Genomic DNA, 57,671 nt, shown 5'->3' with positions numbered 1-57,671 from the left:
GAAGGCAAATTAAAACGATTGATGCACTTGGTGTATGATGTGCGCCGCGATGATGCGCCGCTGCGTAAAGTGGCTGGGCAACCGGGCGAGTTTGATCGCCTGCGCAAGCATTATCAGGAGCGCCGTGAATGGTCCTCATTGCGCGTCCAGTGCAATGACAGCGCCAGTGCGGAACTGCTGCACAAGCTGGGCTTCAGCGTGCTGTAAGGGGCCTGCATGCCGGTCCCTTGCCAAAAAGGCATCGGCCCAATACGTAAGGTTGCCTTAAGCAATCGCCGCTATAATAGGCGGCAAAGGATTATCGGGCGGTGGCAACACTGCCCGTCTGCTTTTTAAATGAATACTCTGGAGAAACCCAATGTCTGACGGCTGGAATATCGCTCTGCTTGGCGCCACTGGCGCGGTAGGTGAAGCGTTGCTGGAATTATTACAGGAACGCCAGTTCCCGGTGGGCGAACTCTATCCTTTGGCCAGTGAACGCGGCGCCGGGGCAACGGTACGCTTCAACGGCAAGTCGGTGCTGGTGCAAAAAGCGGAAGAATTTGACTGGTCGCAGGCGCAACTGGCGTTCTTTGTCGCCGGTACCGAGGCGGCGGCCCGCTATGCGGAAGAAGCCGGCAACATGGGTTGCCTGGTGATCGACACCAGCGGCCTGTTTGCGCTGGAGCCGGATGTACCGCTGGTGGTGCCTGGCGTTAACCCGCAGGTGCTGGCCGACTACCGCAACCGTAATATTGTCGCCGTGGCCGACAGCATGGTCAGCCAACTGCTGACGGCGATCAAACCCTTGACCGAACAGGCCGGGCTTTCCCGTCTGCACGTCACCACCCTGATGTCGGTATCGGCACGCGGCAAAGTGGCGGTGGACGATCTGGCCGGCCAGAGCGCGCGCTTGCTGAACGGCATTCCGGCTGAGCCGGGCGTTTTCGCCAAGCAACTGGCGTTCAACCTGTTACCTTTGCTGGCCGACGAGCAGGGCAGCGTGCGCGAAGAACGTTTGATTGTCGATCAGGTGCGTAAGGTTCTGCAGGACGAAGGGCTGCCGATTTCCGTGAGCTGCGTACAGTCGCCGGTGTTTTACGGCCACGCGCAAGTGGTTCACCTGGAAGCGCTGCGCCCGATGTCTGCCGAAGAAGCGCGCAGCGAGCTGGAGCAGGTGGATGATATCCAACTGAGCGAAGAAGACGACTACCCGACTCAGGTAACGGAAGCGTCCGGCAGCGATGCGTTGAGCGTCGGCTGCTTGCGCAATGACTACGGCATTCCTGAAATCCTGCAGTTCTGGTCGGTGGCGGATAACGTGCGCTTCGGCGGCGCGTTGATGGCTATCGAAACCGCAGAGCGTCTGGTGCAGGAGCAGATGTACTGATGTCTGACGTTGTCTCGCCCACCCAGCCGAGGTTAAAAATCGCGCTGGGGATTGAATATGACGGCAGCCGTTATTACGGCTGGCAGCGTCAGCAGGAAGTCGCCAGCGTGCAGGCCTGTCTGGAACTGGCGTTGAGCAAGGTGGCGAATGCGCCGATTGCCGTATTGTGCGCCGGTCGTACCGACGCCGGCGTGCACGCTACCGGCCAGGTGGTGCATTTTGAAACCACCGCGCAGCGCAAGGACGCCGCCTGGACGATGGGAGTCAATACTCACTTGCCGCCGGATATTGCGGTGCGTTGGGTGACCGGCGTGGCCGAGGATTTCCATGCGCGTTTCAGCGCCACCGCGCGTCGTTACCGCTACATTATTTATAACCACCGCTACCGCCCGGCGGTGTTGCAGCAGGGGATGACCCATTTTTATCACCCGCTGGATGCCGAACGGATGGAAAGGGCGGCGCAGGCGTTGCTGGGCGAGAACGATTTTACGTCGTTCCGCGCCGTGCAGTGTCAGTCGCGCACGCCATGGCGTAACGTAAAACACGTTAAGGTTACGCGCTACGGCGAGTATATCGTGGTAGATATTAAGGCGAATGCCTTTGTGCACCATATGGTGCGCAACATTGTCGGCAGCCTGATGGAAATCGGCTGCGGCAATCAGAATGAGAACTGGATGGCCGAACTGCTGGCGCTGAAGGATCGGAATCTGGCTGCGGCGACGGCGCGTGCCGAAGGGTTGTATTTGGTTTCCGTCGATTATCCTGAGCATTTTGGTTTGCCCCGGCCACCAATGGGGCCGCTGTTTTTACCCGACGATTAAACAATCGTACCCTATGAATTTCGAGTTGCAGCTAGGCGCCCAGCTCACTCATCCAGGCGCTTACTAAAGTCAAGCAACTGAGATGAGTTAGTGCAGGTAACAACGCTGCAGCTTGAAAGGCGACGGGTATAGACGCCGGCGCGCCCGACGCGTTGCTCCCTTGTACATCTGCCGGGTGGGTGAGACACCCGGTAAAAAGAGAGAATCTATGGACATCATCAAGTTTGTGATTGATTTTATTTTGCATATTGACGTGCATTTGGCCGAACTGGTCGCGCAATACGGCATGTGGGTCTATGCCATTTTGTTCCTGATCCTGTTTTGCGAAACCGGGCTGGTGGTTACGCCTTTCCTGCCGGGGGATTCTCTGCTGTTTGTCGCCGGTGCGCTGGCGGCGCTGCCGACTAACGATCTGAATGTGCATACCATGGTTGCGCTGATGATCGGGGCTGCGATCCTCGGTGACGCGGTGAACTATACTATTGGTCGGCTGTTCGGCGATAAGCTGTTCAGTAACCCGAATTCGAAAATTTTCCGCCGCAGCTATCTGGATAAAACCCATCAGTTTTATGAAAAACACGGTGGGAAAACGATTATTCTGGCGCGATTTGTGCCGATCGTGCGTACATTTGCGCCGTTCGTCGCCGGTATGGGGAAGATGTCCTACCGTCATTTTGCTGCCTACAACGTGATTGGCGCGCTGGTTTGGGTGCTGCTCTTCACTTATGCTGGCTACCTTTTCGGTGATTTGCCGATCGTGCAGGAAAACCTGAAACTGTTGATCGTAGCGATCATCCTGGTTTCAATTTTGCCGGGCATCATTGAAATCTGGCGCCATAAGCGCGCGGCTGCCCGCCAGCAAAAACAGTAAAAACATCGCTTAACCTGTCGGTTCGACCAGTTTTTTATCCACAGTGTCGGGCCGATATGGTTTAATGAGCGACATTTATGGTCTGTTCCTGCGAACAAACCCTGAATCCAGTGCCTCGGTCACGTGTTTGTCGCGTTTCACTCGGGCACTTTTTCATTGGGTCTGTCTGCGGGGGGATTGTTAAAGCATGAACAGCGGACTGGCATGTGCCAGGTTCAAACAGAAAGGTCATCGATGAGCTGGATTGAACGAATTCTTAACAAGAGCAATATTACACAAACCCGTAAGGCGAGCATTCCTGAAGGGGTCTGGACTAAATGTGACAGCTGCGGTCAGGTTCTCTATCGCGCCGAGCTGGAACGTAATCTGGAAGTGTGTCCTAAGTGCGACCACCACATGCGCATGACTGCGCGCATGCGCCTGCATACCCTGCTTGACGAGGGCAGTGAGGTAGAACTGGGCAGCGAACTGGAGCCGAAAGATGTTCTGAAGTTCAAGGATTCCAAAAAGTATAAAGATCGCCTGGTTGCCGCACAGAAAGCGACCGGCGAGAAAGATGCGTTGGTCGTGATGAAAGGCACGCTGTACGGCATGCCGATTGTCGCCGCTTCTTTCGAATTTGCTTTTATCGGCGGTTCCATGTCTTCCGTGGTCGGTGCACGTTTCGTGCGCGCGGTTGAACAGGCGCTGGAAGACAACTGCCCACTGGTGTGTTTCTCAGCCAGTGGCGGTGCGCGTATGCAGGAAGCGTTGATGTCGCTGATGCAAATGGCGAAGACCAGCGCAGCGCTGGCGAAACTGCAGGAACGTGGTCTGCCGTACATTTCGGTACTGACCGACCCGACCATGGGCGGCGTTTCCGCCAGTCTGGCGATGCTGGGCGATATCAACATCGCCGAGCCGAAAGCGTTGATCGGCTTTGCCGGCCCGCGCGTTATCGAGCAGACCGTGCGTGAAAAACTGCCGCCGGGCTTCCAGCGCAGTGAGTTCCTGATTGAAAAAGGCGCCATCGACATGATCGTGCGCCGTCCGGAAATGCGCCGCACTCTGGCGAGTATCCTTTCCAAGCTGACCAACCAGCCGCAGCCGCATTTCGATGAGGCAGAGCCGGTAGTCGCACAGGAAAATCAGGCCGACGCCTGAGGCCAATAAATCACCCGCGCAGGTGCAAGCCCGCGCGGGGTTCAGCCGTCATTTTGTGGCTAAATGCCGGCTGATATGCCCTATGAATTTCACGTTGCGGTCAATTCGCTGCAACTTGAAAGGTGACGGGTGTTACGGAGAGCATCGCCTTTACCGCGGTGAGGGTGGTGCCCTGATGGATCAATGAACCCAATCAGTGATGGGACTCATGCAAAACCACCAAATTCCCCAAGCCACGTCGCCATTGAGCTCGTGGCTTTATTATCTTGAACGTCTGCACAGCCAGGCGATCGAACTTGGCCTGGAACGCGTACAGCGCGTTGCGGCGCATCTTGATTTACTCACTCCCGCACCGACGGTGTTCACCGTTGCCGGTACCAACGGCAAAGGCACGACTTGCCGGACTCTGGAAGCCATTTTGATGGCGGCCGGTCTGCGCGTTGGCGTTTACAGCTCGCCGCATCTGGTGCGCTATACCGAACGGGTGCGCATTCAGGGCGACGAACTGAGCGAAACGGAGCACTGTCGTTCGTTCGCCGCCATTGAGGCGGGCCGGGGTGAAACCTCACTGACCTATTTCGAATTTGGCACCCTGTCGGCGCTGCAACTGTTCAAACAGGCTAAGCTTGACGTGGTGATCCTGGAAGTTGGCCTTGGCGGCCGGCTGGATGCGACCAACATCGTCGATCCGAGCGTGGCGGTGGTCACCAGTATCGCGCTGGATCATACCGACTGGTTGGGCAACGATCGCGAAAGCATCGGCCGTGAGAAGGCCGGGATTTTCCGCGGCGGCAAGCCGGCGGTGGTAGGCGAGCCGGATATGCCTGACACCATTCGCGAGGTGGCGGAAAAGCTGGGCGCGACGCTGTATCGCCGTGGCGAAGCCTGGACTTTCAGCGAACAGGGCGAACGCTGGCAGTGGGAAGGCGGCGGCACGCTGCTGACCGACCTGCCGATGCCCAACGTCCCGCTAGCCAATGCCGCGACCGCGCTGGCGGCGTTGCACTATTCCGCGTTGGAAATCGATGAGCGGGCGATCTTCACCGGCCTGCAGCAGGCGACGCTGCCTGGGCGCTTCCAGATTGTGCGACAGGATCCGATGCTGATCCTGGACGTGGCGCATAATCCGCACGCCGCAGGCTATCTGGCCGGGCGTTTGGCGAAATTGCCGCGCAAGGGCGGCAAGGTGCGCGCCGTGGTGGGCATGCTGTCGGATAAAGACATCGCCGGCACGCTGGCTTGCCTGAGCGAGCAAGTGGATGAATGGTATTGCGCGCCGCTGGAAGGGCCGCGTGGAGCCAGCGTTGAATCGCTGGCGCAACATTTGACGGAACCGCGGCAGTTTGCCGATGTCGAAACTGCCTGGCGTCAGGCTATGCAGGACGCTGATATTCAGGATATTGTGATCGTCTGTGGATCGTTCCACACCGTTGCGCACGTGATGGCGGCGTTAGACGAGATGCGGGGAGTGTGAGTGGCAAGCAAATTTCAAAACCGATTGGTAGGAACCGTTATTCTGGTCGCGCTGGGGGTCATCATCCTGCCAGGGCTGCTGGATGGAAAAAAGAAACATTACGAGGATGAGTTCGCGGCCATTCCCTTGGTGCCGAAACCGGGTGACGTGGAAGAAAACGACGTGGTGCCGCCGGTAACCCAGTCTTTGCCGGCGCAGCCGCCGGAAGGGGCGGGCGCACTGGTCGAGCAGCAGGCGGCGAACGAAGCGGCCTCGCAGCAGGCCGTACGCCAGACGGCGCAACAGCCGGTTCAGGTCGCGCCGCCGGTCGAAACTCGCCCGGTGCAACAGCCGAAACCGAAGCCGGTCGAAACCAAACCGGTGGAAGTGAAGCCAAAACCGGTTGAAACCAAGCCGGTGGAAGTGAAGCCAAAGCCGGTGCAGCAGCCGAAACCGGTTGTTCAGCCGAAGCCTGAGGTTGTTCCGGAGGTTAAAGCTGAGCCCAAAGTTGAGCCGAAGCCAGAACCTAAACCGGAACCTAAACCAGAACCTAAGCCAGAACCGAAACCGGCCGCAGAAGAGAAAGCGCCGGCAGGGCAGGCTTATGTGGTGCAACTGGGTGCACTGAAAAACGCCGCCAAGGTGAATGAGGTCGTGGCGTCGCTCAGGCTGTCCGGCTATCGCGCCTTCACCGTGCCGTCAACGCCGGTACAGGGGCAGATCACCCGGATCTACGTTGGCCCGGACGCCTCGAAACAGAAGCTGCAGTCCTCGCTGTCTACGCTGAACTCCATCAGCGGTTTGAGCGGCCAGGTGAAGCCCTACGGCACACGTTGACAGAATTGGGGCACAGCATGCTGTGCCCCTGAATCGATGAGTGCTGGTGTAATCACTATTAAAAATGTGCCTTTCACAGGCAAAACGGCCTATGTAGGTGCGGCGATTGGGAATTTTTTTATCGCCGTTTTTTATTTGTAACGTGCTAGGAAATCCCCTACGCAAACGTTTTCTTTTTCTGTTAGAATTCGCCGCGAATTGGATGCAGGGGCGATTCATCATTGGAATAGTTCATGGTCTGGATTGATTACGTCATTATAGCGGTGATTGGATTTTCGGCTCTGGTGAGCCTGATCCGAGGGTTTGTTCGCGAAGCATTGTCACTTGTGACATGGGGATGTGCGTTTTTTGTTGCCAGCCATTTCTACTCTTACCTTGCGGTCTACTTCACTCGTTTTGAAGATGAACTGGTGCGAAACGGCATCGCGATTGCCATCTTGTTTATCGCGACCCTGATCGTAGGAGCCATTGTCAACTATGTGATTAGCTCACTGGTAGAGAAAACCGGGTTATCAGGCACCGACCGGGTGCTGGGCGTCTGTTTCGGCGCACTGCGCGGCGTGTTGATCGTTTCGGCGATGCTGTTTTTCCTGGATACCTTTACCGGCTTCTCGCAAAGTGACGACTGGAAACAGTCACAGCTCATTCCCCAGTTCAGTTATATCATCAGGTGGTTCTTTGACTACCTGCAGAGCACGTCGAGTTTCTTACCGACCCATTTACCGGGGCGGTAGCGCTGATGAGGAAAAGACAACATGTGCGGTATTGTCGGTATCGCCGGTTTTATGCCGGTAAACCAGTCGATTTATGATGCGTTGATGGTGCTTCAGCACCGTGGCCAGGATGCCGCAGGCATCGTCACCATAGATGCCCACAACGGGTTCCGTCTGCGTAAAGCAAATGGTCTGGTGAAGGATGTGTTTGAGGCACGCCATATGCAGCGCTTGCAGGGCAACATGGGTATTGGCCATGTGCGCTACCCGACGGCTGGCAGCTCCAGTGCCTCAGAGGCTCAACCATTCTATGTAAACTCGCCGTTCGGCCTCACGCTGGCCCATAACGGCAACCTGACCAACGCCCATGAGCTGCGCCAATCGCTGTTTGAAAGCGGTCGTCGCCATATCAACACCACCTCCGATTCCGAGATCCTGCTGAACGTACTGGCCAGTGAGCTGGACCGCTTCCAGGATTATCCGCTGGAGTCAGACAACATTTTCACCGCCGTTGCCGGCATGCATCAGCAATTGCGTGGCGCTTACGCCTGCGTGGCGATGATCATCGGCCACGGTCTGCTGGCATTCCGCGACCCGAACGGCATCCGCCCGTTGGTGATCGGCAAACGCACGCTGGAAGATGGCCGTAACGAGTATATGGTGGCTTCCGAGAGCGTAGCGCTGGATACGTTGGGCTTCGAGTTCCTGCGCGATGTGGCGCCGGGCGAAGCGGTGTACATCACTGAGAAAGGCCAACTGTTCACCCGCCAGTGCGCAGAGAACCCGAAAACCAACCCGTGCCTGTTCGAATACGTCTACTTCGCACGCCCAGATTCCTTTATGGACAAGATTTCGGTCTACAGCGCCCGTGTGCGCATGGGGCAGAAGCTGGGTGAGAAGATTGCCCGTGAATGGGAAGATTTGGACATCGACGTGGTGATCCCGATCCCGGAAACGTCCTGCGATATCGCGTTGGAAATCGCGCGTATCCTGGGTAAGCCGTATCGCCAGGGCTTTGTGAAGAACCGCTATGTCGGCCGTACCTTCATCATGCCGGGCCAGCAGGCGCGTCGTAAGTCGGTACGCCGCAAGCTGAACGCCAACCGCGCCGAGTTCCGCGACAAGAACGTGCTGCTGGTGGATGACTCTATCGTCCGTGGTACCACGTCCGAGCAGATCGTTGAAATGGCGCGTGACGCCGGGGCGAAACGCGTTTATCTGGCTTCGGCTGCGCCGGAAATTCGTTTCCCGAACGTGTACGGCATTGACATGCCGAGTGCCAACGAGCTGATTGCCCACGGCCGTGAAGTGGATGAAATCCGCCAAATCATCGGTGCCGACGGCCTGATCTTCCAGGATCTGGACGATCTGATCGAAGCGGTGCGCGAAGAGAACCCGGATATCAGCCAGTTCGAATGCTCGGTGTTTAACGGCATCTATGTCACCAAGGACGTAGACCAGAACTATCTCGAGTATCTGGAATCGTTGCGTAACGACGACGCCCAGGCGATGCGTGGCCAGACCGAAGCAGAAAATCTGGAAATGCATAACGAAGGTTAAGCCGAAGCGCTAGCCAAAAAGGTGCACCGCGGCGTTTGTCGCGGTGCATTATCCTCCCCCCGACTTGCTTATGTACCGCCATTCCGGCAAAGTCTGCCTGATCCTACTTTCTCTTCGGCAGAGGCCAGCTTTATGAAACGACTCATCATCGGTATTTCCGGCGCCAGCGGCGCAATCTACGGCGTGCGCCTGTTGCAGGCATTGCGCGACGTCGCAGAGGTGGAAACCCATTTGGTGATGAGCAACGCGGCGCGGCAAACGCTTTCGCTGGAAACCGAGCTTGGCCTGCGTGAAGTGCAGGCGTTGGCTGACGTGGTGCATGACGCACGCGACATCGGTGCCAGCATTTCTTCCGGTTCGTTCAAAACCCTGGGTATGGTGATTTTACCTTGCTCAATCAAGACGTTATCCGGTATCGCCAACAGCTATAGCGACGGCCTGCTGACGCGCGCCGCCGATGTAGTCCTGAAGGAGCGCCGCCGGCTGGTGCTGTGCGTGCGTGAAACCCCGTTGCATATAGGCCATTTACGCCTGATGACGCAGGCTGCGGAAATGGGCGCGGTGATCATGCCACCGGTACCGGCTTTTTATCACCAACCGAAAAGCGTCGATGACATCATCGATCAAACCGTGAATCGGGTGGTGGATCAGTTCGACATTGAATTACCGAAAGATTTGTTCACCCGCTGGCAAGGCTCCAATTAACAAATTTATCCCCAATTTGGCACATTTGTGCAACACCGCACTGAATTAGGGCGGCACATGCACCATAATGATCCCACTCCATCACGTTCACTGTTTCAAGGCTCTGGCATTTTGTCATTGCCCGTGACGCGGCCCTGACTGGCCGATTTATTTTTGCGGTTATCGTCCCAGGAAACAGTTTTGTGAAGGCCGGAGCCGTTCCCTCCGCCTACAGCAACAAATGTGGCACGATTACTGCAAATTGATTTGGTGGGAAAGTAATGCCCGCAGTGGCATCAAAAAAATCAATTTGAGGGTAATTTATGAAAAAGCTGGTTAAGGTTCTTCCTTTAGTCTTGGCTTTGAGCGCAGTAAGCAGCGCATTTGCCGCGCTACCATCGACGCTGAAGATAGGTACCGATCCGACCTATGCACCATTTGAATCCAAAAATGCCAAAGGTGAGTTGGTCGGCTTTGATATCGATCTGGCCAAAGAGCTGTGCAAACGCATAAATACCCAATGTACCTTTGTGGAAAGCGATTTTGACGCGCTGATCCCCTCTCTGAAGGCGAAGAAAATTGACGCCATCATCTCTTCTTTGTCGATCACCGAAAAACGCCAGCAGGAAATTGCCTTTACCGACAAGCTGTACGCCGCTAACGCCCGCCTGATCGCGCCGAAAGGCTCGAAGCTGCTGCCAACGGTGGATGCGCTGAAAGGCAAGAGCGTGGGCGTGCTGCAGGGCACTACCCAGGAAGCCTACGCGAACGCCATGTGGCAGCCTAAGGGCATCACCGTGGTGCCTTACCAGAACCAGGACCTGGTGTACGCCGACCTGGCATCCGGCCGCATTGATGCCGCTTTCCAGGATGAAGTGGCGGGCAGCGACGGCTTCCTGAAGCAGCCTCCGGGCAAGGATTACGCTTTCGCCGGCGAATCGGTGAAGGATGACAAGTTCTTTGGCGTGGGCACAGGTATGGGGCTGCGCAAGACCGATACCGAACTGAAGGCGGCGCTGGATAAAGCCTTTGCCGACATGCGCAAAGACGGCACTTACGACAAGTTTGCGAAAAAATACTTCGATTTTGACGTCTACGGCGGTTAATCCCACGTACCGTTCCATGGTGTGACTACGGGGTCAGCTTGCTGGCCCCGATGGTTCGGGCTCCAATGACGACAGGGTGAAGTAGATGCTGCAAGGCTATTCCCAATTGATATTTGAGGGCGCTCTGGTGACGCTGGAACTGGCCCTCAGTTCCGTACTGCTGGCGCTGGTGATTGGTTTGATCGGTGCCGGCGGCAAGCTTTCCCATAACCGCCTGCTTTCTACGCTGTTTGGTGCCTATACCACGCTGATCCGCGGCGTGCCTGATTTGGTGCTGATGCTGCTGATTTTCTACGGCCTGCAGATTGCGCTGAACAACCTCACAGAACTGCTCGGCTTTTCGCAAATTGATATCGATCCGCTCAGCGCGGGGATTATCACCCTCGGTTTTATCTATGGTGCCTATTTCACGGAAACCTTTCGCGGCGCTTATATGGCGGTGCCGAAGGGGCAGATCGAGGCGGCTACTGCCTACGGTTTTTCAGGCTCACAGATTTTCCGCCGCATTTTGTTCCCTGCAATGATGCGTTTTGCCCTGCCGGGCATCGGCAACAACTGGCAGGTGATCCTCAAGGCGACGGCGCTGGTGTCGATTCTGGGTCTTAACGACGTGGTGAAGGCCACTCAATTGGCCGGCAAAGGCACCTATCAGCCATTCTTCTTTGCGATAGTGGCCGGCGTGGTTTACCTGATTTTTACCACCGTTTCCAATGGCGTGTTGTTGTGGCTTGAACGGCGTTATTCATTGGGCGTCAAGAGGGCCGAATTATGATCGAGATTTTGCAACAGTATTGGCAATCGTTGCTGTGGAGCGACGGCTACCGTTTCACCGGTGTGGCGGTCACGCTGTGGCTGCTGATCTCATCGGTGGTGATGGGCGGCTTGCTGGCGATACCTATGGCGGTGGCGCGCGTTTCCTCAATCTCCTGGGTGCGTTTTCCTGTGTGGCTCTACACCTACATATTCCGCGGTACGCCGCTGTATGTGCAGCTGTTGGTGTTTTATTCGGGGATGTATAGCCTGGAGATCGTGCGGGGCACGGATTTCCTCAACGCGTTCTTCCGCAGCGGGCTTAACTGCACCATTCTGGCACTGACGCTGAATACCTGCGCCTATACCACCGAGATCTTCGCCGGGGCGATCCGCGCGGTGCCGCACGGTGAAATTGAGGCGGGCAGCGCCTATGGGTTCTCTCGCTTCAAAATGTACCGCTGCATCATTTTGCCTTCGGCGCTGCGCACCGCGCTGCCGGCGTACAGCAACGAAGTGATCCTGATGCTGCACTCCACGGCTCTGGCGTTTACCGCCACCGTGCCGGATCTGTTGAAGATAGCGCGAGATATCAACGCGGCGACCTATCAGCCGTTCTACGCTTTCGGCATCGCGGCGGTGCTGTATCTGGCGATCTCCTACGTGTTGATCAGCCTGTTCCGCAAGGCCGAAAAACGCTGGATGGCGCACGTTAATCACTGATAATGACGGGGAAAAACCATGTCTGAAAATAAATTAGCCGTCACTGAACTGCATAAGCGTTATGGGGAACACGAGGTGCTGAAAGGCGTGTCACTGGCGGCGAATGCAGGGGATGTGATTAGCATTATTGGCTCTTCGGGGTCCGGTAAAAGCACCTTTTTACGCTGCATTAACTTCCTGGAGAAACCCAGCGAAGGCTCCATCAGCCTGAATAATGAAGATATTCGCATGGTGCGCGACAAGGACGGCCAACTGAAGGTGTTTGACAAGAAACAGCTGCAATTGCTGCGTACTCGTCTGACCATGGTGTTCCAGCACTTTAACCTGTGGAGCCACATGACGGTGCTGGAGAACGTGATGGAAGCGCCGGTGCAGGTGCTGGGGTTGAGCAAGGCCGAAGCGCGCGAGCGCGCGGTGCGCTATCTGGATAAGGTGGGTATCGACGAACGCGCGCGCGGCAAATACCCGGTGCATCTGTCGGGTGGCCAGCAGCAGCGCGTGTCCATCGCCCGTGCGTTGGCGATGGAACCGGAGGTGCTGTTGTTTGATGAACCGACGTCGGCACTGGATCCGGAGCTGGTGGGGGAAGTACTGCGCATTATGCAGAAGCTGGCTGAAGAGGGGAAAACCATGGTGGTGGTGACGCACGAGATGGAATTTGCGCGCCACGTTTCAAGCCACGTGATTTTCCTGCATAAGGGACTTATTGAAGAGCAGGGGCCGCCGGCTGAGCTGTTTGGCAATCCAAAAAGCCCGCGCCTGCAGCAGTTTCTTTCCGGCGCTTTAAAATAATCGGTTGCCGGGACCCTGCTCCGTCGGGCCCCGGCATTCCCCTCAGCGGGCGTCGTTCCGTTGATTGATAACGTCATCCAGCGCCTGTTCCAGCTCCAGAAAACGGAAACTGAACCCCGCCTCCTCCAGCCGTCTTGGCACCGCCCGTTGACCGCCGAGGACCAGCACCGCCGCTTCCCCCATCAGTAAACGCATGGCAAATGCCGGCACGCGCAAAAACGCCGGGCGATCGAGCACGTTGGCGAGTTGGGCTGCGAATTGCTCGTTATGTACCGGGTAGGGGGCGACCATATTGAAGGGGCCCTGCAGGGTGGCGTGTTCCAGCAAATAAAGTATGCCGTTGACCATGTCGTCCAGATGTATCCAGGGCAGATATTGGCGACCATTGCCTATCGGCCCGCCCAGCCCCAGACGGAACGGCGGCACCATTTTCGCCAGTGCTCCGCCTTTGCTTGCCAGCACCACGCCGGTGCGCAGCAGACAGACTCGGGTCGCGTCGCTTTGCGCTTGCAGCGCCAGGGATTCCCACCGTTGGCAGAGCTGATGGGTGAATTCGTCATGCGGAGCTTCATCTTCGGTGACCACTGCCTGGCCTTGATCGCCATAGTAGCCTGCGGCGGAACCGGAAATCAGCACGCCGGGCGGCGAGCTGCCGGCGTTAATCAGCGCCGCTAACCGTTCGGTCAGATCCCAACGGCTGTGGCACAGGCGCTCTTTCTGCGCCTTGCTCCAGCGTTTATCGGCGATAGGCTCACCGGCCAGGTTGATCACGGCGTCAAAGCCATCCAGCGACGTTTGGTCTTGCAACGTTGACCAGTAGCTGACTTGTTCGCCAAACCGTTCATGCGCACGTTGTACGTCACGGGTCAGTACCGTAATTGAGTGAGACAGACCCAGCAGCCGCTGCGTCAGGCTGCTCCCTATCAATCCTGTGGCGCCGGTGATCAGGATCCGCATGGTCAACCTCCCTGATACGCTATTGTTTCAGCCCCGGCGATAACTCATGGTCATGGAAACCGAGTCGGCATAACGCAGGGCCAGTAGTTTATCGATCTCTACTTCAGCATAGGTTACCCAGGCATGTTCTTTCACGATATCGAGCACATCCTGAGTTAATTTTTCCAGCAGAGCGAAGCGGTTATCTTCAACATGGCGGATGATCGCTTTGGTAATGGTGCGGTAGTTGAGCGCGTCGTCGATGTTTTCGCTATTGCGCGCCTTATCCGCCGGGTAGTGGATGGCTACGTTAATCAGGACGTCCTGGCGGTTGTTGATTTCTTCTTCCTTGATACCGATGAAAGTACGCAACCGCAGATTTTTGATACGAATAATGGCGTCGGGTTGACTAAATGACATCAGAGAATCTCCACAGGTCTGATTATTGGCGCTCAGAATACACGGAAAGTAGGGAAAAGATAACGAGCTGGAGGAAACTCCCCGGAAGCCGGGGAGTCGGACGGTTAACCCTGTTCGGCCAGCTTGTAGGCGCGCCCGGTCGCCGGGCGGTTGCTGATGCGTTCGAACCAGTTGCGCACTGCCGGATAATCCGCCAGATCAATGCGCTGGCGCGGATGCGAAACCACCCAGGGATAGGTGGCGATATCGGCAATGCTGTAATTGTCGCCGCCCAGGTACGGATGCTTTTGCAATTCGGCTTCCAGCACGCCATACAGGCGCTTGGTTTCCAGATGGTAACGTTCGATGGCGTAAGGCACCGGCTGCGGCGCGTAATGGTTGAAATGATGGTTCTGCCCGAGCATGGGCCCAAAGCCCGCCACCTGCCAGAACAACCATTGCAGCGTGGCGGCGCGCTCACGCAGCCCTTTGCTCAGCAACTTGCCGGTTTTCTCCGCCAGATACAGCAGGATTTCGCCGGATTCGAACAGGCTGATAGGCGCACCGCCGTCAACCGGTTGCTGATCGACAATCGCCGGGATTTTGTTGTTGGGTGAAATGCTCAGAAAGTCCGGCTTGAACTGGTCGCCAGCGCTGATATTTACGCGATGGATACGGTAAGGTAAGCCAACCTCCTCCAGAAACAGGGTAATTTTGTGACCGTTGGGAGTAGGCGCGTAATACAGGTCAATCATGGTGCCTCCTGCGGTAAAGTGATCTGTAAGTCATTACACGTTGCAGCGGTCTTCGCCGCATACAAAGGTATATCAGAGATTCAGCTATACCCTATGAATTTCAAGTTGTAGCCAACATGTAGCTTGAAAGACAACGGGCATATAGTGTTACCCACAATAGCAGCTAAGAATAGCAGGCTATGTGAGATTCGTCTGATGCTATATCCGCAAGAGACATCACAATTTCAGGCCAATGAGGTTTAACCTTTCGTCAGCCTTGCCGTCCTTGGCCACTGCGATAAAATAGCGCATATATCCATGCTAAAGGAATGGTTATGAAGCTGATATTCGCCTCTGATATACACGGTTCACTCCCCGCCACTGAAAGTGTCCTGGATCGCTTTGAACAAAGCGGCGCCGACTGGCTGATTCTTCTGGGCGATTTGCTGAATCATGGGCCGCGAAATGCGCTGCCGGCGGGTTATCAGCCCGCTCAGGTTGCCGAACAATTGAATCGCTATAGCGACAAGATCATCGCCGTTCGCGGCAATTGTGACAGTGAAGTTGATCAAATGTTGCTGACGTTTCCCATCACCGCATCCTGGCAGCAGGTGTTGCTGCAAAAAAGACGATTGTTTTTAACCCACGGTCACCTTTATCATCCCTCGGCACTGCCGCCGTTATCTTCCGGCGATGTCCTGGTCTATGGCCACAGTCATGTACCGCAGGCGGAACGGCAGGGAGAGATTTACTGCTTTAATCCAGGGTCGGTCAGCATTCCGAAGGGGGGCTTTCCCGCCAGTTATGGCATACTGGAGGAGGGCATTTTAAGTGTGGTTACCCTGCAGGGCGGCAAGGCTGTTGCAGAGGTGGCATTAACGCACTAATTTATACACACACAATAAAAATCTTTGAAAAACACTCATTGATTAACCAGCGCGCGGGATGCAACGCGCCAAAATAGAAGGTTTTAGAGGATGGCGGAACAGGGTCAGGCTGCAGATACCGAGTGGGTTGATATCGTCAACGAGCAAAACGAAGTGATTGCTCAATCAAGTCGCCAACAAATGCGTGCTCAACGGCTGCGTCATCGTGCTACCTATATTGTGGTGCATGATGGAATGGGTAAAATTCTGGTGCAGCGTCGCACCGACATTAAAGACTTCTATCCGGGCTGGCTGGATGCCACCGCGGGCGGAGTAGTACAAAGCGGCGAAAACGTGCTGGATTCCGCACGCCGCGAGGCGGAAGAGGAACTGGGTATTGCCGGCGTGCCTTTCGCCGAACATGGCTTGTTCTATTTTGAAGAAGAACAGTGCCGGGTATGGGGCGCACTGTTTAGCTGCGTTTCCCACGGACCTTTCGCCCTGCAGGAAGAAGAAGTGGTTGAGGTGAGCTGGCTGACGCCGGAAGAGATCACCGCCCGTTGCGACGAATTCACACCGGATTCGCTGAAGGCGCTGTCGCTGTGGCTGACGCGCAACAACGAGCAGGCTTACGGTAAACCGCTACGCGACACCGACGAAAACGCCTGATAGTCGCCAGGTCGTCAACATGAAAAAGCCGGTCATATGACCGGCTTTTTTTATCCGATAACGCTGGGGTTATCAGGCTTTGGCGGCTGCATCAGCCTGTGCAGACTGAATGGCGGTCAATGCCACGGTGTAAACGATATCGTCGACCAGTGCACCGCGTGACAGGTCATTCACCGGCTTGCGCATGCCTTGCAGCATTGGCCCGATGGATACCAGGTCAGCAGAACGCTGTACTGCTTTATAAGTGGTGTTACCGGTGTTCAGATCCGGGAAGATGAACACGGTAGCCTGGCCGGCAACCGGCGAGTTCGGCGCTTTGGATTTCGCGACGTCGGCCATGATAGCGGCGTCGTACTGCAGCGGGCCATCAATGATCAGATCAGGACGTTTTTCCTGTGCCAGGCGGGTTGCCTCGCGCACTTTCTCGACGTCGCTACCCGCACCGGAGTTGCCGGTAGAGTAGGAGATCATCGCCACGCGCGGCTCGATACCGAAGGCGGCAGCAGAGTCTGCAGACTGAATCGCGATTTCAGACAATTGCTCGGCGGTCGGATCCGGGTTGATCGCGCAGTCGCCGTAGACCAGAACCTGGTCAGGCAGCAGCATGAAGAACACGGAGGACACCAGCGAGCTGCCCGGAGCGGTTTTGATCAGCTGCAGCGGTGGGCGGATGGTGTTGGCGGTGGTGTGGACCGCGCCGGAAACCAGACCGTCGACTTCGCCTTTCTCCAGCATCAGAGTACCGAGAACCACATTATCTTCCAACTGCTCACGGGCAACCACTTCAGTCATGCCCTTGCTTTTGCGCAGTTCAACCAGACGCGGCACGTACTGCTCGCGCACGGCGACCGGATCAACGATTTCGATGCCTTTGCCCAGCTCAACGCCCTGAGCCGCAGCTACGCGCTGGATCTCTTCCGGGTTGCCCAGCAGGACGCATTCCGCGATACCGCGTTCAGCACAGATGGCCGCCGCTTTCACGGTGCGTGGCTCGTCGCCTTCCGGCAGTACGATACGTTTGCCGGCTTTGCGTGCCAGCTCGGTCAGCTCGTAACGGAACGCCGGTGGAGACAGACGACGTGAACGCTCGGAGGTGGCGGTCAGCGACTCGATCCACTCTGCGTTAATGTGGCTGGCCACGTAGTTCTGCACTTTCTCGATACGCTGATGGTCGTCCGCCGGCACTTCGAGGTTGAAGCTTTGCAGGCTGAGCGAAGTCTGCCAGGTGTTGGTGTCGACCATAAATACCGGCAGGCCGGTCTGGAAGGCGCGTTCACACAGCTTTTTGATCGGCGCATCGATGGCATAGCCGCCGGTCAACAGAATGGCGCCGATTTCCACGCCGTTCATCGCCGCCAGGCAGGCGGAAACCAGCACGTCAGGACGGTCTGCCGAGGTGACCAGCAGGGAGCCCGGACGGAAGTGTTCCAGCATGTGCGGAATGCTGCGCGCACAGAAGGTCACGGACTTCACGCGGCGAGTCATGATATCGCCTTCGTTGATCACGGTAGCCTTCAGGTGACGGGCCATGTCGATGGCGCGAGTGGCGATCAGATCAAAGCTCCACGGCACGCAGCCCAGCACCGGCAGCGGGCTGTTGGCAAACAGCTGAGCAGGATCAACGTTAGTCACGCTGGCTTTGGTGGAGTCGTCGAAGATCTCGGACAGGTCAGGACGGGTGCGGCCCTGCTCGTCAACCGGAGCATTCAATTTGTTGATGATGACGCCGGTGATGTTTTTGTTTTTGCTGCCGCCGAAGCTGCTGCGAGCCAGCTCAATGCGTTCTTTCAGCTGTGCCGGGGAATCGTTGCCCAGCGCCAGGACGAAGACGATTTCCGCATTCAGGGTTTTGGCGATTTCATAGTTCAGCGCATTGGCGAACTGGTGTTTACGGGTCGGCACCAGGCCTTCGATCAGTACCACTTCCGCGTCTTTGGTGTTCTCATGGTAGCGAGCCACGATCTCTTCCATCAGCACGTCTTGCTGGTTGGAGCCCAACAGGCCCTCAACGTAGCTCATGCGCAGCGGTTCGGCCGCCGGAATGGTGGAGTTGCTGCGGATGATGGTGGTGGTCTGGTCGAGAGAGTCGCCGCCGGTGCGTGGCTGGGCGATAGGTTTGAACACGCTCAGACGAACGCCTTTCTGCTCCATGGAGCGGATGACACCCAGGCTGACGCTGGTCAGACCGACGCTGGTGCCAGTGGGGATCAACATAATTGTACGTGACACAGAATAGTCCTCTTCACGATTAACATGAGGCTAAAACAGCACCGCCAGCCTGGGCTGACGGTGTCGGAGAGCGTTACGCGGTCAGACGGGATGCGTCTTGCGCGATGACCAACTCTTCGTTGGTCGGGATAACCAGTGCCAGGCGGCTGCCGTCTTTGGTGATGGTGCCGGATTTACCGAAACGGGCGGCCATATTGCGCTCGTGGTCAATCTCGAAGCCCAGCAGGCCCAGTTTATCCAGGGTCAGCTCACGTACCATACCGGCGTTTTCGCCGATGCCGCCGGTGAAGATCACCGCGTCCAGACGGCCGTCCATCAGTGCGCTGTAAGCGCCGATGTATTTGGCCAGACGGTGGCAGAACACATCCATCGCACGCTTGGCGTCGGCTTTGCTTGTGTAGTTGTCTTCAACATAACGGCAGTCGCTGGTGACTTCGGTCAGGCCCAGCAGGCCGGATTCTTTGGTCAGCATTTTGTTGATTTGATCAACGCTCATGCCCAGGGAGTCGTGCAGGTGGAAGATGATCGCCGGATCGATGTCACCGCTGCGGGTACCCATCACCAGGCCTTCCAACGGAGTCAGACCCATGGAGGTGTCAACGCATTTCCCGTTGCGCACTGCGGTAACGGAACCGCCGTTACCCAAGTGGCAGGTGATCACGTTCACTTCTTCAACCGGCTTGTTCAGCATCTTCGCGGCTTCTTGGGTCACGTAGAAGTGGCTGGTGCCGTGCGCGCCATAGCGGCGAACGCCGTGATCGCGATACAGGCTGTACGGCAGGGCGTACAGGAAAGATTCTTCCGGCATGGTCTGGTGGAATGCGGTGTCGAACACGGCAACGTTTTTATCCGCCAGGTTAGGGAAGGATTTCAGTGCTTCAGCAATACCGATCAAATGCGCTGGGTTATGCAGTGGTGCAAATGGCACCGAATCTTTGATACCCTGCAAGACTTCATCATTGATCACGGCAGAAGCGGTAAACTTCTCGCCGCCGTGCACAATGCGGTGACCGATAGCGGTCAGTTGGGCAGAAAGCTCCGGTTTTTGTGCCAGAATAGTATTAACAATGTAGTTCAGTGCTTCGCTGTGCGCAGCGCCGGCACCCAGAGCCGCTTCGTGTTTGGCGCCGTCCATCTTCCACTTGAGGCGAGCCTCAGGCAGGTGGAAACATTCGGCCAGGCCGGAGAGGTGTTCTTCACCGTTGACAGCATCGATGATAGCGAATTTCAGGGAAGAACTGCCGCAGTTAAGAACCAGTACTAGCTTACTCGACATGGAAGTACCTACTTAAATAGTTCGTGTTGTTAAAGGAAAACCCAAACACGTGGTGAATTAATCGTCAATCAGACAACAAGCGTAGCGCATAATGCCGTTGACATTTATGATTAACATCATGTGAAGTGCACAAATCACATGATGATGAAAAAACCGATGATTTCTCTGCGGTTTAAGTAATCTTCATTTTTATAGGGCTAAAAGTTGACAGAATTATTGTCATCTTCTACCGGCCAAAAGGCCGGCCTAGGATACCGATAGCCTGCAGCAAACACAAAATAAATTTAAAGCTTCAAATTTTTTAGTATTGTGTTTGCAGTACCCCCATTTTTACTACGTGACGTTGAGGTACGCGATGACGAGCAAACCGTCCGGTTCCGTAAGCTGGTTTCAGGTCTTCCAGCGCGGGCAGCATTATATGAAAACCTGGCCGTCAGACAAACGTCTGGCTCCGGTCTTTCCGGAGAATCGCGTTGCGAGCGCCACCCGCTTTGCCGTCCGCTTTATGCCGCCGCTGGCGGTGTTTACCCTGACCTGGCAGATTGCGCTGGGCGGTCAGCTCGGCCCGGCGATCGCCACCGCGTTGTTCGCCTGCAGCATGCCGATGCAGGGGTTATGGTGGTTGGGGCGTCGTTCGGTCACGCCGTTGCCGCCAACGCTGCTGCAGTGGTTCCATGAAGTGCGCAACAGACTGGCGGAAGCCGGTCAGGCGGTCGCACCGGTGGAAGGCACTCCGACTTATCAAACGCTGGCGGATTTGCTGAAACGTGCCTTCAAGCAGTTGGATAAAACCTTCCTGGACGATCTTTAAGCCTTAAAGGGCCGCAGTGATAGCGGCCTTTTTCGTGATAACGCCAATAACCCCGGTTTAAATCAAAGAACGGTCGAGTTGTGATTTCCTGCGATATTGCGCTGTGCGATGCTTTCGTCATAAGCAATTTACCGAGGAAATTATGATGGAAATGACCCATGCCCAACGATTGATCCTGTCGAACCAGTACAAGATGATGACGCTGCTCGACCCGGACAACACTGAACGTTACCGCCGTTTGCAGACGATCATCGAGCGTGGTTTTGGCTTGCAGATGCGCGAGCTGGATCGCGATTTCGGCGAAATGAGCGAAGAGGTGTGCCGCACGATCATCAACGTAATGGAGATGCACCACGCCTTGCAGGTCTCCTGGGATAATCTGAAAGACAAACAGGGTATTGAGGCGCGTCGCCTGGCTTTTCTCGGCTTTGATGCCGCCACTGAAGCGCGCCATCTGAGCTATGTGCGTTTCCTGGTTACCACCGAGGGGCGCTATACTCATTTCGATTCCGGCAGCCACGGCTTTAACGCCCAAACCAAAATGTGGGAAAAATACCAGCGTATGCTGGCAATCTGGCTGTCATGCCCACGTCAGTATCACCTAAGCGCCGTTGAGATTGCGCAAATTATCAATGCCTGATTAAAAAGAGGTTTCCTGTGGAGTGTAAGGGTTTTCTGTTCGATCTTGATGGGACGTTGGTTGATTCTCTGCCGGCAGTGGAGCGTGCCTGGATTAATTGGGCCAAACGCCGTGGCATTAATCCGCAGGACGTACTGGATTTTATTCACGGTAAACAGGCCATTACCTCGTTGCGCCACTTTATGCCCGGTGAAAATGAGGCTGCCATTCAGCAGGAGTTTCTGCTGCTGGAACAGGTAGAAGCGCAAGATACCGACGGCGTCACCGCGCTGCCGGGGGCCGCTGCCTTGCTGGCTCGGTTGAACGCACTCGACATTCCGTGGGCGATCGTCACCTCCGGTTCTATTCCGGTCGCCACCGCCCGCCGTAACGCCGCTGGCTTGCCGCAACCGGAGGTGTTTATCACCGCCGAGCAGGTAAAACATGGCAAGCCTCAGCCGGACGCCTATCTGCTGGGTGCCGAGCGCCTGGGGTTGGCACCGCAGGATTGCGTGGTGGTTGAAGATGCGGCTGCCGGGATCCTTTCAGGGTTGGCGGCAGGCTGCCAGGTGATCGCGGTAAATGCACCGGCCGATGCTCCTAAGCTGGATCAGGTCGATCTGCTGCTGTCGTCCCTGGAGCAAATCGCGGTGAGGAAGACAGAGCAGGGCGCCGTAGTCGATCGGGTCGCCTGACGGGCCTTATCTTCACCCAAATTGATTAGACCCCGCATCGGCGGGGTTTTTTTATGCTAGTTTTTAAGACCTTGACTATGTCTGCCGGATGAGGCCGTTTTGAACAGCGAATTACTGTGGGTGCTGAGTTTACTGTTGATTGCCATCGTGCTGTTTACCACCAATAAGCTGCGGATGGACGTGGTGGCGCTGCTGGTGATCATCGCTTTTGTGTTGAGCGGTACGCTGACCCTGCAGGAAGCGACGGTGGGCTTCAGCGATCCTAACGTGATCCTGATTGCCGCGTTGTTTGTGATCGGCGAAGGGCTGGTGCGTACCGGCGTGGCCTATCAGGTGGGCGACTGGCTGGTGAAAGTCGCCGGCAGCAGTGAAACCAAAATGCTGATGTTGCTGATGGTCACCGTGGCGGGATTGGGGGCGTTTATGAGCTCGACCGGCGTAGTGGCGATCTTTATCCCGGTGGTGCTCAGCGTGGCGGCACGGATGAAAATTGCACCGGGCAGGCTGATGATGCCACTGAGTTTTGCCGGCCTGATCAGCGGTATGATGACGCTGGTGGCAACACCGCCGAACATGGTGGTGAACAGCGAGTTAGTGCGCGAGGGTATCGACGGCTTCGGTTTCTTTGGCGTGACGCCGGTTGGGCTGGTGGTGTTGGTGCTGGGCGTGGGATATATGCTGGTGGCGCGGCGCTGGCTGGGCAATAACGACGGGGATAAAAGCCGGGAAACCTGGCAACGCCGCACCTTCCGCGATCTGATCCGTGACTACAAACTGAACGGCAGGGCACGCCGGTTGGCGATCCGCAGCGGATCGCCGCTAGTGGGCCGCTCGCTGGATGAATTGCATCTGCGCGCCCGCTACGGGGCCAACGTGGTGGGGATCGAACGCTGGAAGCGCTTCAGGCGGGTGATGGTCAGCGCATCCGGCAGTACCGAACTGCGAGAAGGCGACGTGCTGTTGATCGACATGTCGGACAGCCAGATCGACTTGCGCGAGTTTTGCAGCGAGCAGCAACTGGAGCCGATGGTGCTGCGCGGCGACTATTTCTCCGAACAGGCGCGCAACGTCGGCATGGCGGAGGTGTCGTTGATTCCGGACTCGACGCTGCTGGGCAAAAGCCTGCGCGAATCGACGTTCCGCAGTCGCTATGATTTGAACGTGGTCGGCATTCGCCGCAATGGCGAAACCCTGTCGGGCAAACTGGTGGATGAATCGCTGATGTTGGGCGATATCCTGCTGGTGATCGGCGACTGGAAGGCGATCCGCCAACTGCAGGCGAAAACCCATGATTTTATTGTCCTCAATTTGCCGGCAGAGGTGGACGAGGTAGCTCCGGCCATCACCCAGGCACCGCACGCGCTGTTTTGCCTGGCGCTGATGGTGGCGATGATGCTGACCGATGAAATCCCCAATCCGATCGCCGCGCTGATTGCCTGCTTGCTAATGGGAAAATTCCGTTGCATCGATATGGAAAGTGCCTATAAGTCGATTCACTGGCCGAGCATCATTTTGATTGTCGGCATGATGCCGTTCGCCCAGGCGTTGCAGAAAACCGGTGGGGTGGACTTGATCGTGCGTGGATTGATGGACGTTGCCGGCGGTGCCGGGCCACGTGTGATGCTGGTGTGCCTGTTTGCGCTGTGCGCCACGATAGGTCTGTTTATCTCCAACACCGCCACCGCCGTGCTGATGGCACCGATCGCCATTGCCGCTGCGCGCGAGATGGGCGTTTCGCCATACCCATTCGCCATGATTATCGCTATTGCCGCCTCGGCCGCCTTTATGACGCCGGTTTCTTCGCCGGTGAACACGCTGGTACTGGGGCCGGGGAACTATAAGTTCGGTGATTTTGTGCGGATTGGCGTGCCGTTCACGCTGCTGGTTATGTTGGTCAGCGTGATTATTGTGCCGTGGCTGTATGCATTTTAACGGCGCAGCGGGCTGCGCCAGGGCTGTTACAGGGAAGAGTCCAGGCTGATTTCATCCAGAGACAGGCTGAAACTGGGGATAAACACGTTCATGAAATAGTCCATTTCCGGGCTGCTGCGCTGCTGCAGGGTCTTTTCAAGTCGGGCTTTCGCCAGCTTGAATTCGTTGTTGCCGGCAGACAACTCTTCCAGACATTTCAGGTAGGCACACAACGCATCGGCCTGTTTCACCACCAGCTTTTCGTCTTCGGTGTAGTAATGCTCATCGAGAATCGACCGGAAATCGTTACGTAATTCCGCCGGGATCATATCCAGCAGTTTCTGCTGGGCGATTTTTTCGATTTTCTTATATTCGTGGGCGATCTGCGGATTGTAGTACTTGATCGGCGTTGGCATATCGCCGGTAATCACTTCGCTGGCATCGTGGTACATCGCCAGCAGGGCGACGCGTTCGGGGCTCAGGTTGCCATTGAATTTTCGGTTTTTGATCACCGCCAACGCGTGGGCGACAAACGCCACTTGCAGGCTGTGTTCGGAAACGTTCTCGGTACGTACGTTGCGCATCAGCGGCCAGCGGTTGATCAGTTTCAAGCGGGACAGGTGGGCAAAGAAATGGCTCTGGCTCATGGTGCTCTCTTCTACAACGGCAAGTGAGGGTTCCATTGTGAGCAGTGACGACGGGTTATGCAACCGGGGCGTGCAGGGAAGGGGCGCAGCAACCGGCTGCGCCCGCTGAGATTACTGACGATAACTTTCCAGGAAGCGGCCCAGTTTGCCCACGGCCATTTCCAGTTCATCGACGCGCGGCAGAGTAACGATACGCACGTGGTCGGGATACGGCCAGTTGAATGCGCTGCCTTGCACCAGCAGCACTTTTTCCTGCAGCAGCAGATCCAGCACCATTTTCTGGTCATCATGAATGTTAAAGCGTTTGGCATCGATGCGCGGGAACATATACAGCGCGCCCTGAGGCTTCACGCAGGAAACGCCTGGAATGTCATTCAGCAGTTCCCAGGTACGGTTACGCTGTTCATACAGGCGGCCGCCGGGTTGAATAAACTCGCTGATGCTCTGGTAGCCACCCAGTGCAGTTTGGATCGCGTGCTGCATCGGCACGTTGGCGCACAGGCGCATGGACGCCAGCATCTCCAGCCCTTCGATATAGCCTTTGGCGTGTTTCTTCGGCCCGTTCAGGACCATCCAGCCCTGACGGAAACCTGCAACGCGGTAGGTCTTGGACAGCCCGTTGAAGGTGACGGTCAGCAGATCCGGCGCCAGCGCGGCGATAGAATGGTGTTCGGCTTCGTCATACAGGATCTTGTCGTAAATCTCATCCGAGAAGATGATCAGGTTGTGCTGGCGGGCGATCTCGACAACCTGCTCCAGCAGTTCTTTGCTGTATACCGCGCCGGTCGGATTGTTCGGGTTAATGATCACAATGCCGCGGGTGCGTGGAGTGATTTTGCTGATAATGTCGTCCAGATCCGGGAACCAGCCCGCCTCCTCATCGCACAGGTAATGCACGGCCTTGCCGCCGGACAGTGACACAGCGGCAGTCCACAGCGGGTAATCCGGTGCCGGCACCAGCATTTCGTCACCGCTGTTCAGCAGTGCCTGCATGGATTGCACGATCAGCTCAGAAACCCCATTGCCGATGTAGATATCCTCAACGGTCACGTCACGGATATTACGCGCCTGGTAGTGCTGCATGATCGCTTTACGTGCCGAGAAGAGCCCTTTGGAATCGGAGTAGCCTTGCGCCGTCGGCAGATTGCGGATCACATCGACCAGGATTTCATCAGGGGCGTCGAAACCAAACGGGGCAGGGTTGCCGATGTTCAGTTTGAGGACTTTATTGCCTTCTTCTTCAAGACGTTTAGCTTCTTTGAGCACCGGGCCGCGAATGTCATAACAGACGTTGTCCAGTTTGTGGGATTTCTCAATGGGGGACATAGAAAGTTGAGCCTTTTGCTGGAATGGGGGCATTCCTACCGTGGAACACCGCAACCCGCTCAATGTACTCCTGGCGCTGGCGCTTTTGAAGGGTTATGCACGCCTTTGGTGCAAACGAGTGGTCCAAAGGCCAATTTAAGCGATGATAAACAATGTTAAAGTATTTATTTGGTTTTTAATATTTCATAACAATGGATTAGTGGTTTTTTATCCCGTTTTCATGGCGTTGTGTTAACATTATTGACCCTGTTCAGAAAGCTGGGGACGACAGATTTTTGCGCACTGATAAGCCAGAGGGGAGGATTACCCGGATAAACTGTAAAGAAATGATAATACCGGAGTAGTCTGATAGCGGGTTGTCAATCGGCAACCCAAACTGAGTAATATGGCGATATTACATTAGTAATATTTCAGTCTCTTTCTTAAGTAAAATTTAACTAATTGTTCCCATATTATTCACGTGGGAAATGTTACTAATTGAATTTATTAAAATCATCAAGAGAGGGTCCTGCGCAACGCAGTAAATAACTTACTTCTTCTCGAAGGTAGGGGGGCTGAAGCCTGTCAGTTCGCGGAAGTCGCGCAGCACGATTGGTGTGGCAATCCAGTATTGTGAATGAGTAAAATCTTTGGTTCGGTAAAAATTAAACACTTTCACTAGTAATAAAGCACAGCGTTCTATAAGCATCCGCGATAGATCGCATTTTAAAAGGCGATAGAGGTAACGAAATATAAGTAATTTTTTTGCCCTCCACTAATGAGTGGGGTACTGTCATGTCAGGCATCGTCCCTTTAAAACGATGTCTTAGAAACACACCAGGGTAGTTTGTAAATTAGAATTCAAAAAGTGAAGAAAACACTATGACAACTGCAAATCGTCCGATACTTAATCTCGACCTCGATCTGCTAAGAACCTTTGTGGCTGTTGCTGATTTGAACACCTTTGCGGCGGCGGCAGTAGCCGTTTGTCGTACCCAATCAGCCGTCAGTCAACAAATGCAGCGGTTAGAGCAACTGGTTGACAAAGAGTTGTTTGCCCGTCACGGGCGCAACAAATTATTGACCGAACACGGTATTCAGCTTCTCGGTTACGCCAGGAAAATCCTGCGCTTCAACGACGAAGCCTGTACCTCTCTGATGTACAACAATATAAAAGGTGTTTTGACTATCGGCGCTTCTGATGATACCGCCGATACCATCCTGCCTTTCCTGCTTAACCGCGTCACGTCGGTTTATCCTAAGCTGGCGATTGATGTGCGGGTGAAACGCAGCCCGTTCATGCTCGATATGCTGGAAAACGGCGAAGTCGATCTGGCGATTACGACGGTGGAAACCGAGGGGCATCCGCACATTGTGCTGCGCACTTCGCCGACCCTGTGGTATTGCTCTGCAGATTACCGTTATCAGGCCGGTGAGCCGATCCCATTGGTGGTGATGGACGAACCCAGCCCGTTCCGCTCGATGGCGATCAAACACCTGGATGATGCCGGGATCCCATGGCGCATCGCTTATGTGGCCTCGACGCTTTCAGCCGTTCGCGCTGCCTGCAAGGCTGGCTTGGGGATCACGGTCCGGCCTATCGAGATGATGAGCCCTGATTTGCGGGTGCTGGGTGCGGTAGAAGGCTTACCGCCATTGCCAGACACCCAATATGCCCTGTGCAAGGACACGCAGTGTGGCAACGAACTGGCGATGGCGATTTTCAGCGCCGTACAAAACGGCAACGACAGTTACAGCTTCAATAGAGCGAGTTCATCCCAGCAGGATGATACTTGCCTGGCCGACGGCGAGGAATAACCTCCCGGCGCGTTAAGCTGCACGTTAAAACCTCTGCTTCGGTGGAGGTTTTTTTTTGCCGTAATTTCGGAAAAATTGACTTTATGAAGGTTAGAGTGGATTTGTTTATCGAAGTGGCTGTTTGTTTAACTACTTTCGGTAATGAGAACCGTTATCAGGTGAGGAATAAATGGTTTTGCTTGTTTTTTGAACTTAAAGGAATGCGCGTAAAGGCCTGGAATTAATATGGTTATTTTGGTAATTTATTGCGGATGTTTTTACGTCTGAATTTGACAAAATTTGTTAAAGGCCCACACTTTTTTTGAGGAATTATGCTGAAAACGTGTCCTGGATCAAAAAAATACCCCTAGGTAGTGAGTGGAAGAACAGGAGATTCCTGAGACAATGGTATAGTAAAACTGAAATAAGCATGTTGGTTTATATCTATCTGTTTCTACACGGCAATTGACTGACACGATTTAGCCTAAGCCAGTCGCATCAAATGTTAATTAAATGATGGGTATGTAAACTAGTGTGTAGATACTTTTGTCAAAGTTGACAAAAGGTTATAGAAAGGAGTAAAAAGCCCACAGTAAAACGCTGCCTAACTCTCTGTAAAAGCAGTTTGTTTGTGTGGTTAATTTATCCTTCCCTTAAATCGATGTGGTGCACTAACTGCCAGTTACAAGAGCAGTGCGATCGACGCCACTTTTGATGAGTAAGCATAGAGTATGTCAACTACCACTGAAGTTATCGCTCATCACTGGGCGTTCGCCGTATTTCTTGTCATGGCTATCGGGCTTTGCGGCCTCATGCTGCTGGGCGCGTTTTTCCTGGGCGGGAGAGCCCGCGCGCGCGCGAAACACACCCCGTTTGAATCCGGGATCGACTCGGTCGGTACGGCGCGTATGCGTCTGTCCGCCAAGTTCTACCTGGTCGCCATGTTCTTCGTCATTTTCGATGTTGAAGCCTTGTACCTGTATGCCTGGTCGGTCTCCGTTCGCGAGAGTGGTTGGGTGGGCTTTATCGAAGCCGCCATTTTCATTTTGGTGCTATTGGCAGGTTTGGTTTATCTGGTGCGTATCGGCGCATTGGATTGGACGCCGTCGCGTTCCAAACGTCTCAGTAAACCAGGCACAATCACTAACACCAACCGTCATCCGCAGTAGTCATTTGTGGTTAAAAACGAGGCATTAAGATGGACTATACGCTCACCCGCATAGACCCGAACGGTGAGAATGACCGTTACCCCCTGCAAAAACAGGAGATCGTCGCCGATCCCCTGGACCAACAGGTTCACCGCACGGTTTACATGGGTAAACTCGAGCATGCGCTGCATGACATGGTGAACTGGGGGCGTAAGAACTCTATTTGGCCATACAACTTCGGCCTTTCGTGCTGTTACGTAGAGATGGTGACGTCGTTTACCGCCGTTCACGACGTGGCGCGCTTCGGTGCCGAAGTATTGCGTGCATCGCCACGTCAGGCTGACCTGATGGTCGTGGCCGGTACTTGCTTCACCAAGATGGCCCCGGTTATTCAGCGCCTGTACGAACAGATGCTGGAACCAAAATGGGTTATTTCGATGGGCGCCTGCGCCAACTCCGGCGGCATGTACGATATCTATTCCGTCGTGCAGGGCGTGGACAAGTTCCTGCCTGTCGACGTGTACATTCCTGGCTGCCCACCGCGCCCGGAAGCTTACATGCAAGCACTGATGCTGTTGCAGGAATCCATCGGTAAGGAACGTCGTCCGTTGTCATGGGTTGTCGGCGATCAGGGCGTGTACCGCGCCAACATGCAGTCTGAAAGAGAGCGTAAACACGGCGAGCGTATCGCGGTGACCAACCTTCGGACGCCTGACGAGATTTAAGACGTTCATTTAACGTCCATCTTAGTGCGCTATTGGTTAACACAGCGAAAAGTGAACTTGCGGCGAAATAACCCTTTAGTGTGGTGAAAAAAAATTATGACAGATTCAACGACGCACGACGCCCTGCCATCATGGCAAACCAGGGATCACCAAGACGATCCGGTGATTGGCGAACTGCGCAACCGCTTTGGGCCGGAAGCCTTTACTGTTCAGCCCACCCGTACCGGAATGCCCGTGGTATGGGTTAAACCTGACCAGTTACTGGAAGTAATGACGTTCCTGAGAAAACAGCCGAAGCCTTATGTCATGCTGTTCGATCTGCATGGCGTAGACGAGCGTCTTCGCACCCACCGCGACGGTTTGCCTGCCGCGGATTTTTCTGTTTTCTACCATCTGATTTCCATCGAACGTAACCGCGACATCATGCTGAAAGTGGCGCTGTCTGAAAAAGACCTGCACGTGCCCACGGCGACCAAGGTATTCCCGAATGCCAACTGGTATGAGCGTGAAACCTGGGAAATGTTCGGTATTACCTTCGACGGTCACCCGCACCTGACGCGCATCATGATGCCGCAGACCTGGGAAGGCCACCCACTGCGTAAAGATTATCCGGCACGCGCCACCGAGTTCGATCCCTTTGTGTTGACCAAACAGAAAGAAGATCTGGAAATGGAGTCGCTGACTTTCAAACCGGAAGAGTGGGGCATGAAACGCGGCACCGAAAACGAGGACTTTATGTTCCTCAACCTCGGTCCGAACCACCCGTCTGCGCACGGTGCGTTCCGTATTATTCTGCAGCTGGACGGCGAAGAGATCGTCGACTGCGTGCCGGATATCGGTTATCACCACCGCGGCGCCGAGAAAATGGGCGAACGCCAGTCCTGGCACAGCTACATTCCGTACACCGACCGCATCGAATACCTCGGTGGCTGCGTAAACGAAATGCCTTACGTGCTGGCCGTTGAGAAACTGGCCGGGATCAAGGTGCCGGATCGCGTTGACACCATCCGCGTAATGCTGTCTGAACTGTTCCGCATCAACAGCCACCTGTTGTACATCAGTACCTTCATTCAGGACGTCGGCGCAATGACCCCGGTGTTCTTTGCCTTTACCGACCGTCAGAAAATCTACGATCTGGTTGAAGCGATCACCGGTTTCCGTATGCACCCGGCCTGGTTCCGCATCGGCGGCGTCGCGCATGATCTGCCGCGCGGCTGGGATCGCCTGCTGCGTGAGTTCCTCGAGTGGATGCCGAAACGTCTGGATTCTTACGTCAAGGCCGCGCTGAAGAACAGCATCCTGAAGGGCCGTTCTGTCGGCGTAGCATCTTACAATGCCAAAGAAGCGCTGGAATGGGGCGTGACCGGCGCCGGCCTGCGTGCCACCGGCATCGAGTTCGACGTGCGCAAATGGCGCCCGTATTCCGGCTATGAGAATTTCGACTTCGAAATCCCGGTCGGCGACGGCAACAGCGACTGCTACACCCGCGTAATGTTGAAGGTGGAAGAGCTGCGCCAGAGCCTGCGCATCCTCGAACAGTGCCTGAACAACATGCCGGAAGGCCCGTTCAAGGCCGATCACCCGCTGACCACGCCGCCGCCGAAAGAGCGCACGCTGCAGCATATTGAAACGCTGATCACCCACTTCCTGCAGGTTTCCTGGGGCCCGGTGATGCCAGCCAACGAATCATTCCAGATGATTGAAGCCACTAAAGGGATCAACAGCTACTACCTGACCAGCGACGGCAGCACCATGAGCTACCGCACCCGGGTACGTACGCCAAGTTTTGCTCACCTGCAGCAAATCCCTGCGGTAATCCGTGGCAGCCTGGTCTCCGACCTGATCGTCTATCTGGGTAGTATCGATTTTGTAATGTCAGATGTGGACCGCTAACTATGCATGATCAAAAAGACAATCACGCAGTCAACGATGCGCTTGAGCCAATCAATGCAGCCGCTCCCCAGAGCGGCGCTGATGCATTTGTACTGAGCGCGGAAGAACGTGATGCGATCGAGCACGAAAAGCACCATTACGAGGATCCACGCGCCGCCTCCATCGAAGCACTGAAAATTGTGCAGAAGCAGCGCGGTTGGGTTCCGGACGGTGCGATTTACGCCATCGCGGAAGTGCTGGGCATTCCTGCCAGCGACGTAGAAGGCGTGGCCACGTTCTACAGCCAGATTTTCCGTCAGCCAGTAGGGCGTCACGTGATCCGTTATTGTGACAGCGTTGTCTGCCACATCACCGGGTACCAGGGCATTCAGGCCGCCATCGAGAAAAAACTGAGCATCAAACCGGGTCAAACCACCTTTGATGGTCGCTTCACTCTGCTGCCGACCTGTTGCCTGGGCAACTGCGATAAAGGGCCAACCATGATGATTGATGAGGATACTCACAGTCAGCTGAAGCCTGAAGATATCGAGACGCTACTGGAGCAGTATCAATGATTAAAGACATTGTACGCACTCCCGAAATGCACCCGCTGACCTGGCGGCTGCGCGATGACAAACAGCCGGTCTGGCTGGATGAATACCGCAGCAAAAACGGTTATGCAGGCGCCGAGAAAGCCATCAAGGGCCTGGCCCCGGACGAGATCGTCAACCTGGTGAAAGACGCTGGGCTGAAAGGCCGTGGCGGCGCAGGTTTCTCCACCGGTTTGAAGTGGAGCCTGATGCCGAAAGACGAATCCATGAACATCCGTTACCTGCTGTGTAACGCCGATGAAATGGAGCCGGGCACCTATAAAGACCGCTTGCTGATGGAGCAACTGCCGCACCTGCTGGTGGAAGGCATGTTGATCTCCGCATTCGCGCTGAAAGCCTATCGCGGCTACATCTTCCTGCGTGGCGAATACATCGAGGCGGCGGTGCATCTGCGTCGCGCCATCGCTGAAGCGACCGAAGCGGGCCTGCTGGGCAAAAATATCATGGGCAGCGGCTTCGATTTCGAGCTGATCGTCCATACCGGCGCCGGCCGCTATATCTGCGGCGAAGAAACCGCTCTGATCAACTCGCTGGAAGGCCGTCGTGCCAACCCGCGTTCCAAACCGCCTTTCCCGGCTTCCTCCGGCGTCTGGGGCAAGCCAACCTGCGTAAACAACGTAGAAACCCTGTGCAACGTTCCGGCAATCCTGGCGAACGGCATTGAGTGGTACCAGGGGATCAACGGCGGCAAAAGCAAGGATGCCGGCACCAAACTGATGGGTTTCTCGGGCCGGGTGAAAAACCCAGGCGTTTGGGAACTGCCGTTTGGCATCACCGCGCGTGAAATTCTGGAAGACTACGCCGGCGGCATGCGTGACGGTCTGCGCTTTAAAGCCTGGCAGCCAGGCGGCGCGGGCACCGACTTTTTGACCGCCGATCACCTCGATCTGCCGATGGATTTCGAGAGCATCGGCAAAGCCGGCAGCCGTCTCGGCACCGCGCTGGCGATGGCGGTGGATCACGAAATCGGCATGGTTCCGCTGGTGCGTAACCTGGAAGAGTTCTTCTCACGCGAGTCTTGCGGTTGGTGTACGCCGTGCCGCGATGGCCTGCCGTGGAGCGTGAAGATCCTGCGCGCGCTGGAGAATGGCGAAGGGCAGCCGGGGGATATCGAAACCCTCGAGCAGCTGTGCCGTTCCCTTGGCCCAGGTAAAACCTTCTGCGCTCATGCGCCAGGTGCCGTAGAGCCACTGCAAAGCGCGATTAAATATTTCCGTGAAGAGTTTGAAGCAGGCATAGCCGTTAAGCACTTCAGCAACGCGCATGCGATTGGCGGCATCCAGCCGAACAATCTGCTGAAGCAACGCTGGTAAGCCGGCTCGTTCCGACAACACGGCCAGAATTTTTGATTAACGCCTGCCGTAAGGCAGGCCACTTGGAAGCATGCTGACTATGGCTACGATTCATGTAGACGGCAAAGAATACGACGTAGATGGCGCTGACAACCTGCTGCAGGCTTGTCTCTCCCTCGGGCTCGATATTCCTTACTTTTGCTGGCATCCGGCGCTGGGAAGCGTCGGCGCTTGCCGCCAATGTGCGGTAAAGCAATACCAAAACGCGGAAGATACGCGTGGCCGTTTGGTGATGTCTTGTATGACACCGGCATCGGATGGAACCTTTATTTCCATCGACGATTCCGAAGCCAAACAGTTCCGCGAAAGCGTGGTCGAGTGGTTGATGACCAATCACCCGCACGACTGTCCGGTATGTGAAGAAGGCGGTAACTGTCACCTGCAGGATATGACAGTAATGACCGGCCACAGCTTCCGTAAATACCGTTTCAGTAAGCGTACCCACAACAATCAGGAGCTGGGGCCGTTTATCTCGCATGAGATGAACCGCTGTATCGCCTGTTACCGTTGCGTGCGCTACTACAAAGATTACGCGGATGGCACCGATTTCGGCGTGTACGGCGCGCACGACAACGTCTACTTCGGGCGTACGGAAAGCGGCACGCTGGAAAGCGAGTTCTCCGGTAACCTGGTGGAAGTGTGTCCGACCGGCGTGTTCACCGACAAAACTCACTCCGAGCGGTATAACCGTAAGTGGGATATGCAGTTTGCGCCAAGCATCTGTCAGCAGTGCAGTATCGGCTGTAACACCAGCCCGGGCGAGCGCTATGGCGAACTGCGTCGTATCGAAAACCGCTACAACGGCAGCGTGAACCACTATTTCCTGTGTGACCGCGGCCGCTTTGGCTATGGCTACGTGAACCAGAAAGATCGTCCGCGTCAGCCGCAGCAGCTGCGCGGCAATGACTGGATCACCCTGAACGCCGAACAGGCGATGCAGGGCGCGGCGGACATTCTGCGTCAGGCAAAGAAAACCATCGGTATCGGCTCGCCGCGCGCCAGCCTGGAAAGCAACTTTGCGCTGCGTGAACTGGTTGGCGCCGAGAATTTCTACACCGGTATTGCCCAGTCTGAGCAGGCACGCCTGAACCTGATGCTGAACGTGCTGCAAAACAGCGGCGTTTACACCCCGGCACTGCGCGAAATCGAAGACTACGATGCCGTTCTGGTTCTGGGTGAAGATTTGACCCAGACCGGCGCACGCATCGCGCTGTCGGTTCGCCAGGCCGTGAAGGGCAAGGCACGTGCGATGGCTGCGGCACAGCGCGTTGCCGACTGGCAGATTGCGGCAATACAAAACATCGGCCAACGCGCCAAACACCCGCTGTTCGTCACCAACGTGGATAACACCCGTCTGGACGACATCGCGGCGTGGAACTACCGCGCGCCGGTGGACGATCAGGCTCGCTTTGGCTTTGCCATTGCCCATGCGCTGGACAACGCAGCGCCGGCGGTCAGCGATTTGGCTGCCGACCTGAACAAGAAAGTCGACATCATCGTGCAGGCACTGACCGACGCGCGCAAACCGCTGATCGTTACCGGCAGCAACGCCGGCAGCGAAGCCATCATCGAAGCGGCGGCCAACATCGCCAAGGCGCTGAAGGATCGCGGTTCTGACGTTGGCATTACCTTCGTCGCCAGCGCCGCCAACAGCGTCGGTCTGTCGATGATCGGCGGCGGTTCGCTCGATGAAGCGTTGGCGAAGCTGGAAAGCGGCGAAGCCGACACCGCCATCGTGATGGAAAACGATCTTTACCGTCACGCACCGGCGGCGAAAGTGGACGCTGCACTGGCGAAGGTCAGCAACCTGATCGTGGCCGATCACCAGCGCACCGCGATCATGGATAAGGCCAACCTTATCCTGTCAGCGGCCAGCTTCGCTGAAAGCGACGGTACGTTGGTCAACCAGGAAGGCCGCGCGCAGCGCTTCTTCCAGGTTTACGATCCGGCTTACTACGACGATGCGAAGAAAGACGTTTACACCGTGATGCTGGAAAGCTGGCGCTGGATGCATTCGCTGCACTCCACCTACACCAGCCGCCACGTGGATTGGACACAGCTCGACGACGTGATCGCAGCCTGCGTCACGGCGCTGCCGCAGTTGCAGGGCATTGTGGAGGCTGCGCCGGATGCGAGTTTCCGCATTCGCGGCCAGAAGCTGGCGCGTTCTCCAATTCGCTCCAGCGGCCGCACCGCCATGCGCGCCAACATCAGCGTGCACGAACCGCGTCAGCCGCAGGATAAAGACACCATGTTTGCCTTCTCGATGGAAGGGAACAACAGCCCGCTGGCCGATCGTCAGCAGATCCCGTTCGCCTGGGCGCCAGGCTGGAACTCACCGCAGGCATGGAACAAATTCCAGGCCGAAGTGGGCGGCAAGCTGCGTCATGGCGATCCGGGTATCCGCCTGATCGAAGCAGGGGAGGGTAACCTGGGTTACTTCACCAATGTGCCTGCCGCCTTTAATCATGCGGAAGGCTGGCGTGTCGCGCCGTATTACCACCTGTTCGGCAGTGATGAAATGTCACAGCGTTCCGGTGTGATCCAGCAGCGTATGCCAGAAGCTTATGTGATGGTGAACCCGACCGATGCCGCTGCGCTTGGCGTTAATGCCGGTGCGCTGGTGGAGTTCAGCTGTGCGGGCCAGCAGCTTCGTCTGCCGGTGCGTCTGAGTGAAACTCTGACCCAGGGCCAGGTTGGTTTGCCGCTTGGCTTGCCAGGGATCCCACCGGTGCTGGTGGGCGCAACGGTTGAAAATCTGCGGGAGGCAACACGATGAGCTGGTTTACCCCTGAGGTGATCGACATTCTGATCTCCATTCTTAAAGCGGTAGTGATCCTGCTGGTCGTAGTGAGCTGTGGGGCATTCATGAGCTTCGGTGAACGCCGTCTGCTCGGCCTGTTCCAGAACCGTTATGGACCGAACCGTGTCGGCTGGGGCGGCTCGTTGCAGCTGGTCGCCGACATGATCAAAATGTTCTTCAAGGAAGACTGGGTACCGAAATTCTCCGACCGGGTGATCTTCACCCTGGCGCCGATGATCGCCTTTACTTCCCTGTTGCTGGCATTTGCCATCGTCCCGGTCAGTCCGACCTGGGCGGTGTCCGACCTCAACATCGGTATTCTGTTCTTCCTGATGATGGCCGGCCTGGCGGTTTACGCCGTGCTGTTCGCCGGCTGGTCGAGCAACAACAAATACTCGCTGTTGGGGGCGATGCGTGCTTCTGCGCAAACCCTGAGCTATGAAGTGTTTCTCGGCCTGTCGCTGATGGGCGTTGTGATGCAGGCTGATTCGTTCAACATGCAGGCCATCGTTGAATCGCAGGCTCACGTCTGGAACGTCATTCCGCAATTCTTTGGTTTTATTACCTTTGCGATTGCCGGGGTTGCGGTGTGTCACCGCCATCCGTTTGACCAACCGGAAGCCGAGCAGGAACTGGCTGACGGCTACCACATTGAATATTCCGGCATGAAGTTCGGTCTGTTCTTCGTGGGCGAATATATCGGTATCGTCACCGTTTCCGCCCTGATTGTGACGTTGTTCTTCGGCGGCTGGCAGGGGCCGTTCCTGCCGCCATTCATCTGGTTCGCGCTGAAAACGGCTTTCTTCATGATGATGTTCATTCTGATTCGTGCTGCTCTGCCACGTCCGCGCTATGACCAAGTGATGTCTTTCGGCTGGAAAGTGTGCCTGCCGCTGACGCTGCTGAACCTGCTGGCGACCGCCGCAGTCATTTTGTACAACGCTCAATAAGGGGTGAATAAACCATGACATTGAAAGAGTTATTGGTTGGTTTCGGCACCCAGGTGCGCAGCATTTGGATGATAGGCCTGCACGCCTTCGCCAAGCGCGAAACCCAGATGTATCCGGAAGAACCGGTTTACCTGCCGCCGCGCTACCGTGGCCGCATCGTGCTGACGCGCGATCCGGACGGCGAAGAGCGTTGCGTGGCCTGTAACCTGTGTGCGGTTGCCTGCCCGGTTGGCTGTATCTCGCTGCAAAAAGCAGAACAGAAAGACGGCCGTTGGTATCCGGAGTTCTTCCGCATCAACTTCTCGCGCTGCATTTTCTGCGGCCTGTGCGAAGAAGCTTGCCCGACCACCGCAATCCAGCTGACGCCGGATTTCGAAATGGGTGAGTTCAAGCGCCAGGATCTGGTGTACGAAAAAGAAGATCTGTTGATCTCGGGGCCGGGTAAATATCCGGAATATAACTTCTACCGGATGGCCGGTATGGCGATTGACGGCAAAGCCAAGGGCGAAGCCGAAAACGAAGCCAAACCGATCGACGTCAAAGGTCTGTTGCCTTAAGGAGCCAGCAAGCATGGAAATTGCCTTTTATCTGGCAGGTTTGATTGCGATTGTCGCGACGATTCGCGTGATCTCGCATACCAATCCTGTGCATGCGTTGCTGTATCTGATCGTCTCGTTACTGGCGATCTCTGCAGTCTTTTTCTCACTCGGCGCGTACTTTGCCGCCGCGCTGGAAATCATCGTTTACGCCGGTGCCATCATGGTGCTGTTCGTGTTCGTGGTGATGATGCTGAACCTCGGCAACGCGGTGCAGCAGCAGGAGCGCGAGTGGCTGAAGCCGTCGGTGTGGATCGGGCCTGGTCTGATGTCGTTGGCGCTGCTGGTGGTACTGATTGTCGCTATCCGCAGCCTGTCCGATCAGGGTATCAGCGGTGAGATGGTTGACGCTAAAGCCGTGGGGATCAGCCTGTTCGGTCCTTACGTTCTGGCGGTTGAACTGGCTTCAATGCTGCTGTTGGCAGGTCTGGTTGTTGCCTTCCACATTGGCCGCGAGCACAAACCGGGCGAAGTGTTGAGCAACGCCCCGGCCAGTAGCGAAATGGCGAGAAGAAAATCGGAGGAGCAAGCATGATCCCTCTTCAACATGGTCTGATCCTGGCGGCGATCCTGTTCGTGCTCGGCCTGACCGGGCTGACGCTCCGTCGCAACCTGCTGTTTATGTTGATCAGCCTGGAAGTGATGATTAACGCCGCAGCCTTGGCGTTTATCGTGGCGGGCAGCTATTGGGGCCAACCGGACGGGCAGGTGATGTATATCCTGGCGATCAGCCTGGCGGCTGCCGAGGCCAGCATTGGTCTGGCGTTGCTGCTGCAGCTCTACCGTCGTCGTCATACCCTGAATATCGATACTGTCAGTGAGATGCGCGGATGAACCTATTATATTTAACTATTCTGCTACCGCTGATCGGGTTCCTGCTGTTGGCATTTTCCCGTGGCCGCTGGTCTGAAAACGTCTCGGCGACCGTCGGGGTAGGCTCTATCGGCTTGGCTGCTCTGGTTACGGTGCATGTGGCGATGGATTTCTTCGCCCAGAAAGCCACTGGCGTGCAGCTGTTTGAGCAAAGCCTGTGGAACTGGATGACCGTCGGCAATTTCAATATCGGCGTGACGCTGACGCTGGACGGCCTGTCGCTGACCATGCTGTCTGTGGTTACCGGCGTCGGTTTCTTCATCCACATGTTCGCTTCCTGGTACATGCGCGGTGAAGAGGGGTATTCGCGCTTCTTCGCTTACACCAACCTGTTTATCGCCAGCATGGTGATACTGGTACTGGCAGACAACCTGTTGCTGATGTACCTGGGTTGGGAAGGCGTGGGCCTGTGCAGCTACCTGTTGATCGGTTTCTACTACAAGGATCCGGCCAACGGTGCAGCGGCGATGAAAGCCTTCATCGTGACCCGCGTCGGCGACGTGTTCCTGGCGTTCGCGCTGTTCATTCTCTACAACGAGCTGGGCACGCTGAATATCCGTGAACTGATGATCCTGGCGCCGCAAAAGCTGGCCGTCGGCGATACCGCCATCACCTGGGCTACCCTGATGTTGCTGGGCGGCGCGGTCGGTAAATCGGCGCAGCTGCCGTTGCAGACCTGGTTGGCTGACGCAATGGCGGGTCCAACCCCGGTTTCAGCGCTGATCCACGCTGCGACCATGGTAACCGCCGGTGTTTACCTGATTGCTCGTACTCACGGCCTGTTCCTGATGGCGCCGGAAGTGCTGCATCTGGTGGGTATCGTCGGGGCTGTGACCCTGGTGCTGGCCGGCTTTGCCGCGCTGGTGCAGACCGACATCAAACGCGTGCTTGCTTACTCCACCATGAGCCAGATTGGCTACATGTTCCTGGCGTTGGGCGTGCAGGCGTGGGATGCGGCGATCTTCCACCTGATGACCCACGCGTTCTTCAAGGCGCTGCTGTTCCTCTCCTCCGGTTCGGTGATCCTGGCCTGCCACCACGAGCAGAACATCTTCAAGATGGGCGGCCTGCGCAAGAGCATTCCGCTGGTTTACGTCTGCTTCCTGGTGGGTGGCGCTGCGCTGTCGGCGTTGCCGCTGATCACTGCCGGCTTCTTCAGTAAGGATGAGATCCTGGCGGGCGCGATGGCGAACGGTCACCTCAACCTGATGATTGCCGGTCTGGTCGGGGCGTTCATGACCTCGCTCTACACCTTCCGTATGATTTTCATCGTGTTCCATGGCGAAGAGAAAATCAAAGCGCATGCCGGTAAAGGCATCACTCACCACCTGCCGCTGTTGGTTCTGCTGGTGCTGTCCACCTTCGTTGGCGCGATGATTGTTCCGCCATTGCAGGGCGTACTGCCGGACACCACCGAGCTGGCGCACGGTAGCGTGCTGCAACTGGAGATTACCTCCGGCGTGGTGGCTATCGCCGGTATCCTGCTGGCGGCAGCGCTGTGGTTGGGCAAACGCAGCCTGGTCACCAGCATCGCTAAAAGCGCGCCGGGGCGTTTCTTCTCGACCTGGTGGTTCCATGCCTGGGGCTTCGATTGGCTGTATGACAAAGTCTTCGTCAAGCCTTACCTGGGCATTGCGAAACTGCTGCAGCGCGATCCGCTGAACTCGATGATGAACTTGCCGGCCATTTTCTCCCGCTGGGGGAACCGTGGTCTGACGGTGAGCGAGAACGGTCAGGTGCGTTGGTATATAGCGTCTATGGGTGTGGGTGCAGTGGTCGTATTGGCGCTGTTGATAATAATTTAAAGCATTTATCGGGCATAGCTCTGTGCTATGTACAATGTTTTATACCGTATGGATTTCGCGTTGTAGCTAGGCGGCAAGTGCGAGCATCCCCTGGAGCTTACTTAGGTAAGTGACAGGGGTAAACGCCCGCAGCCAACAACGCTACAGCGTGAAAGACAACGGTAGAATAAGGGACACAAAACGCCATGCTATTACCTTGGCTAATTCTTATCCCCTTTATTGGCGGTCTGCTGTGCTGGCAGTTTGAGCGCTTCGGTACTAAGGTGCCGCGCTGGATTGCGTTGATCGCAATGGGGCTGACATTGGCGCTTTCTCTGTATCTGTGGATGCAGGGTGGCTACACATTGACTACGCCGAAAGGCATTCCGCAGTGGCAGTCTGAATTCCTGCTGCCGTGGATCCCACGCTTTGGCATTTCCATCCACCTGGCGCTGGACGGCCTTTCACTGCTGATGGTGGTGCTGACCGGCCTGCTGGGCGTGTTGGCCATCCTCTGTTCCTGGCGTGAAATCCAGAAATACCAGGGCTTCTTCCACCTGAACCTGCTATGGATCCTGGGTGGGGTAATCGGCGTGTTCCTCGCCATCGACATGTTCCTGTTCTTCTTCTTCTGGGAAATGATGTTGGTGCCGATGTACTTCCTGATTGCGCTGTGGGGTCACAAGGCGTCGGACGGTAAAACCCGCATCACTGCGGCTACCAAATTCTTCATCTATACCCAGGCCAGCGGTCTGGTGATGCTGATTGCGATTATGGGCCTGGTGTTCGTGCACTACAATGCGACCGGCGTGTGGACCTTCGATTACGAAGACCTGCTGCAAACGCCAATGTCGCACAACGTGCAATATCTGCTGATGCTGGGCTTCTTCATCGCCTTCGCGGTGAAAATGCCGGTGGTGCCGTTGCACGGCTGGCTGCCTGATGCGCATAGCCAGGCGCCAACCGCAGGTTCCGTTGACCTGGCGGGGATCTTGCTGAAGACGGCGGCCTACGGCATGCTGCGTTTCAGCCTGCCGCTGTTCCCGGAAGCCTCGCACGAGTTTGCGCCAATCGCCATGTGGTTGGGCGTGGTCGGTATCTTCTACGGTGCCTGGATGGCGTTCGCGCAGACCGACATTAAACGTCTGATCGCTTACACCTCGGTATCGCACATGGGCTTCGTGCTGATCGCCATCTACACCGGCAGCCAACTGGCTTACCAGGGCGCGGTGATTCAGATGATTGCGCACGGTCTGTCTGCGGCCGGCATGTTCATCATCTGCGGCCAGTTGTACGAACGTCTGCATACCCGTGACATGCGCGAGATGGGCGGCCTGTGGGGGCGTATCAAGTACATCCCTGCGCTGTCGCTGTTCTTCGCGGTAGCTACCTTGGGGATGCCGGGTACCGGTAACTTCGTCGGCGAATTCATGATCCTGTTCGGCAGCTTCCAGGTGGTGCCGGTGATCACCGTGATTTCTACCTTCGGTCTGGTGTTTGCTTCGGTTTACTCGTTGATCATGATGCAGCGCGCCTACTACGGCAAAGCTAAATCCGAGCAACCGTTGCCGGGCATGACCGCGCGCGAACTGTTCATCATTCTGCTGTTGGTGGTGTTGCTGGTTCTGCTGGGGGTTTACCCGCAGCCGATTCTGGACACGTCTAATGCGGCGATGAGCAATGTGCAACACTGGTTTGGTTCGTCAGTTTCAGCAATTTCAACAACAAGGCCGTAATTCGCCATGACAATAACTCCTCAACAACTGATCGCACTGCTACCGCTGTTGATCGTCGGATTGACGGTGGTGGTTGTGATGCTAGGCATTGCGTGGCGACGCGACCACTTTATCAACGCCACGCTGACCGTGATCGGTCTAAACCTGGCGCTGCTTTCGCTGTATTTTGTTGGCCAGGCAGGCCCAATGGACGTCACCCCGCTGCTGCGGGTTGACGGCTACTCGATGTTCTATACCGGGCTGGTGATACTGGCGAGTCTGGCGACCTGTACCTTCGCTTATCCATGGCTGGTGGGTTACCCGGACAACCGCGAAGAGTTCTACCTGCTGGTGCTGATTGCCACGCTGGGTGGCATTGTGCTGGCGAGCGCCAACCACCTGGCGTCGCTGTTCATCGGTATTGAACTGATCTCGCTGCCGCTGTTCGGCCTGGTGGGCTATGCCTACCGCCAGAAGCGTCCGTTGGAAGCCGCTATCAAGTACATGCTGCTGTCCGCTGCGGCTTCGTCATTCCTGCTGTTCGGTATGGCGCTGCTGTATGCCGAGTCCGGTGATCTGTCGCTGGCCGGTCTGGGCAAGAGCCTGCACGAAAACATGATGCACCAACCGCTGATCCTGGCCGGTATGGGCATGATGATTGTGGGTCTGGGCTTCAAGCTGTCTCTGGTGCCGTTCCAACTGTGGACGCCGGATGTGTATCAGGGGGCGCCTGCGCCGGTCTCTACCTTCCTGGCCACTGCCAGCAAGATTGCGATCTTCGCCGTAGTGATGCGTCTGTTCCTGTATGCCCCGGCCGCCGACAGCGAAGCGCTGCGTATGGTGTTGTCGATCATTGCCGTCTGTTCAATTCTGTTCGGCAACCTGATGGCTATCAGCCAGACCAACATCAAGCGTCTGCTGGGTTACTCGTCGATCGCCCACCTGGGTTATCTGCTGGTGGCGCTGATTGCGGTGCAAACCCATCAACTGTCGCTGGAAACCGCCGGTGTCTACCTGGCCGGTTACCTGTTCAGCAGCCTGGGCGCGTTCGGTGTGGTCAGCCTGATGTCCAGCCCGTACCGTGGCCCGGACGCCGATTCACTGTTCTCCTACCGTGGTCTGTTCTGGCATAAGCCGATTCTTTCCGCGGTCATGACGGTGATGATGCTGTCTCTGGCCGGTATCCCGATGACCCTGGGCTTTATCGGTAAGTTCTTCGTTATCGCGATGGGCGTCAGCGCTCACCTGTGGTGGCTGACCGGTGCTGTGGTACTGGGCAGTGCCATCGGTTTGTACTACTACCTGCGTGTGACCGTCAGCCTGTTCCTCAGCGCGCCGGAAGCTCTGCAACGCGATACGCCGAACAACTGGGCGTTGACTGCGGGCGGTGTGGTCGTGCTGATCTCCGCTGCGTTGGTGTTGCTGTTGGGTGTCTACCCACAGCCGCTGATTACGCTGGTGCAGATGGCGCAGCCGATGTTCTGATGGGCATCAAGGCAATAAAAAAGGTCGCTTCGGCGACCTTTTTTTATGGGGTGGGGGATCAGCCTGGGTTATTTTTAAACGACGCTTCCAGCGCCTGCACGACGGCACGCACCCGCGCAGCGCGCTGCAGGTCGGGGTGCAGCACCAGCCAGATATCCACCCAGTCCTTATTTTCCGGGAAGATGCGCACCAGGTCCGGATCCTTATCCGCCAGGAAGGAGGACAGCAGACCAATCCCCAAACCGCTTCGTGTCGCCGAGCGCAGCAGCAACTGTGAATTGCATTGCAAAACGACGTTGGGATCGATCAGCGCCTCGCCACAGAAATTATTCCAGTGGCGCGGCACCAGTTCGCGCGGAAACATCAGCAAATCGTGGCCGCGCAGGTGGTCGCCTTTGGTTGGCTGGCCGTGTTTATCGAGATAGTCTTGCGTCGCGTACAGCCCCATTTCGATGGTCGCCATGCGCTTGATAATCAGCTCATCAGAATCGGGCCGTGCGCCACGGATCGCCAGATCCGCGCCGCGATAAGAAATATCGGAGATATTAACCGCCGTCAGCAGTGTGACGGTGATTAATGGGTGCTGCTCACGCAGATCCTTCAACGCCGGAATGACAAAGGCCTCGGCCATGGTGTCGGTGGTGGCGATGCGCACGTTACCGCACAGGCTGTCGTCGCCGCTGGTGGCTTTGCGGCCAATTGCCTGCACCGAGTTTTCCATATTCATTACGTCAGCCAGCATTTCCTCGCCCAGCGGGCTGAGGGAAAATGATTTCGGCGTGCGGATAAACAGCTTCGATCCCAAGCTTTCTTCAAACGCGGTAATGCGTCGGCCGACAGTGGCCTGGTCGACGTGTAGTTCATTGGCGGCTTTTCGTAAAGTACCGCAGCGTGCTACTGCCAGGAAGAAGCGTGCGTCATCCCAATTCATCATGCCATTTCCTTTGTACAGGCTTATCGGTCTTATCAGTGTTCATTCTCGCGCAGCCGCTTTGGCTCTGGTTTTGGCTGCAAATGAAGCCCACGTATCATAATTATTTATTATGTTTCAGGATATGAATAAATGCATCAACGTGAAGCAGTTTTGCATCTTTATTTTTACTAAACAATCTTTATGCTTATCAACGTTTATGCTGTGATCTGGCGCACATTTTTGTATCAATGTTACCCTAACGCGTAAGCAGATGCGCATGAGAGCCTGTCTCTGTGGGCTAACCGCCTGGTGGGATTGACTCTGAATCAGGTTGGCCCACCACGACTGGACATGAAAAATGGAGTCTCACGCAGAGAAGTTATACACCCCCGTAGCCCTGGCAACTGCGGACGGTATCAGGGTTATTGCGACGCCTGGCGCGAAAGCGGTAGAGAGAAGTAACGCTGATGTGATTATCCAGGGTCTTGAAGCTCGCGGTATTCAATACATATTCCTGGTACCGGGCAAGCTCGTGTACCCACTAATTAAATCCATTGAACATTCCGGCATTACCGGCATCGTCGGCGCTCATGAAACTGCCTGCGGTTTTATGGCCGATGGCTACGCCCGTGCCAGCCGCAAGTTCGGCGTTTGCCTCGGCATCTCCGGCCCGGGCACCATGAATTTCCTGCCGGCGATGGCTGCAGCACAGGCCGATAAGATCCCGGTGCTGTACCTGGCCGGCGGCATCGCTACCTACCATGAAGCGCAGGGCGCTTTTCAGGACGGCAGCAATAGCGGCATCGATGAGCTGACTATCGTCAAACCTCTGCTTTCCGCCGCCATCGAAGTGAAAAATAATCTGACGTTGCAGCATGAACTGCGGCGCAGTTTGTCTTGCCTGAATACCCAGCGTAAAGGCCGCGCTTATTTAAGCGTACCGGTCGATATGCAAAAGAAAGCGGTGGCCGGCAATCATGCTGCAGATCCGCAGCGCACACCACAGTGCCGCGAAGCGGCGATTGACCAGCAAGGCCTGGATCAGGTGCTGGACGATTACCTGTTGCGCGGCTTGAAGGTTGCCTGCCTGGTGGGCAACCGCATGAATAACCCGCAGGATGCCGAACTGCTGCTGCGCCTGGCGGAGAAGTATCGTCTGCCGGTCGCCACCACGCTGTCCGGCAAGGGGGCGTTTCCTGAAGGGCACGAGCTGGCGCTTGGCCTGTATGGGTTCGCCGGCCATACTCGTGCGGTGGAAACCATCAATGGCGATGACGTGGACGTACTGCTGGTGCTGGGATGCGACCTTAGCCAGCGTGACAGCCTGAACTGGAACCCTCGGCTGCACGGCACCAAAACGTTGGTGGTGATTGACGAAGATTTTGACAAGGTCAGTTCGCACTATCAGCCGGACATGCAGATTTTCTCCAGCCTGACCGGTGGGGTGCAACACCTGCTGGATGCGGTCGGCGACGACGACGCGCACCTGGCCGCTATCAAGGCGCTGCGCGATGGCTGGCTTGACCAGGTGCGTCAATTGCCGCTTGAACAGCAACAGCCTGACTTGCAGGCGCGCCAGGCCGCAGGTGAAGCCAACATGTATCCCGGTGATGTCATCAAGCGCATCCGCAGCCGCATGGACGAGGACACCAACGTGGTGGTTGACTCCGGGGCGCACCGTATCTTTATGGCCCACCACTGGCTGGCCAGCGGGCGGGGCGATTACCACACCTCAAGCTCCCTGGCGCCGATGGGCTGGGCGATATGCGCCGGTATTGGCATCAAACTGGCGGCACCGCACCGCGATTGCGTGGTGGTGACCGGCGACGGCTGCATGCTGATGCATGGCATCGAGATCCAGACCGCCGCACGTTATCAGGTCAAAATGACCTTTGTCGTAATGAACAACAGCGCCCACGGTGCCATGCATATCGACACGCTTCAGAACCGAGGCGTATCGGCTGATTACACCGCTCTGCCGAGCCACGACTGGAAGTCATTCGCCAACAGCCTGGGCGTCGCCTCTGCGAAGGCGGCGACGCTGGAGGAGCTGGACGAGGCGCTGGCCGCCGCAGCCGAGTATGAGGGCCCGTTCCTGATCGAAGTGATAGTCGGAAATCATGTCGCACCCAATCGATACTATGCCGAGAGCATCGTAGAATACGAACAGCGTATCAAAGGGTTGTAAGGGCGCGTCCCTGAGGCCGTCGTTAATTATCCTTTGTATCACGCCATTTCTGTTCTTATTCACAGGGTCATGGAGCGATAACAATGTATAAATTGATACTTCTGGCATTAACGATGGCATTTCAGGGGAGCGCGCAGGCTGCTGAAGATCACGGCGAAGGGATCAGCAAAGAAACCTTGCTGAAAACCGAAACCTCGTGGGAGGGCACGCCGTACGGGCAGTATCCGGCCGGTGCCCCACAGATCACCCTGTTGAAAGTGACGGTGGAGCCGAATAAGGTGCTTGCCTGGCATATCCACCCGTGCATCAGTGCGGTGTATATGACCGGCGGCAGCGTTTCTCTCACGGTAAAAAAAACCGGCTTGAAGCACACCTTTAAGCAAGGGGATTCCTTTACCGACACGGTAGATATCGTTCATCAGGGCGTTTCTGGCGATAAAGGGGCGGAGATGCTGGTGTTCTTCGCTTGTGCCGACAACAAACCACTGACGGTGAAAACCGCCGAATAATAGTGTCTTTCAAGCTGCGGCGTTGTTGACTGCACTGCCCGTAGGGGGCGAATATGTTCGCCCCGTTTGATACGGGTGCAGCATACGGAGGCACTGGCCCACTCTGGGGCAGCCTGTCCGTACAGGGTATAGATCATTTTTGCCACCCGTTTGGGTCGTATTCCGAGGAAATCATGGTTGCTTTGTGGATGGTCGTCGCCAGCGGGTTTTTCGCGCTGATGGGGGCCAGTGTTAAACTGGCTTCGGCCAAAGTCGGCTTTTTCGATATTATTTTTTATCGTTCTTTTATTAACGTACTGATCGTCGCCGCGCTGATTAAGGTTAAAAATCTCGGTTTCCGCACGCAGCACCTCGGTTTGCATATGAAACGCGCCGCTATCGGCAATGCGGCGATGTATTGCGGCTTTTATTCGCTGATCCACCTGCCGATCGCCACCGCCACCACGCTGGGTTACACCAATCCGATCTTTCAGTCGGCGATCGCCTTCGTTACCTCCAAAGGCCAATTGACCGGCAAACTGCTGTTTTCCGTGCTGTTGGGGTTTATCGGCATACTGGTGTTGCTGCGCCCGGACACGCCGAATGGCGAGTATGTCGCTACTCTGATTGGCCTCTTGTCCGGCCTGCTGACTGCGCTGGCCTATTTCAATGTCGGTAAACTGGTACGCAGGGGTGAGCCGGAGCTGCGGGTGGTGTTCTATTTCTCGCTGGTGGGTACGGTGACTGGCTGTGTGATGACTGCGGTGATGGGCTTTACGGCCCTGGACAGCGCCATGATGCTGTGTGTAGGCGCTATCGGCGTATTCGGCAGTTTGGGGCAAATCACCATGACCCGCGCTTACGGTAGCGGCAATGCGGTGATTGTCAGCATCCTGTCCTACAGCACCATCATTTTTTCCACGCTGCTCGGTTATCTGCTGTTTGGCGAAAAGCTTTCTTACATTGCTGCAGCCGGCATGGCGTTGATTATTCTTTCCGGCGCATTGGCCATTTTGAAACGCAGCCCGGCGAAAGCCTCGAAGGCTGCGGCAGTTTAACTACAAAGGAGAGAGACCATTGGATGTAAGCCCAGCCAGGGAACTGGCACGTTATGGACTGTATGGCATTGTGGCGACCGTCGGCATGGACCTGGTCAATTTTATTGCCGCGTCCGCCGGGGTTATCAGTAAACTGAACCTGGTTTTTATCGGCAATTTAGTCAATCAATGGTGGCATGGGCAATTCCTGTTCCTGCGGCCAGGCGATATTCCCCCTGTGCCGCATGCATTATTATTGGGCTACGGTGCGCATTATTTTGCCGGTATCGTCCTGGCACTTCTTTTTTATTATTTTGTTTTTTCCGTTTATCATCCGCGCAGCGGTGCCCTGTGCCGGGCCGTTATTTATGGCCTGATTTGTTCGCTTATATCGTTATGTTTAATTTATCCCTCAGTTGGATTGGGTTTTTTCGGCAGCGCCACTAACGGCATAGGTCTACTGGTGGCCAGTCTGGTCAACCATGCCGTATATGGTTTGGCCTTGGGTATTTGCGGTATTTGGCCGCGCCGGCAGCCCGTTCGCGTGTTGCATTAAACGATCATATTTGCCCTGTTCATGCATTAATGAATCACTGTGATGCATTCTTGGCTATTTTTGCTCTTATACCCAAACGGTATGATGAACGCGTTTCCTGATTGAGTTTGGTTTTCAGGACAGAATGTTTATCCAGCTTGTTTCGGGAGAGAAAAATGTCTGAAGGTGTCGCTGTTAATCAAGCAGCTAAAACGAATTCGGGCACGTCGCATTTTGCCATTCTGCTTTTTTTAGCGTTGGCATTAATGTCTGCATTGCTTAATAGCAGTGCGCCGACGCCGCTTTATCCGCTTTATCAACATGAATTGGGTTTAAGCTCGGTCAGTCTGACAATTATTTATGGCGCTTATGCGGCAGGGGTGCTGATTTCACTGTTTGGCGTCGGTAATATGGCCGGCAAAGTGAAAGATCTGCGCAGCATGATTGTGCCGGCGCTGCTGGTGGTTTTAGCTGGCGCGCTGTTGTTTTCGATGGCCGATTCGTTTTTGATGATGTTTATGGCACGGTTGCTGGCCGGGATTGGGACCGGTGCGCTAACCGGGGCGGCCAATATTGCGCTGGTGCGATTTGGGCCGAAAGACGGCGGTAAGAATGCGGCGCTGATCGCTACGCTGTCGTTTACTCTCGGCTTGGCATTGGGGCCGATTTTCAGCGGTGTGGCGCTGCAAACCGGATTCCATACTACTTCATTGCCCTTCATTATCATCATGGCGGTGGCGGCAGTAGCCGCGCTGGGTGTGATGCTGAAATGGCCGGGTGAAGTGGTGGTTGTGCCGGTAAGCGGGGAGCCAGTGGCAAACGCCGTGCCGGAAAAGAGTTCGTTGGCGGACGGCCTGCGCACCACGGGCGGCAAGTTTTTCTTGTGCGCCGGTGCGTTGTTCATCTGTTGGGCGGTCGCTGCCAGTATCCTTGCGATTGGCCCGAGCGTATCGGAAAAGCTGTTGGGCATGCACAGCCGTGGCGTTTACGGTTATGTGATTGCCGTGTACCTGGTGATTGCCGGCATTAGCCAGATCCTCAGTCGCCGCATTAATGCGCGGCACTCGCTGATGTTTGGTTGCCTGGCGCAGGCGCTGTCGGTGGTGGTGTTCGCCGAGGCGATCCAGATCCACTCGCTGGGCCTGGCAGCCGCAGGGATGGTGATTGCCGGTTATGCTTACGGCGCCATTTTTGTCGGCAGCGCCACGTTGGTGAATTTGATTTCACCGAAGGCCAGCCATGCAAGACTGATTTCGCTGTTTTACGTTATTGCTTATATCGCCAACTGGGTACCCATCCTGTTGGGGGTAGTGATCGACCATGCCAGCCTGCACCTGGCGGTCAATCTGTTATTTGTGGTCAGCACCCTGGTGTGCTTGATTCTGAGTTTCATGGTGACCCGCGCGGGCTTCCCGCGCTGATACCCGCCGCTTGTGAAGCCGCCGTGTGGTTGGCTGCAACTTGATATTCATAGGGTATAAGAAAGAATACTTTAGCCACGCAATGTGGCGAACGATTTCCCTGGTGTTGTTGTGTGTCATTTCCAGCGTGCTTGCCACGCTGGTTTTTTTTGTGACAAATTCCGCAAGTCTGTAATTTACATTTCTCCTATTACATATTTTTTGTGACTCTTATCACATAAATTTGCCGGTTTTCGAGTACACTGCGCGCTTTCTTTTCTGCCGGGTCGATTTATGAACGTTATTTTCGCCATTGCTGTCACTACCGGAATTCTGTCCGGCGTCTGGGGATGGGTTGCCGTCAGTCTGGGACTGATCGGCTGGGCCGGCTTTCTCGGTTGCACCGCCTATTTCGCCTGTCCGCAGGGTGGGCTGAAAGGATTGTTGATTAGCACGCTGACCAGCTGTAGCGGGGTGTTTTGGGCGATGGCGATCATTCACGGCAGCGAACTGGCGCCGGGTTGGAGCATGCTCGGCTACCTGCTGACCGGTATAGTGGCTTTCCTGATGTGCATTCAGGCCAAACAGCAGTGGTTGGGGTTCGTGCCCGGTACCTTTATCGGCGCTTGCGCTACCTTTGCCGGCGGGGGTGACTGGCCGCTGGTGACGGCGTCTTTATTGGTGGGGCTGGTGTTTGGTTACGCGATGAAAAACAGCGGGCTGTGGCTGGCGGCGCGCAACGATAAGGCGAAAATGCCTGACGTGGCTACCGCGCATTCAAATAGTGCCGCCGAGTGAAATGCGGTAGTGCAGGTCAACGCGCTCAATGCACGGCACCCCTTTTATGCGCTTTAGCAGGATCTCAGTGGCTACCTTGCCGATATCAAATCGGGGGGTAATCACGCTGGCGATGCCCGGCGTGGTGGCTTTACCGATATCCAGACCGTGAAAGCCTGACAGCGCGATGTCCTGCGGGATCTTCAACCCAAGCCGCAGGCACTCCTGCAACACGCCCACCGCCAGATCGTCGTTAGTGCACAGTATGCCGTCCAGATCAGGATAAAGCCGACGCGCCATCGCCAGCATATCGGAGCCGACCGAGACCGATGAAACCTTGTGCGGTGTGATCTGGCGTGGGGGCAACCCCTGATTTTCCATCGCCCGGCAATAGCCCTGAAAGCGTTTCAAGTCGCGCGCATCGGACATGGCGCCGAAATAGACCACCTGGCGTTTACCGCTGGCAAGCAGCGCTTCGGTCATGTCATAACCCGCCTGATAGTTATCGAACCCCACGGCAATTCGCCCTGGCGGCCCTTCAAGATCCATCACCTGCGCCACCGGGATTTTTGCCGCTGTCAGGTACTTTTCCGCCCGCAGAGTGTGCTGTGAATCGGTAAGGATCAGCCCGGCGATCGGGTAGGCCAGTAACTGGGCTATGTGTTCTTCCTCGCGTTCGCGGCTGTACTCATAGTTCACCACCAGCGTTTGATAACCCTGATCCAGAGTGACGGATTCTATGCCGGCCAGCAGATCGGCAAAGATCTGGTTGTTGAAGGAGGGGACTAACACGCCGATGCGCGGTTTTTGGTTCGAACGCGCTTCATCCGTGTCGGTGAAGTTCACCTCTTTCATCACTTCGGCGATGCGCGCGGCGGTGTCGGCCGCCACCTTTTCCGGCGTACGCAGATAGCGGCTGACGGTCATTTTGGTCACACCGGCGAGCAGCGCGATATCTTGCAGCGTAACGCGTTGGTTCTTCATTCTGAGGCCTTAGCAGGGTGGGGCGGAGGAATCGCGGATAACCCCATGTTAGCAAATCGATTTGGTGATAACAATCGACGTTATAAAGTATAAAAATCCTATTTATCAATGAAATATGTCAAGTGTTTGGCCTGTGAGAATGCGTGGCTTCACGTTAAAGGTAACAGCTTTTAGTAACATGATTTTAAGTGATGCAGCTCACGTTTTTGCCGGCGGCAATCCGGTGAGATAGGCACCTGTTCTAACTGAATGACGGGGATCGGGGAAGCTTATGAACAACTTATTTTCGCTGGATAATAAAAAAATACTGATTACCGGCGCGTCACGGGGCATTGGTTTTCTGCTGGCGCGCGGGCTGGCGCAGTACGGCGCGCACATTCTGGTCAATGCCACCAGCCGGGAAAACGCGCAGCGCGCAGTGGATGCTCTGCGGCGTGAAGGCTTCAGTGCCGATGCAGCCCCTTTTGACGTGACCGACTCGCAGGCCATTCATGCCGCCATTGAGCAGATTGAGGCGGAAATGGGCGGGATCGATGTGCTGATTAACAACGCCGGTATCCAGCGGCGCCATCCCTTTACCGAATTTCCGGAAAAAGACTGGGACGACATTATCGCCGTCAATCAGAAAGCGGTATTTATGGTGTCGCAAACCGTGGCGCGCCATATGGTGCAGCGACAAAGCGGCAAAATTATCAACATCGGCTCGATGCAGAGTGAGCTGGGGCGCGACACCATTACGCCCTATGCCGCCTCCAAAGGTGCGGTGAAAATGCTGACGCGCGGCATGTGCGTGGAGCTGGCGCGTTACAACATTCAGGTCAACGGCATCGCGCCGGGCTATTTCAAAACCGAAATGACCCAGGCGCTGGCGGACAATCCGGAGTTTACCGCCTGGCTGACCAAACGCACGCCGGCCGCACGTTGGGGCGATCCGCAGGAGCTGATTGGCGCGGCGGTGTTTTTGTCGTCCAAAGCTTCGGACTTTGTTAATGGCCATTTGCTGTTTGTCGATGGCGGCATGTCCGCTGCGGTATAACGACCTGTTCAACGGAAAATCATGATGAAAATTCAAACCCGGTCCTGTGTGGTCAACGGCAAATATGACGTAGCTGTGGTGGAGCAAGAGGTGGAATATCAGGGAACCGGCACGCTGGTGAAAATCACCCGTGGCGGAATCTGCGGTTCAGATCTGCATTATTACCAGGAAGGTAAGGTCGGCAGTTTTCAGGTGCGTCAGCCGATGGTGCTTGGCCATGAGGTGATCGGCGAAGTGGTGGCCAGCGATTCGGCGCTGCTGACAGCGGGCCAGAAAGTGGCGCTGAACCCCAGCAAGCCATGCGGGCAGTGCAAATATTGTCTGGCGAATCAGCAAAACCAATGTACTCAAATGCGTTTTTTCGGCAGCGCGATGTATTTCCCGCATGTTGACGGCGCTTTCACCCAATACAAGGTGGTTGATAGCGCGCAGTGCATTGCGTTCGGCGCCGATCGCGACGAAAAGGTGATGGTGTTTGCCGAACCCTTGGCGGTGGCGATCCACGCTGCGAAGCAGCCCGGTGAAGTCAAAGGAAAAAAGGTGTTCGTGTCCGGCGTCGGCCCGATAGGCTGCTTACTGGTAGCGGCGCTGAAGGCGCTGGGTGCCGGTGAAATTGTCTGCGCCGATCTCAGCCCGCGCTGCCTGGATATTGCCGGGGAAATGGGGGCCGACGTCCGTTTGCACGCCGCCGACGACGATTTCAGCGTTTATCTGCAGGACAAAGGTTATTTTGATATCGCTTTTGAGGTTTCCGGCCACCCGTCGTCTCTACAGCGTTGTCTGGAAATCACCCGCGCCAAAGGGACGGTGGTGCAGGTGGGCATGGGCGGCAGTTTCCCGGATTTCCCGCTGATGCTGCTGATTGCCAAAGAGCTGAACCTGCTGGGATCGTTTCGTTTTGTTGAGGAATTCTCGTTGGCGGTGACCTGGCTGGCCGAAGGGACAGTCGATCCGCTGCCGCTGCTTTCTGCCGAGTTCGATAACCGGCAACTGGCGCAGGCGCTGGAGTTTGCCGGTGACAAGAGCCTGGCTGCCAAGGTGCAGTTAGTGTTCTGATTTTAGCCAATAGTCTGATGGCGTGGACCGGCGATCCTTGTCTATAGTTAAGAACCGTTTAATTTTTTAACCACGGAGAATTTAACATGGCGAGAGATACGGATGCGGATCAAACCACGCTGGATGACGATCTGAGAATGCTGAGTGACACGCTGGAAGAAGTGTTGAAATACTCCGGCGATCGCGCCGATCAGGCCTATATCGATATCAAGGCCCACGCGGAACAGGCGTTGAGTGAGGTAAAGTCGCGGCTGACTGACACCACCGAGTCCTACTACGCGCGGGCCAAGGATGTCGTTTGCCGCACCGACGGCTACGTGCGCGAAAAACCCTGGCACAGTGTGGGCATTGGCGCCACGGTCGGTTTGGTGCTGGGTCTGTTGCTGGCGCGTAAATAACGGCCTGTTGAAGTTGGGCGCGGCAATCGCCGCGCCCCGAAGTTTACTGCCCCAGCGTGACCTCCACCTGATGGATTTTCCCATCGTCAACCAGCGTTATCGCCGCCCCAGGCTGTTTTTCACCGTCCACAGTGACCAGCGCCTCGCCCTGACCCTGACGGATCGTCAACCGATACTCGCTGCCGCCTTCACGGTAGTTAAGCGTGACCTGCGGCCAGTCTGCAGGCAGCCGGGTATTGACGGTCAGTCGATCGCCGTGGCGTTTCACCCCCAGCAGGGATTCGACGATTAACCGGTACATCCAGCCGGCGGAGCCGGTATACCAACTCCAGCCGCCGCGGCCGACATGCGGCGCCACCGCGTAGATATCGGCGGTGACCACGTAAGGCTCGACCTTATAACGTTCGGCGGCGGTACTGTCCAGGCTGTGGTTGATCGGGTTAATCAGCGCCATCAGTTCCCAGGCGCGTTCGATATTGCCCATTTCGGCGAAGGCCATCACCGCCCAGACCGCACCGTGGGTATATTGGCCGCCGTTCTCGCGCACGCCGGGCAGATAGCCGCGAATATAGCCCGGGTTTGGGCCGTTGCCGTCGAACGGCGGCGTCAGCAGTTTGATCAGGCCAGCCTGGTTGTCGACCAGATGTTTATCCAGCGACTGCATCGCCTGCAGGCTGCGCGGTTTATCCCCGGCGCCGGACAGCACTGACCAGCTTTGAGCGATGGCATCGATGCGACACTCCGCCGACTCATGGGAGCCCAGCGGTTCCCCGCTGTCAAAGTAACCTCGGCGATACCATTCGCCGTCCCAGGCGTGGTCACGCAGGTTGTCGCGCAGGGTGGCGGCCTGTTGGCGGCACAGCGTCGCCAGTTCCTTGTCGTTGCGGGCGGTCGCCAGTTCGCCATAACGTTGCAGAATATGGAACAGGAAGAAGCCCAGCCACACGCTTTCACCGCGCCCCTCCAGGCCGACCATGTTCATGCCGTCGTTCCAGTCTCCGGCACCCATCAGCGGCAGGCCATGCTCGCCGAAGTTCAGCCCGTGTTTCAACGCGCGCACGCCGTGCTGATACAGGGTTTCCTGCGTCGCGCTCAGCGCCGGTTGTTCGTAGGACGATTCCTCGCCTGGCGCCAGCTTGCGCGCCTCCAGATAGCCGACCTGTTCTTCCAGAATGGTTTTATCGTCGGTGGCGTCCAGGTAGTGGCAAATCGCCAGCGGTAACCACAGATAATCATCCGAACAGAGCGTGCGAACGCCATTGCCCTGCGGCGGATGCCACCAGTGCTGCACGTCGCCTTCGACAAACTGGCGCGATGCGCACAGCAGGATCTGTTGGCGCAGCCGCTCAGGGGCGGCGTGGGTCAGCGCCAGCGTATCCTGCAGTTGATCGCGGAAGCCAAAGGCGCCGCCGGATTGGTAGTAGCCGCTGCGCGCCTGAATGCGGCAGGAGAGAGTCTGGTACAGCAGCCAGCCGTTGGCCAGCAGATCGACCGCCGGCTGCGGCGTGCCGATTTGTACTTTGTTGAGAATGCCGTCCCAATGCGCCGTCACCTGCAGCAACTCATTTTGCAGTGCCTCTTCTTGCAGGTATTTTTGCAGCAGCGCTTCGGCCTCATCGGCATTTTGCCCCAGGCCGAGGGCGAACACGAAGCTGCGTTGATCGCCATCGATCAGGCTGATCGCCGACTGCACGGCACCGCAGGGATCCATGCCGGCACCCACTTTGTCGGACAACCGGCGCAGCTTAAGCACCGCCGGGCTGGTCAGCGAGCCGTTGCGGCCAATGAATTCGCGCCGATCGCCGCTGACTGAGCAATGCGCGCCGGAGACGCCGAAGAAGGCGGTGCGTTCCGAGCCGCTGCCACCGTAGTGATTGGTGGCCAGAACGCCGCATCCGCTTTCGGGCGTTGCCGCCTGCGTGACGATGTGCATGGCCGTTTTTTGCCGCAGATCGCCGAGGATAAACTCCACGTAGCCGGTAGCCGACAGCTTGCGCGTGCGTCCGGAGGTATTGGTCAGCGTCAGCAGGAACAGTTTCACCGGCGCCTCTTTGGCGACCAATACGGTGAACTGGCTGTCGATGCCGCTTTCGCGATGATCGAACACGCTGTAACCGAAGCCGTGACGTGTCAGATAATGGCCGCGTCCCCGCGCAGGCAGCGGCGTCGGCGACCAGAAGTGGCCGCTTTCTTCGTCACGCAAATAGAAGGCTTCGCCGCTGCGGTCGCAGATGGGATCGTTTTCCCAAGGCGTAAGGCGGTATTCGTGGGCGTTTTCGTACCAGGTGTAGGCTTGGCCGCTTTCCGAGACAACCGAGCCGAACATCGGGTTGGCCATCACGTTTGACCAGGGCGCAGGGGTGATTTTGCTCTCGTTCATGGCGATCACATATTCACGGCCATCCTCCGAGAAGCCGCCGAGGCCGTTATAGAACTGCAATGCGTCAATGGCGGGTAACTGTGGCGAATGCAGGTTACGCGGCAGATTGTCCACCGTCGCCAGTTTCGACGAGGCGGTAACCGGCGACAGCGGCTGCTGCAGGATCTGCGGCAGTTGCAGGCGCTGGTTTAGCTGTTCATTTAATCCGCCGCGCCTGTCGTCAAGGTAAATACGCGCCACGCTAAGCAGCAGGCGGTGATCCTCCGGTGACATATGCTCGCTGGTGCGCACGAAAATGCCGCCCGGTTTATCGGTTTGGGTTGACTCCATACCGGCGGCGATCAGGCTCATTATCTGGTTTTGCAGCTCCTGGCGGTAACCGCCGGCGTCCTCGTTAAGGATCACCAGATCCACCTGCAGCCCTTTCAGCCGCCAGTAGTTGTGCGCCTGAATCAGCTGTTGCACCAGCCCGATGTTCTCGCCATCGGTCACCGTCAACAGAACGATCGGCAGATCGCCGGAGATCGAATGCCCCCATAGCCCCGACTGGCCGCGGCGATTTTGGATGATTTCGCTGCCGGCAGCCCGCATTTCTTGTGCCGGGAACACCACTGCGCTCGCCAGGCGATTGAACAGGTTGGCATCTTCCTCATTGGCGTTCAACTGACGCAGTACCACCTGGCTGTGCGACCAGGCCAGTTCAAACACGCGGTCCGCCAGATGGCGGTCGCGGTATTTTTCCAGCATGGCCAGGCTGCTGACGCGGTCTTCGCAAACACCGTAGAAAATATCCAGCGTCAACGGCACGTTGGGTTCCAGCACCACGCGTTGGCGGATGGAGATAATCGG

Annotated in this window: 53 protein-coding genes (2 of these 53 only partly in view); 43 read left to right on the top strand and 10 right to left on the bottom strand. The window is 56.3% G+C overall.

Annotation, left to right across the window (positions count from 1 at the left end):
• The 14 genes from pdxB to hisP all read left to right on the top strand — a co-directional run.
• Positions 1-207, top strand: partial view of a 4-phosphoerythronate dehydrogenase PdxB gene (gene pdxB, locus SERAS12_RS17630; protein WP_013813913.1) — the final stretch only. The gene continues 915 nt to the left of window position 1, outside the view; the window shows 207 of its 1,122 coding nt (coding positions 916-1,122); its start codon lies off the left edge, out of view; it ends in the stop codon at positions 205-207.
• A gap of 151 nt (positions 208-358) precedes the next feature.
• Positions 359-1,369: an aspartate-semialdehyde dehydrogenase gene (locus SERAS12_RS17625; RefSeq protein ID WP_013813912.1), complete on the top strand. Its 1,011-nt coding sequence runs from the start codon at positions 359-361 to the stop codon at positions 1,367-1,369.
• Positions 1,369-2,190, top strand: a complete 822-nt coding sequence (gene truA / locus SERAS12_RS17620) for a tRNA pseudouridine(38-40) synthase TruA (protein WP_013813911.1) — start codon at positions 1,369-1,371, stop codon at positions 2,188-2,190. The genes SERAS12_RS17625 and truA overlap by 1 nt, the downstream gene beginning before the upstream one ends.
• A gap of 208 nt (positions 2,191-2,398) precedes the next feature.
• On the top strand, positions 2,399-3,061 hold the full coding sequence (locus SERAS12_RS17615; RefSeq protein WP_013813910.1) for a DedA family protein: 663 nt from the start codon (positions 2,399-2,401) through the stop codon (positions 3,059-3,061).
• Positions 3,062-3,295: 234 nt separating this feature from the next.
• Positions 3,296-4,204 carry an acetyl-CoA carboxylase, carboxyltransferase subunit beta gene (gene accD / locus SERAS12_RS17610; RefSeq protein WP_004947349.1) on the top strand — a complete coding sequence of 303 codons (909 nt, stop codon included), beginning with the start codon at positions 3,296-3,298 and terminating at the stop codon, positions 4,202-4,204.
• Between the two features lie 208 nt (positions 4,205-4,412).
• The gene (folC, locus tag SERAS12_RS17605; protein ID WP_013813909.1) at positions 4,413-5,678 is read left to right on the top strand and encodes a bifunctional tetrahydrofolate synthase/dihydrofolate synthase; all 1,266 of its coding nucleotides are present in this window, start codon (positions 4,413-4,415) and stop codon (positions 5,676-5,678) included.
• Positions 5,679-6,494 carry a cell division protein DedD gene (gene dedD / locus SERAS12_RS17600; RefSeq protein ID WP_013813908.1) on the top strand — a complete coding sequence of 272 codons (816 nt, stop codon included), beginning with the start codon at positions 5,679-5,681 and terminating at the stop codon, positions 6,492-6,494.
• Between the two features lie 233 nt (positions 6,495-6,727).
• Positions 6,728-7,228 carry a colicin V production protein gene (gene cvpA, locus SERAS12_RS17595; protein WP_004947341.1) on the top strand — a complete coding sequence of 167 codons (501 nt, stop codon included), beginning with the start codon at positions 6,728-6,730 and terminating at the stop codon, positions 7,226-7,228.
• 21 nt (positions 7,229-7,249) lie between these two features.
• Entirely contained in the window at positions 7,250-8,767 is a 1,518-nt protein-coding gene (gene purF / locus SERAS12_RS17590) for an amidophosphoribosyltransferase (RefSeq protein ID WP_013813907.1), read from the top strand.
• Positions 8,768-8,899: 132 nt separating this feature from the next.
• Positions 8,900-9,472 carry a UbiX family flavin prenyltransferase gene (locus SERAS12_RS17585; protein ID WP_013813906.1) on the top strand — a complete coding sequence of 191 codons (573 nt, stop codon included), beginning with the start codon at positions 8,900-8,902 and terminating at the stop codon, positions 9,470-9,472.
• 302 nt (positions 9,473-9,774) lie between these two features.
• On the top strand, positions 9,775-10,557 hold the full coding sequence (gene hisJ, locus SERAS12_RS17580; protein ID WP_004947333.1) for a histidine ABC transporter substrate-binding protein HisJ: 783 nt from the start codon (positions 9,775-9,777) through the stop codon (positions 10,555-10,557).
• A gap of 85 nt (positions 10,558-10,642) precedes the next feature.
• The gene (locus SERAS12_RS17575; RefSeq protein ID WP_004947330.1) at positions 10,643-11,329 is read left to right on the top strand and encodes a histidine ABC transporter permease HisQ; all 687 of its coding nucleotides are present in this window, start codon (positions 10,643-10,645) and stop codon (positions 11,327-11,329) included.
• A complete protein-coding gene (locus tag SERAS12_RS17570) occupies positions 11,326-12,030 on the top strand; it encodes an ABC transporter permease (protein ID WP_013813905.1) in 705 nt (234 codons plus the stop codon). The genes SERAS12_RS17575 and SERAS12_RS17570 overlap by 4 nt, the downstream gene beginning before the upstream one ends.
• Positions 12,031-12,048: 18 nt before the next feature.
• Complete coding sequence (gene hisP / locus SERAS12_RS17565) at positions 12,049-12,822, top strand: histidine ABC transporter ATP-binding protein HisP (protein WP_006317049.1); 774 nt, start codon at positions 12,049-12,051, stop codon at positions 12,820-12,822.
• Between the two features lie 42 nt (positions 12,823-12,864).
• Here hisP and SERAS12_RS17560 read toward each other — a convergent pair whose 3' ends face one another.
• The 3 genes from SERAS12_RS17560 to yfcG form a co-directional block, all read right to left on the bottom strand.
• Entirely contained in the window at positions 12,865-13,779 is a 915-nt protein-coding gene (locus SERAS12_RS17560; RefSeq protein WP_013813904.1) for a TIGR01777 family oxidoreductase, read from the bottom strand.
• A 27-nt stretch (positions 13,780-13,806) separates the two neighbouring features.
• Positions 13,807-14,178 (bottom strand): dihydroneopterin triphosphate 2'-epimerase, encoded by a 372-nt coding sequence (gene folX / locus SERAS12_RS17555; protein WP_004947317.1) that lies wholly within the window; start codon positions 14,176-14,178, stop codon positions 13,807-13,809.
• A gap of 104 nt (positions 14,179-14,282) precedes the next feature.
• Positions 14,283-14,912 (bottom strand): GSH-dependent disulfide bond oxidoreductase, encoded by a 630-nt coding sequence (gene yfcG / locus SERAS12_RS17550; RefSeq protein WP_004947314.1) that lies wholly within the window; start codon positions 14,910-14,912, stop codon positions 14,283-14,285.
• A gap of 314 nt (positions 14,913-15,226) precedes the next feature.
• On the opposite strand from yfcG, the gene yfcE reads away from it, so the two are divergent.
• Both yfcE and yfcD read left to right on the top strand, forming a co-directional pair.
• Complete coding sequence (gene yfcE / locus SERAS12_RS17545) at positions 15,227-15,778, top strand: phosphodiesterase (RefSeq protein WP_013813903.1); 552 nt, start codon at positions 15,227-15,229, stop codon at positions 15,776-15,778.
• A 90-nt stretch (positions 15,779-15,868) separates the two neighbouring features.
• A complete protein-coding gene (gene yfcD / locus SERAS12_RS17540; protein WP_004947308.1) occupies positions 15,869-16,426 on the top strand; it encodes an NUDIX hydrolase YfcD in 558 nt (185 codons plus the stop codon).
• A gap of 72 nt (positions 16,427-16,498) precedes the next feature.
• Here yfcD and pta read toward each other — a convergent pair whose 3' ends face one another.
• Both pta and ackA read right to left on the bottom strand, forming a co-directional pair.
• A complete protein-coding gene (pta, locus tag SERAS12_RS17535; RefSeq protein WP_013813902.1) occupies positions 16,499-18,655 on the bottom strand; it encodes a phosphate acetyltransferase in 2,157 nt (718 codons plus the stop codon).
• A 73-nt stretch (positions 18,656-18,728) separates the two neighbouring features.
• Positions 18,729-19,931 (bottom strand): acetate kinase, encoded by a 1,203-nt coding sequence (gene ackA, locus SERAS12_RS17530; RefSeq protein WP_013813901.1) that lies wholly within the window; start codon positions 19,929-19,931, stop codon positions 18,729-18,731.
• 355 nt (positions 19,932-20,286) lie between these two features.
• Here ackA and yfbV point away from each other — a divergent pair, with 355 nt between their 5' ends.
• From yfbV to SERAS12_RS17510, 4 genes are all read left to right on the top strand, one after another.
• Complete coding sequence (gene yfbV, locus SERAS12_RS17525; RefSeq protein WP_013813900.1) at positions 20,287-20,742, top strand: terminus macrodomain insulation protein YfbV; 456 nt, start codon at positions 20,287-20,289, stop codon at positions 20,740-20,742.
• A gap of 145 nt (positions 20,743-20,887) precedes the next feature.
• Positions 20,888-21,382 (top strand): YfbU family protein, encoded by a 495-nt coding sequence (locus tag SERAS12_RS17520; protein WP_006326874.1) that lies wholly within the window; start codon positions 20,888-20,890, stop codon positions 21,380-21,382.
• A 17-nt stretch (positions 21,383-21,399) separates the two neighbouring features.
• Positions 21,400-22,056, top strand: coding sequence for a sugar phosphatase (locus SERAS12_RS17515; RefSeq protein ID WP_013813898.1), 657 nt, complete (start codon positions 21,400-21,402; stop codon positions 22,054-22,056).
• A gap of 99 nt (positions 22,057-22,155) precedes the next feature.
• On the top strand, positions 22,156-23,988 hold the full coding sequence (locus tag SERAS12_RS17510) for an SLC13 family permease (RefSeq protein ID WP_013813897.1): 1,833 nt from the start codon (positions 22,156-22,158) through the stop codon (positions 23,986-23,988).
• A gap of 26 nt (positions 23,989-24,014) precedes the next feature.
• On the opposite strand, the gene yfbR is transcribed toward SERAS12_RS17510, so the two are convergent.
• Complete coding sequence (gene yfbR, locus SERAS12_RS17505; protein WP_013813896.1) at positions 24,015-24,614, bottom strand: 5'-deoxynucleotidase; 600 nt, start codon at positions 24,612-24,614, stop codon at positions 24,015-24,017.
• Positions 24,615-24,725: 111 nt separating this feature from the next.
• The gene (locus SERAS12_RS17500) at positions 24,726-25,940 is read right to left on the bottom strand and encodes a pyridoxal phosphate-dependent aminotransferase (RefSeq protein WP_013813895.1); all 1,215 of its coding nucleotides are present in this window, start codon (positions 25,938-25,940) and stop codon (positions 24,726-24,728) included.
• Positions 25,941-26,801: 861 nt separating this feature from the next.
• Between SERAS12_RS17500 and lrhA the strand changes: the two genes are divergently transcribed.
• The 14 genes from lrhA to nuoN all read left to right on the top strand — a co-directional run bounded on the left by lrhA (position 26,802) and on the right by nuoN (position 43,630).
• Complete coding sequence (gene lrhA / locus SERAS12_RS17495) at positions 26,802-27,737, top strand: transcriptional regulator LrhA (protein ID WP_013813894.1); 936 nt, start codon at positions 26,802-26,804, stop codon at positions 27,735-27,737.
• Positions 27,738-28,447: 710 nt separating this feature from the next.
• A complete protein-coding gene (locus SERAS12_RS17490; protein WP_004947282.1) occupies positions 28,448-28,885 on the top strand; it encodes an NADH-quinone oxidoreductase subunit A in 438 nt (145 codons plus the stop codon).
• Positions 28,886-28,914: 29 nt separating this feature from the next.
• Positions 28,915-29,589 carry an NADH-quinone oxidoreductase subunit B family protein gene (locus SERAS12_RS17485; RefSeq protein ID WP_004947278.1) on the top strand — a complete coding sequence of 225 codons (675 nt, stop codon included), beginning with the start codon at positions 28,915-28,917 and terminating at the stop codon, positions 29,587-29,589.
• Between the two features lie 96 nt (positions 29,590-29,685).
• Positions 29,686-31,482 (top strand): NADH-quinone oxidoreductase subunit C/D, encoded by a 1,797-nt coding sequence (gene nuoC / locus SERAS12_RS17480; RefSeq protein ID WP_004947275.1) that lies wholly within the window; start codon positions 29,686-29,688, stop codon positions 31,480-31,482.
• Positions 31,483-31,484: 2 nt separating this feature from the next.
• Complete coding sequence (nuoE, locus tag SERAS12_RS17475) at positions 31,485-32,036, top strand: NADH-quinone oxidoreductase subunit NuoE (RefSeq protein WP_004947273.1); 552 nt, start codon at positions 31,485-31,487, stop codon at positions 32,034-32,036.
• Positions 32,033-33,385 (top strand): NADH-quinone oxidoreductase subunit NuoF, encoded by a 1,353-nt coding sequence (gene nuoF, locus SERAS12_RS17470; protein ID WP_006317998.1) that lies wholly within the window; start codon positions 32,033-32,035, stop codon positions 33,383-33,385. The genes nuoE and nuoF overlap by 4 nt, the downstream gene beginning before the upstream one ends.
• A gap of 79 nt (positions 33,386-33,464) precedes the next feature.
• Positions 33,465-36,203: an NADH-quinone oxidoreductase subunit NuoG gene (nuoG, locus tag SERAS12_RS17465; RefSeq protein WP_143760037.1), complete on the top strand. Its 2,739-nt coding sequence runs from the start codon at positions 33,465-33,467 to the stop codon at positions 36,201-36,203.
• Positions 36,200-37,177 (top strand): NADH-quinone oxidoreductase subunit NuoH, encoded by a 978-nt coding sequence (nuoH, locus tag SERAS12_RS17460; RefSeq protein WP_013813891.1) that lies wholly within the window; start codon positions 36,200-36,202, stop codon positions 37,175-37,177. The genes nuoG and nuoH overlap by 4 nt, the downstream gene beginning before the upstream one ends.
• Before the next feature lie 14 nt (positions 37,178-37,191).
• Positions 37,192-37,734: an NADH-quinone oxidoreductase subunit NuoI gene (nuoI, locus tag SERAS12_RS17455; protein ID WP_004947256.1), complete on the top strand. Its 543-nt coding sequence runs from the start codon at positions 37,192-37,194 to the stop codon at positions 37,732-37,734.
• Positions 37,735-37,747: 13 nt separating this feature from the next.
• Complete coding sequence (nuoJ, locus tag SERAS12_RS17450) at positions 37,748-38,308, top strand: NADH-quinone oxidoreductase subunit J (RefSeq protein WP_013813890.1); 561 nt, start codon at positions 37,748-37,750, stop codon at positions 38,306-38,308.
• The gene (gene nuoK, locus SERAS12_RS17445; protein ID WP_004947249.1) at positions 38,305-38,607 is read left to right on the top strand and encodes an NADH-quinone oxidoreductase subunit NuoK; all 303 of its coding nucleotides are present in this window, start codon (positions 38,305-38,307) and stop codon (positions 38,605-38,607) included. The genes nuoJ and nuoK overlap by 4 nt, the downstream gene beginning before the upstream one ends.
• Positions 38,604-40,451 (top strand): NADH-quinone oxidoreductase subunit L, encoded by a 1,848-nt coding sequence (gene nuoL / locus SERAS12_RS17440; RefSeq protein WP_013813889.1) that lies wholly within the window; start codon positions 38,604-38,606, stop codon positions 40,449-40,451. The genes nuoK and nuoL overlap by 4 nt, the downstream gene beginning before the upstream one ends.
• 185 nt (positions 40,452-40,636) lie before the next feature.
• Positions 40,637-42,166, top strand: a complete 1,530-nt coding sequence (nuoM, locus tag SERAS12_RS17435; protein ID WP_013813888.1) for an NADH-quinone oxidoreductase subunit M — start codon at positions 40,637-40,639, stop codon at positions 42,164-42,166.
• Between the two features lie 6 nt (positions 42,167-42,172).
• The gene (gene nuoN, locus SERAS12_RS17430) at positions 42,173-43,630 is read left to right on the top strand and encodes an NADH-quinone oxidoreductase subunit NuoN (protein ID WP_013813887.1); all 1,458 of its coding nucleotides are present in this window, start codon (positions 42,173-42,175) and stop codon (positions 43,628-43,630) included.
• Positions 43,631-43,688: 58 nt separating this feature from the next.
• Here the strand turns inward: nuoN and SERAS12_RS17425 are convergent, their stop codons facing one another.
• The gene (locus tag SERAS12_RS17425) at positions 43,689-44,564 is read right to left on the bottom strand and encodes a LysR family transcriptional regulator (RefSeq protein WP_013813886.1); all 876 of its coding nucleotides are present in this window, start codon (positions 44,562-44,564) and stop codon (positions 43,689-43,691) included.
• 337 nt (positions 44,565-44,901) lie between these two features.
• On the opposite strand from SERAS12_RS17425, the gene SERAS12_RS17420 reads away from it, so the two are divergent.
• The 6 genes from SERAS12_RS17420 (at position 44,902) to SERAS12_RS17395 (ending at position 50,989) form a co-directional block, all read left to right on the top strand.
• Positions 44,902-46,731, top strand: coding sequence for a thiamine pyrophosphate-binding protein (locus tag SERAS12_RS17420; RefSeq protein WP_013813885.1), 1,830 nt, complete (start codon positions 44,902-44,904; stop codon positions 46,729-46,731).
• Positions 46,732-46,814: 83 nt separating this feature from the next.
• Complete coding sequence (locus SERAS12_RS17415; RefSeq protein WP_013813884.1) at positions 46,815-47,240, top strand: cupin domain-containing protein; 426 nt, start codon at positions 46,815-46,817, stop codon at positions 47,238-47,240.
• 173 nt (positions 47,241-47,413) lie between these two features.
• Positions 47,414-48,277, top strand: coding sequence for a DMT family transporter (locus SERAS12_RS17410; protein ID WP_013813883.1), 864 nt, complete (start codon positions 47,414-47,416; stop codon positions 48,275-48,277).
• A 19-nt stretch (positions 48,278-48,296) separates the two neighbouring features.
• Positions 48,297-48,812 carry a DUF6789 family protein gene (locus SERAS12_RS17405; RefSeq protein WP_013813882.1) on the top strand — a complete coding sequence of 172 codons (516 nt, stop codon included), beginning with the start codon at positions 48,297-48,299 and terminating at the stop codon, positions 48,810-48,812.
• A gap of 155 nt (positions 48,813-48,967) precedes the next feature.
• On the top strand, positions 48,968-50,212 hold the full coding sequence (locus SERAS12_RS17400; RefSeq protein WP_013813881.1) for an MFS transporter: 1,245 nt from the start codon (positions 48,968-48,970) through the stop codon (positions 50,210-50,212).
• 273 nt (positions 50,213-50,485) lie between these two features.
• Positions 50,486-50,989 carry a DUF1097 domain-containing protein gene (locus tag SERAS12_RS17395; RefSeq protein WP_013813880.1) on the top strand — a complete coding sequence of 168 codons (504 nt, stop codon included), beginning with the start codon at positions 50,486-50,488 and terminating at the stop codon, positions 50,987-50,989.
• On the opposite strand, the gene SERAS12_RS17390 is transcribed toward SERAS12_RS17395, so the two are convergent.
• Positions 50,969-51,952 carry a substrate-binding domain-containing protein gene (locus SERAS12_RS17390; protein ID WP_013813879.1) on the bottom strand — a complete coding sequence of 328 codons (984 nt, stop codon included), beginning with the start codon at positions 51,950-51,952 and terminating at the stop codon, positions 50,969-50,971. The two genes, SERAS12_RS17395 and SERAS12_RS17390, sit on opposite strands and share 21 nt — an antisense overlap.
• 271 nt (positions 51,953-52,223) lie before the next feature.
• On the opposite strand from SERAS12_RS17390, the gene idnO reads away from it, so the two are divergent.
• The 3 genes from idnO to elaB all read left to right on the top strand — a co-directional run bounded on the left by idnO (position 52,224) and on the right by elaB (position 54,442).
• Complete coding sequence (gene idnO / locus SERAS12_RS17385) at positions 52,224-52,988, top strand: gluconate 5-dehydrogenase (protein ID WP_006326794.1); 765 nt, start codon at positions 52,224-52,226, stop codon at positions 52,986-52,988.
• A 24-nt stretch (positions 52,989-53,012) separates the two neighbouring features.
• On the top strand, positions 53,013-54,044 hold the full coding sequence (gene idnD, locus SERAS12_RS17380; RefSeq protein ID WP_041416261.1) for an L-idonate 5-dehydrogenase: 1,032 nt from the start codon (positions 53,013-53,015) through the stop codon (positions 54,042-54,044).
• 86 nt (positions 54,045-54,130) lie between these two features.
• Positions 54,131-54,442, top strand: a complete 312-nt coding sequence (gene elaB, locus SERAS12_RS17375; RefSeq protein WP_013813877.1) for a stress response protein ElaB — start codon at positions 54,131-54,133, stop codon at positions 54,440-54,442.
• A 43-nt stretch (positions 54,443-54,485) separates the two neighbouring features.
• Here the strand turns inward: elaB and SERAS12_RS17370 are convergent, their stop codons facing one another.
• Positions 54,486-57,671, bottom strand: the 3' portion of a protein-coding gene (locus tag SERAS12_RS17370) for a GH36-type glycosyl hydrolase domain-containing protein (protein WP_013813876.1). It continues 5,457 nt past the right edge of the window; only the last 3,186 of its 8,643 coding nucleotides appear in the window; its start codon lies off the right edge, out of view; the stop codon is at positions 54,486-54,488.

Source organism: Serratia sp. AS12 (assembly GCF_000214195.1).
In the GTDB taxonomy this organism is placed as follows: domain Bacteria; phylum Pseudomonadota; class Gammaproteobacteria; order Enterobacterales; family Enterobacteriaceae; genus Serratia; species Serratia plymuthica.
This window is presented reverse-complemented; position numbering and strand designations above follow the sequence as displayed.

Bases quoted from the DNA above. Each gene is read 5' to 3' on its own strand.
- SERAS12_RS17625 (WP_013813912.1), top strand. From the start codon at position 359: ATGTCTGACGGCTGGAATATCGCTCTGCTTGGCGCCACTGGCGCGGTA.
- truA (WP_013813911.1), top strand. From the start codon at position 1,369: ATGTCTGACGTTGTCTCGCCCACCCAGCCGAGGTTAAAAATCGCGCTG.
- SERAS12_RS17615 (WP_013813910.1), top strand. From the start codon at position 2,399: ATGGACATCATCAAGTTTGTGATTGATTTTATTTTGCATATTGACGTG.
- accD (WP_004947349.1), top strand. From the start codon at position 3,296: ATGAGCTGGATTGAACGAATTCTTAACAAGAGCAATATTACACAAACC.
- folC (WP_013813909.1), top strand. From the start codon at position 4,413: ATGCAAAACCACCAAATTCCCCAAGCCACGTCGCCATTGAGCTCGTGG.
- cvpA (WP_004947341.1), top strand. From the start codon at position 6,728: ATGGTCTGGATTGATTACGTCATTATAGCGGTGATTGGATTTTCGGCT.
- purF (WP_013813907.1), top strand. From the start codon at position 7,250: ATGTGCGGTATTGTCGGTATCGCCGGTTTTATGCCGGTAAACCAGTCG.
- SERAS12_RS17585 (WP_013813906.1), top strand. From the start codon at position 8,900: ATGAAACGACTCATCATCGGTATTTCCGGCGCCAGCGGCGCAATCTAC.
- hisJ (WP_004947333.1), top strand. From the start codon at position 9,775: ATGAAAAAGCTGGTTAAGGTTCTTCCTTTAGTCTTGGCTTTGAGCGCA.
- SERAS12_RS17575 (WP_004947330.1), top strand. From the start codon at position 10,643: ATGCTGCAAGGCTATTCCCAATTGATATTTGAGGGCGCTCTGGTGACG.
- SERAS12_RS17570 (WP_013813905.1), top strand. From the start codon at position 11,326: ATGATCGAGATTTTGCAACAGTATTGGCAATCGTTGCTGTGGAGCGAC.
- hisP (WP_006317049.1), top strand. From the start codon at position 12,049: ATGTCTGAAAATAAATTAGCCGTCACTGAACTGCATAAGCGTTATGGG.
- SERAS12_RS17560 (WP_013813904.1), bottom strand. From the start codon at position 13,779: ATGCGGATCCTGATCACCGGCGCCACAGGATTGATAGGGAGCAGCCTG.
- folX (WP_004947317.1), bottom strand. From the start codon at position 14,178: ATGTCATTTAGTCAACCCGACGCCATTATTCGTATCAAAAATCTGCGG.
- yfcG (WP_004947314.1), bottom strand. From the start codon at position 14,912: ATGATTGACCTGTATTACGCGCCTACTCCCAACGGTCACAAAATTACC.
- yfcE (WP_013813903.1), top strand. From the start codon at position 15,227: ATGAAGCTGATATTCGCCTCTGATATACACGGTTCACTCCCCGCCACT.
- yfcD (WP_004947308.1), top strand. From the start codon at position 15,869: ATGGCGGAACAGGGTCAGGCTGCAGATACCGAGTGGGTTGATATCGTC.
- ackA (WP_013813901.1), bottom strand. From the start codon at position 19,931: ATGTCGAGTAAGCTAGTACTGGTTCTTAACTGCGGCAGTTCTTCCCTG.
- yfbV (WP_013813900.1), top strand. From the start codon at position 20,287: ATGACGAGCAAACCGTCCGGTTCCGTAAGCTGGTTTCAGGTCTTCCAG.
- SERAS12_RS17520 (WP_006326874.1), top strand. From the start codon at position 20,888: ATGGAAATGACCCATGCCCAACGATTGATCCTGTCGAACCAGTACAAG.
- yfbR (WP_013813896.1), bottom strand. From the start codon at position 24,614: ATGAGCCAGAGCCATTTCTTTGCCCACCTGTCCCGCTTGAAACTGATC.
- SERAS12_RS17500 (WP_013813895.1), bottom strand. From the start codon at position 25,940: ATGTCCCCCATTGAGAAATCCCACAAACTGGACAACGTCTGTTATGAC.
- lrhA (WP_013813894.1), top strand. From the start codon at position 26,802: ATGACAACTGCAAATCGTCCGATACTTAATCTCGACCTCGATCTGCTA.
- SERAS12_RS17490 (WP_004947282.1), top strand. From the start codon at position 28,448: ATGTCAACTACCACTGAAGTTATCGCTCATCACTGGGCGTTCGCCGTA.
- SERAS12_RS17485 (WP_004947278.1), top strand. From the start codon at position 28,915: ATGGACTATACGCTCACCCGCATAGACCCGAACGGTGAGAATGACCGT.
- nuoC (WP_004947275.1), top strand. From the start codon at position 29,686: ATGACAGATTCAACGACGCACGACGCCCTGCCATCATGGCAAACCAGG.
- nuoE (WP_004947273.1), top strand. From the start codon at position 31,485: ATGCATGATCAAAAAGACAATCACGCAGTCAACGATGCGCTTGAGCCA.
- nuoF (WP_006317998.1), top strand. From the start codon at position 32,033: ATGATTAAAGACATTGTACGCACTCCCGAAATGCACCCGCTGACCTGG.
- nuoG (WP_143760037.1), top strand. From the start codon at position 33,465: ATGGCTACGATTCATGTAGACGGCAAAGAATACGACGTAGATGGCGCT.
- nuoH (WP_013813891.1), top strand. From the start codon at position 36,200: ATGAGCTGGTTTACCCCTGAGGTGATCGACATTCTGATCTCCATTCTT.
- nuoI (WP_004947256.1), top strand. From the start codon at position 37,192: ATGACATTGAAAGAGTTATTGGTTGGTTTCGGCACCCAGGTGCGCAGC.
- nuoJ (WP_013813890.1), top strand. From the start codon at position 37,748: ATGGAAATTGCCTTTTATCTGGCAGGTTTGATTGCGATTGTCGCGACG.
- nuoK (WP_004947249.1), top strand. From the start codon at position 38,305: ATGATCCCTCTTCAACATGGTCTGATCCTGGCGGCGATCCTGTTCGTG.
- nuoL (WP_013813889.1), top strand. From the start codon at position 38,604: ATGAACCTATTATATTTAACTATTCTGCTACCGCTGATCGGGTTCCTG.
- nuoM (WP_013813888.1), top strand. From the start codon at position 40,637: ATGCTATTACCTTGGCTAATTCTTATCCCCTTTATTGGCGGTCTGCTG.
- nuoN (WP_013813887.1), top strand. From the start codon at position 42,173: ATGACAATAACTCCTCAACAACTGATCGCACTGCTACCGCTGTTGATC.
- SERAS12_RS17425 (WP_013813886.1), bottom strand. From the start codon at position 44,564: ATGATGAATTGGGATGACGCACGCTTCTTCCTGGCAGTAGCACGCTGC.
- SERAS12_RS17420 (WP_013813885.1), top strand. From the start codon at position 44,902: ATGGAGTCTCACGCAGAGAAGTTATACACCCCCGTAGCCCTGGCAACT.
- SERAS12_RS17415 (WP_013813884.1), top strand. From the start codon at position 46,815: ATGTATAAATTGATACTTCTGGCATTAACGATGGCATTTCAGGGGAGC.
- SERAS12_RS17410 (WP_013813883.1), top strand. From the start codon at position 47,414: ATGGTTGCTTTGTGGATGGTCGTCGCCAGCGGGTTTTTCGCGCTGATG.
- SERAS12_RS17400 (WP_013813881.1), top strand. From the start codon at position 48,968: ATGTCTGAAGGTGTCGCTGTTAATCAAGCAGCTAAAACGAATTCGGGC.
- SERAS12_RS17395 (WP_013813880.1), top strand. From the start codon at position 50,486: ATGAACGTTATTTTCGCCATTGCTGTCACTACCGGAATTCTGTCCGGC.
- SERAS12_RS17390 (WP_013813879.1), bottom strand. From the start codon at position 51,952: ATGAAGAACCAACGCGTTACGCTGCAAGATATCGCGCTGCTCGCCGGT.
- idnO (WP_006326794.1), top strand. From the start codon at position 52,224: ATGAACAACTTATTTTCGCTGGATAATAAAAAAATACTGATTACCGGC.
- idnD (WP_041416261.1), top strand. From the start codon at position 53,013: ATGAAAATTCAAACCCGGTCCTGTGTGGTCAACGGCAAATATGACGTA.
- elaB (WP_013813877.1), top strand. From the start codon at position 54,131: ATGGCGAGAGATACGGATGCGGATCAAACCACGCTGGATGACGATCTG.